Origin of the sequence: Blastococcus tunisiensis (assembly GCF_900112815.1) — a bacterium.
In the GTDB taxonomy this organism is placed as follows: domain Bacteria; phylum Actinomycetota; class Actinomycetes; order Mycobacteriales; family Geodermatophilaceae; genus Blastococcus_B; species Blastococcus_B tunisiensis.
Genome location: NZ_FOND01000007.1, coordinates 112,292 through 168,165, shown reverse-complemented (window position 1 = coordinate 168,165; position 55,874 = coordinate 112,292). Strand labels below are relative to the sequence as shown.

Here is a 55,874-nt window from a genome sequence, read left to right as displayed (position 1 = left end):
CGTCCCGGCGGCTGCAGAACCGCACCGGAGGCGACAACGCGCAGGTCACGAGTACCGGAGAATGGCGAGGCGCGGAGTCCCCACCACAGCTGGAGCCGACCCACGGGCGGACGTGGTTTACCCTTCCCACCGGTCGATGGTCGACTACTGGAGAATCGTTCTCCTGCCAGTGCGGCAACCGCCGCCGCAGGCCCGCGCGCTCGGCTCTGCTGGACAGGGTGGGAGCCTCCCGCGTGCCGACCCCGCACACCTCCGACCCGACGGAACTTTCCTTTACAGTTAGACCCTGTCTGTATGGATTAGTTCCGAGGAGGTCAGATGGCCCACGGCGACCTTCCGGCGACGTTCACCTACTCACAGGCACGCGCGGCCGGCCTCACCAAGCACCAGCTGTACCGGCTGCGGGATCGCGGCGAGGTCGAAGCGATCGGTCATGGGCTGTACCGCCAAACCAGCGCACCCCTGGTCGACCTCGACCTGCTCACGATCGCCGAACGAGCCCCCCAAGCCACCCTCTGCCTGACGTCGGCGCTGGCCGAGCACGGGCTGACCGACACCATCCCGGCCGAACACGACGTCGCGCTGCCGCGCGGCACGTGGCACCCGCACGTCGACGTTCCGGTCCGGTGGCACAGCTTTTCGACGACGACCTTTCACATCGGCCGTGACCGACTGGCACTCGACGACGACACGCAGATCGGCCTCTACAACGCTCCACGCACCATCGTCGACGCCTTCCGGCTCCGCGGAGCGCTCGGCCCGGACCTCGCCTACGAGGCGCTGCGCCGCTGGCTGCGCCGCGGCGGACAGCCGGTCGAACTGCTCCGCGTGGCGAAGTCCTTTCCCCGAGCGACCTCGTCGCTGCGGCAGGCCCTGGAGGTTCTGCTGTGACCGCGCCACGCCGCACCTCCGCCACCCGCGCCACCCCCGACGGCCGCGCCTACCTGGACCTGCGGTCGGAAGCCAAAAAGGCCGGCCGGGCCACCGCCGAGTACCTGCGCCTGTACGCGCTCGAAGGGTTCCTCACCCGGCTCGCCGCCTCCCCACATGTCCACGCCCTCGTCCTCAAAGGAGGTGTGCTGCTGGCCGCCTACGACCTGCGCCGCCCGACCGCCGACATCGACTTCGCCGCGCTCGCCCAGTCCCGGGAGATCGACCACATCCGCCAACTGGTCATCGACGTGGCCCAGACCGTCCTGCCCTCCGACCAGGACGACGGACTCCAGTTCGACACCTCCAACGTGCACGCCGAATCCATCCGAGACGAGGACGAGTACAGCGGGGTCCGCGTCACCCTGCGCGCCCAGCTCGCGACCGCCAACGAGACCTTCCACGTCGATGTCAACGTCGGCGACCCGATCTGGCCGCAGCCGGAGAGGGTGCACGTCCCGCGCCTGCTGGGCGGCCAGATCGACCTGTTCGGTTACCCGATCCCCATGGTGCTCGCCGAGAAGGTCGTCACCGCCGCCCAGCGCGGCACCGCGAGCACCCGCTGGCGCGACTTCGGCGACATCTACCTGCTGACCGGCGCACACGGCTGCACCGCGCAGGCCGCACGACAGGCCATCCTCGCCGTGGCCCATCACCGCGGCACGGACCTGCCGCCCCTGCGCGCGCTCCTCGACGGGTACGCCGAACTCGCCCAGACCCGCTACCGCCGGTGGCGGGACCGCCAACACCTGCAGGACCGGCTGCCCGACCAGTTCGCCGACCTGCTCGAGGCCACCTTCCGGTTCGCCGATCCGCTGCTCGACGCATCCACCGTGCCGGACACCGCCACCTGGGTTCCGGCCACTCGCACCTGGACCCCGTGAGCACAGCACCACACGAGAGACCCTGCCGACCGCGCGCCCCGCCCCGTCCCTCACCGCCGGCCCCGGCCCGGACCACCACCACCGCTGGCGCCGCGACGTCGCGGAACGCCGATTCTCCTGGAAACGACCCGGCCGGGGTCCAGAGAAAGAAGGACCCACAACCTGCGTGTGCCACATGCGGCACTGACATGTGGGCCCAGACATGGTGAGCCGATCACCTGCGAGCAGTCGGCGCCATCAAGGTCGACTGCCCGGACTGCCCACCAACCATGCTCGGGTGCTGCCGGCGCTCACTCCGTCGATGTCCCCACCTCCTCGCAGCGCCCGCCATGATCATCACCGATCGCGGCTAGATGTCGTACCTCGTGTCTACGGTGGCCCGGACGTCACTTTCCGATCCGCCCGGCCCACTCTGGAGGCCCGCGCGGTCACCCGATCCACGGGAGAGCTCGATGGCAGAGATGTTGACCCAGCGCGGTGTCGTGTTCTGGCCGGTCGGCAGCGGCGACAGCACCACGATCGTGGTGGACGACCAGACCGTCGTGCAGGTCGACCTGCGCGACATGGCCAAGGCCGACCAGGACGACACACCTGAGATCGCGGTCGTGGACCGGCTCGTCGAGGCGCTGCCGCAGCGAGACGGGCGCCCGTATCTCGCGGTGTTCGTCCTGACCCACGCCGACAAGGACCACTGCTGCGGCTTCGAGGACCTGCTGTCGAGAGTCACGATCGGGGAGCTGTGGGCGACGCCGCGATTGTGGCGTGAGCTCGAGGACGATCCCTCTGCGGAGATCTGCGAGTCCGCCCAGGCGTTCCACGATGAGGCCGAGCGCCGGGTGGCCGCGACCCGGGCCGCGGCCAAGAGGGGCGAAGAACCCGAGAGCGGCGACCGGGTACGGATCGTCGGCCACGACAGGGACGGGGACTTCCACGGCTACGCCGACCTGCCGGACAAGTACCGGTCCGGCCCTGGCCAGGTGGTGACCATCCTGGACGGCGTCGACTGCACCGGCCGGTTCGAGGCGTTCTTGCACGCACCGTTCAAGGACGACTGCGCGAAGACCCGCAACGACACCTCCGTCGCCATGCAGGTCACTCTGATCGACGGCGACGGGGTCGGGCAGTTCCTGCTGTTCGGCGACCTGGCCTACGAGACGATCGTGAAGATCTTCGACTACAGCGAGGCTGCCGGTCGGTCGGAGCGGCTCGCGTGGGACGTCCTGCTCGCACCGCACCACTGCAGCAAGTCCGTCATGTACGTGGACGGCGACCTGAAGGTCGACGTCCTGGAGGCGATCGAGAAGAACGCCAAGACGTGGTCGACCATCGTCAGCAGCAGCAATCCGGTGCCGGTGACGGACACCGACGGCGCGAATCCGCCACATCGGGCCGCCGCAGATCGCTACGAGGAGATCACGGACGACTTCATCTGCACGATGGAGCACGGCTCGGCGACAGCGCCGGTGCCGATCGTCTTCGAAGTCGACCCCACGGGGGCGCGCCTGCTGGACCCGGCAGTCGTCGAGGAGTCCGCCCGCAGTGTGGTGAAGGCATTCGGGCCCTCGCCGAACCGCCTCGGGAAGGTCGCGGCGGCTGCGGCCCTTGCCGCGACCGCCGCGTACGGTGCCGAGCGCTGGCGCGGGCGGGGGCGCGCTGCACCGTCGGCGCAGCCCGGAATCGCACGGGTTCGGGAGCGGGTCCAGGAGCAGCGCGGCGGCCAGACCGCACCGTCCGGAGTCGTCGGCTTCGGCCGCTGATGACCGACCCCGCCGCGTGGAGCGATGGGCAGCGCCTGGCCCTCGAGCAACTCCAGGCCCTCGCCGCCGGCCACGGCGGACTAGAGGTGCTTCGTGTCACCTACGGCCGCGCTTCCCGGCAGCTGGAGATCTTGATGTCCATTCCGCTGGACGGTCGGGAGCCAGGCCCGGGCATCCACCTGCGCCAGCGGGAGACGTTCCTCCTCATCGTCCGGGATGACTTTCCGTTCGCGCCACCGATCGTGCAGGTCCGGCACCGACGGTGGGCGGGCACGCCGCACGTCCAGTGGGGCTATCAGCTGTGCCTGTACGCCGCGCCGTCCACCGAGTGGGCACCCAGCGACGGCATGCGTGGTCTCGTCGACCGGTTGCTGCTGTGGCTCGAGCGCGCCGCCGCCGACACCCTCGACGCGAACGGCGTCCCGCTGCACCCGCCCGTTGCCTACACCTCCGGCGCCTCGGGCAGCCTGGTGGTGCGGGCCGATCTCGGCGATCGGGTGCCATGGCGCAGCCCCTCCACGAACGGGCCGGCGCTGCTGGTCGCCCTGTGCACCCAGGACAGCCGGAACGGCGAGCGGCTCGACGTCATCAACTGGATGGATGCGTCCGAGTACCGAAAGCGCGTCTCCGCCGGCGGCCCCCCGAAGGGACCGAACGGCAGGCACCTGGTCGCCGCGGCGGCCGTGGTCCTGACCGGCGACATCGGTTTCGAGTACCCCCACCATGGGGGCGACCTGCTGAGCGGACTTGAGCAGCAGGGCCTCCCTCGAGAGGAACTGCTCGCTCTGATGGCGGGCGTGGCCTACGGCAACGTCCTGGTGGCGAAGCAGCGGGGTGTGCCGACCCCGCCCGAGGGCGAGGAGTGGCCGCACGGGCCCGGGGCCGTGCCGCAGATGGTGATCGTCGGTACACCCTCGCGCGAGGTCGTACCGGGCGAACGGGTCGCTCACCTGGTCGCCTGGCGCATCGACTTGCTCACCGGAAAGCTCACCGGTCGGCTCGGCAAGCTGATGACGACGTCGCGGAAGCGCCACGACAACCGCGACCGGCTCAACCAGCTGGGTCTGGACTGGCTCGATACAGACCCGGTGCGCTGGGCCCGCGTGTTCGAGGACCGACCGGAGACGACGCGGCGCCGGGACGCGGAGAGCTCTGCCACCTGGCTGGGAGGCCAGCGTGTCCTCGTCCTCGGGTGCGGCGCGCTGGGCGCGCCCGTCGCCGAGGCGGTGGTGCGTGCCGGCGCGAGCGACGTGACCGTCATCGACCACGGTGTTATCACCCCCGGCATCCTCGTCCGACAGCCGTACATGGACCGGGACATCGGCCGTCCCAAGGCCCTCGTGCTCGCCGAACGCCTGCGCCTCATCAACCCCGACTGCTACCCCGGCTGCCGGGTCACCGGGGGCAGCCAGGACGCCGTCGGCTACGTGTCGCGGCTACCAGCCGAAGGTGACGACCGCTTCGACCTGATCATCGACGCCACCGCCGATGCCGCTGTCCGTTCCGCCCTGGAACGGCGTCGAGCGACGACATCGGGCACGTGGCCCGCACTGCTGACGGTCCTGGTCGGGCACCGCGCGCGTCGCGGAGTTATCGCTGTCTCCCGCCCCGGCGCCTCCGGCGGTGGCGATGACGTGCTGCGCCGGCTGGGCATCGCCGCACGTGGCAGCCACGCGGCCCAGCTCCCCGACGTGGCCACCGACCTCTACCCGCGCAGCGCACGGACCGACGTCTTCCTCCCCGAGCCTGGCTGCTCAGCGCCGACCTTCACCGGTTCCCACGTCGAGTCCACCGCGCTCGCCGCGGCCCTCCTCAGCGCGGGGCTGGATGCCCTGGCCGGCCGTCTCCCGGGGGCGCCATGCCTCCCGATGGCCGCCGGGGCCATCCGGCTCGAGCCCACGGACGACGACGCGCACGGCACGACGGGGACCACATGGATCGGCTGGCCCGAGGACTGCGTCCAGGCCACGGTCGACGGGGCCTTCCAGGTCCGGGTCAGCCAGATCGCGCTTGGCACCATCCGCGCCGAGGTCCGCCGTGGTGCGCGCCTCCGCGGGCCGGACATCGAAACGGGCGGGATGCTCCTCGGTCAGATCGACGAGGCGGCCGGGGTCGTGTACATCGACGACGCCACACCACCCACCCCGGACAGCCTGTGCAGCGCGGTGCACTTCCGGCACGGCATCGAGGGCTCCCAGGATCTGGTCGAGCACTACGCACGGACAACGGGCAAGATCACGTCGTTCGTGGGCATGTGGCACACCCACCCTGACGGGCCGGCCAGGCCGAGCCGAACGGACGAGACGGGCATGGCGAACCTCGTCACCCCCGCGTTGGGCGGGCCCCCTCGCTGCCTCATGCTGATCGTGGGCGGCCATGACCCGGCCTGGACCGGCTGGCGGGACGGCGCCGATCGGACACCGCCGCCGCAGCTGTATCTGCGCGTCGTTCACCGTGCGGACTCCAGCGGACCTCCGCCGCAGCAACCGGCTCTGCCGCCGGGCAAGTACTTCCGGGTGCGGGAGTCCATCGAGCCGCACGGAGTGCCGTGGTGGCGACGGTGGCTTGGTGGGAGCCGATGACCACCGATCGGGTCGGCCTCGCCCTGTCCGGCGGCGGGTTCCGCGCTACCGCGTTCGGCCTCGGCTGCCTGCGCGCTCTGCACGACACCGGCGTGCTGTCCAAGGTGACGGTGGTCAGCGGTATCAGCGGTGGAAGCCTGCTCGCGGCGCTGTGGGCCTACGGGCCGTCGACCTTCCAGGAGTTCGATGGTCAGGTCGTCGAACTTCTCGGACGCGGGCTCCAGTTGGAGCTCACCACGAGGACCCTGTCCCCGGTGCGCGTTGCGCGCAGGGGTGTCGATCTCATCGCGGCCGCCCGTCCCGACGGGCGCGTGCGGCCCAGCCGGAACCGCACCGACGTGCTCGCCGCTCTCCTGACCGACTGCACCTTCGGCGACAAGTACCTACCCGATGTCACGTACGCCGGGCTCTCGACGGTCCTTTCCGCCACGGACCTCATCACCTCCCGCGCGGTCCGGTTCGGCAGCGACCTCAGCTCCCTCTCCACGTACGGTCGCATCGTCGAGCCCATCCGCGTCGCGGAGGCCGTCGCCGCCAGCGCCGCATTCCCACTCGCGTTCCCTGCCGTGCAGAGGACGTACACGTTCGAGCGCGGAGGTCAGACTCAGCAGCAACGGCTCGCGCTGACCGACGGCGGCGTGTACGACAACCTGGGGTTGTCCGTGCTCGAGCCCGGCCGGAATCCGCGCTTCAGCGATCACGTGTACCCGCTCGACTACATCGTCGCCTGTGACGCCGGCCGCCAGGAGCGGGGGGCATCCAGGGCCAGGGTGTTGCCGTTCCGCCTGATGCGCAGCTTCGACATCACCTACCGCAAGACCCAGGACGGCACCCGGGCACGGCTGCACGCCGCTCGGAGCACCGGACAGATTCGAGGCTTCGTTCACGCCTACCTGGGCATGCGGGACCGCCGGCTGCCCATGCCCGCCCCCGGTCTGGTGCCGATGGAGCAGGTGAACCAGTACGGGACGAACTTCAAGAAGATGAGCCGCGAGAACCTCGACGCCATCACCAGCCGTGGGGAGCAGCTGACCCGACTCCTTCTGCAGCACTACTGCCCGGCCCTTCTCGGCTGATCGCGCTGCAGCGCTGCCGGAAAGACCACCTGCCGCAACGGTATGGCTCAGGCGGGCACCACGTCCCGGACGCCGGAGGTACGGGTCTCGGCGAGGAGGTCGATGAGATCGCCCTCGGTGAGGACCTCGATCCGGTGGCCCTTCTCCCGCCAGTGCACCGCCTTCGCCGCCTTGCCGGTCCAGAAGTCCGCCGGGTCATGACCGGCGAACCCGTCGCCGACGACCAGCATCGTCGTCCGCTTGTTGACGCCCTTCTCCACGACGGCGCCGCAGCGAGCGACGGTGTCCCAGGCATCCTGGCGGCGGATGCTCAGCGCACCGGTGAAGACCATGACCTGCCCGTACAGCGGGTGCTCCGGGTCGGCGTCGGCCGCGACGTCGGGCAGCTGCGGTCCCGTGTAGGACGACGTGCTCCGGCAGCCTTGCCAGGCGGCGGCCTCCAGCCGCCCAGTGAGCACCTGCAGCCCGGTAAGGAGACCGCCGAGGTTGTCGGCACCCCGGCGGCGGGCGATCTCCAGGACGACGTGGGCGCAGGCCAGCGCGTCCGAGCCGGCCTCGTGGTGGGCGGCGAGGGCCACGCCGCACTCAGCGGCGACCATCGGCAGGCGATAGGAGATCAGGTCCAGCGCCCGCCGGGCCATGATGAGCGAGCATGCGTAATCGGTGGTCGGCCACTCCCGGTCGACGGCAACGCAGGCCTCACGCAGCGCCCCGATGTCGAAGGCGGCGTTGTGCGCAACGAACGGCAGCCCACCGGTGACCTCGAGCAGCTGGTCCAGCCGCACGGCGAAGGTCGGCTGGTCGGCCACCATGTCCGGCGTGATGCCGTGCAGGGCGACGTTGATGCCGTCGAAGTGATCCAGGCCCGCCGGCGGCCGGGTCAGCCACGAGTGGGTGGATACAACGGCGCCGTCGCGGACGACGGCCGCGCCGATCGCGCAGATGGAGCCGCGGCGGGCGTTCGCGGTCTCGACGTCGATCGCGACGAAGTCCAGCCCGTCGGCTCCCGGACCGGTGCGGTCATCCAGCGCCGGCCGGGGGGGCGGCAGCAGCCCGGTCACGCCGCGACGCCCGGTTGCGCGTCCCGGATGACGGCCGGCAGCGCCCGCTCGGCTGGGCCACCGAGCGGACGCATGTAAGAACGCTTCAGCCGCTCGTCCTCGACGGCGTCCCAGGCCCGGCACAGGTCGTTGAGCCACCGGGCGATACCCAGGGCGCGCGCCGTCCGAGGATCACCCGCGGCGGCCTCCGCGGCCTCGATGTCCAACGGCTCGGGCAGCGCCGACCACCGCGGCGGGGTCAGGCTTTTCTTCGTGGTGGCCGCCTCCTCGTAGGCGGTCTGCAGCCCGTCCCGGACGGCGACCACCGAGGTGACGGTCGCCTCTAGGTCGAGCACCCGTTCGGTGGCCCCCTCATGCTCCTTCAGTGCCTGCTCCCCGTCGACGGTGGACAGGGTCACACGGGTCGCGGTCAGCGCCTGCAGCGTCCTCGCGGGATCGGCGCCGTCGACGACCCAGGCGCCACACAGCCGGGATATGCCGGCGATCCGTGGGCCCAGATCCACCCACCAGACGACCGGAACGCCATCCATCGCGTCGACGACCGCCAGCACAGAACTGCCTTCGTTCATATCCCCTCCCCCACATGCGGTGACGCACCGTATCGCAACGGTGACGAGGGAGCGGGACGAGCGGCCGTGGTGAATGCAGCTGGGAGGGTGCCATTGCGTGCTGTGCGGGGGACAGCGCGCAAACTGCCCCAGATTGACTCGACCTGACGTTGATCACCAGCACCGGTGGCCGATGCCCTTGCCACGGAACATCGTCGACGCCTTCCGGCTCCGCGCAGCGCTCGGCCCACACCTCGCCTACGAAGCGCTGCGCCGCGGCGACCTTCCAGTTTGCCGATCCGCTGCTCGACGCATAGACCGTGCCGAACACCGCGAGCTGGGTTCCGGCCACTCGCGCCTGGACCCCGCCAGCGCAGGACCACGCGAGTTGCGCCTTCCGTGGCGGCGAGGTACTAGCTCGGGATGGTCTTCCAAGCCGGCGAGTTGAGGCCGACCTTGGGCACGGACCGTCAGCGCGGAAGCGCAGCGATCGTGGCTGGGATAGGTCAGAAGGTGCGCTTAGCGGGTCTCGATCGAGCGGCCGTCACTGCCGTCCCGCTTCTGATAGTCGATCAGTGCGATGTCGGGCTCGTACGGCGGAGCGGCCTCAGGCTGGGTCGCAGCCGCCGGCATGGGCTCCGGTCCCTGTGGCTCGGGCTCAGATGCCACGCGACTGATCCTCACGCGCCTTTCTCGCGCTGCGACTCGGCATGGTCGCGGTAACGCTTGATGGCTCGCTCGTTGCCTTCAAGGTGGTCGATCAGCTCTACGTCAGGCTCGAAGGCCGGAGGTGCGCTAGCTGCAGGTGCCTGCGTTGCGGTGGCCGCGTCAGTCATCAGCTCTACCTCCCTCGGTTGTCAAGGATACCGGCAATCACGGTCAAGATCACAGCTGAGCCAAGGAAGAAGGTCGCTGCGGTGACGAGACGCGCCTTCACTTTCAAGATCGCGCGGGTCTGGGTGTAGATCGCAATGCGCGTGTCCAAGAGGCGCAGCCGTGTGAAGCCCTCTTCGGCACCGAGGTACTTGTCGCGCAGCTTTCGGGCGTTGAGCGTCGGGAACGAGCGGGGCAATGTGGCCCAACCCGCAAAGAAGGCGGCAAGTCCTGCTGCGCCAGCGGCAACGTTGGCGGGCAAACCGTCCAGGTTCCCCACACTGAGGCCGACCAAGACGCCGGCGAAGCCGAGAAGAACGCCGGCCTTGGCGTCGATGGCGGACGCGTGCCGTTCCTGAGCTGCCAGCTCCGCAGTGATCTCGGCGTGCAGCAGTTCAAGGGACGAGGTGGCAGCCATGGCAGCTACAAAGTAGCGACAGCAGCCGCTCGGTCACTTGCAAGACCCGTAGGTGCTGCTTGTGGGAAGCCCGTGCCGAGCCGGGGTCACGCCCGCGGACACGGCGAGCCCCGTCCACTGCTGGGCTCACAGCTGCCCCACGACTGGGGATGCGTCCCCGACGGCGATGAGCGCGACCTCGCTCCAGTCTCGATCGAGGGCCGTGTCGTCGGAGCGAAGTGTCGCTCACCAGAACCGGCGGTCGAGGAGTGTCGCTCAGCGGCGGCGCACATCTCCGCCGGAAATCCGCGACAAGCTCTGATGAGGAGCGCAGGGCCCCTGGTTAGGCTGACCTAAACTGGGCTGTTTCTGCCATGACCACAGCACTGCGCGGCGAGGACGATCTCGTGGTCGGCGTTCACGGTCTCGGCGACGACGACCGCGGGGTGGCCGTGCGGCAGACCGTCCAGCCCCACACCGCGACGGGCGAGCCGGGTTCGGCAGCGGCGAAGCGGCTGCTCACCGTCCCCTCGTCGCCGCCCCGCCACCGCAAAGGGCCAGCCCCGCCAAGGCGACCTCGAGCAGGTTCGGGCGAGAGCAGGCGAGTGGCCACCACCGTCGCGGGCACGGTCGCCATCCCTTGCGTCTCGGCGGCCTCCTGCTCGATCGAGGTGAGCGGCTCGGCGGTGCCAACAGCCGATCGGGCCGCGCCGACCAGCCCCATCAATGCGGCGTACACCTCCCCTCGACCGAGCTGACCGGGGCGGCCAAGGGGACCCCGACCACCTCGGCCGTGCGGGCGTCCGGCAGTCCGCCGAGCCCGCGGGCCACAAGCAGGACGGTGTCGGCGTGCTCGTCGCCGACGTGGTCGAGTCCCTCGACGAGCTCTGCGGTCCCTCTCCCGGCGGTAGGTCGACGTCGACGACCGGGAGGAGCCCGGGCGCGGACGCGCTCACCTAGCTTTCCAGTCCGCCGGCATGCCGGCGCCGGCCCCGCTCCGGTCCTCGGCCGATGCCCACGGCGTGGATCATCTGCGGGCCATCCTCGTCCTCTTGGCAACTGCGGTCCGTACGGCCTGCCGAGCAGGTCGGGAGACCCCTTCCGCCAGACCGCCCTCGACGAACGTCGGCGCAGCCAGCCGGTGGCGCAGGAAGGAGTGGCCGAGGGGAGCGGCGCACCGGGGAGTGTCACCGGCGGCCCCGCCTGGACCGGTCGCCACATCGGCAGGTCAGCAGGACGTACAGGTCCGCGGGCAGATCTTCCAGCCTGGAGATGGGGGTCGGGAACGTGAGCCGGATGCGGCTGACGCCGGTGGGGTCGGCCGCGACGACGGTCATCCCCTGCCCGTCGAGTTCGGTGGCTTCCGCGAACCGAGCGTCGTGGCCCAGGGCGCGCAAGCACGCAGCCAGCTGCTCGGCGTGGTGTGGGCAGCGCAGGTGGGCCAGCACGGCGGGAGCACTGTCGGGCAGGGCGGGGCGGGCCGCGATGTAGGCAGCGATCGGCACCGGCATCCCGTCATCGCCGATGCGCACGGTGCCGGGCTCCACCCTGTAGGCGACCCGGCCGACTTGGTCCGTGTCGGGCAGTCGCTGTGCGCCGCCCTGCAGCGTCACCCGCGGGCAGCCGGCGGCCGCAACCGTGACGGCGGCGAAGGGAAGTGCCCGCAGATGTCCGGCGGCGGGTGCATCGGGCCGCAGCAGGACAACGGCGCTGCCGTCGTTGCAGGCGCTGATCGCGACGTTGGTCAGGTGCGGTCGGGCGGCATGACGGGGGAACGTCGTCAGGGCTCCGCTGGTCGCACGGTGCAAGCCTGTGCGGGCGGCCAGCCCCAGTTCATGGGAATCCACGTCGGTTCCTTCCTCCACCGGCCTCGGTCCGGAAGAGCAGGAAGGCCGTGGCCACGCCGCCAAGGACGGCCCCGGCTACCGCCAGCGGCGGCGGTAGCACCTGGAGGGTCAGCGGGCAGGTCGTCCCTGCCGCCAGTGCCGCAACGATGGCGCGATGGCTGTTCCGCTCGGTCATGCCATCTCCTACCGCTCCATGCCAGTCAGGCAAGCGGCGTCCCGACGTCGGCGCCGACGGGGCTGTGGGCAGCAGCTGCTCCATGGCCATCTAGCTAGAGGTCACGGGTACAGGCCACCGGCCGGGCGAAGGCCAGGCGGACCTCCCGGCAGCCCCGCGCGCCCCGGTGCAAGCGACGGTGCGAACCCCCTCCGCCGGCGTCGGACGCCATTCCTCGACCGAACCGGGGCCGGGTGTCCGTCCCAGCATCCATGACAGCGGCTCCGTCTCCGGTGAGGTAAGGCGAACCTAACAAGGCCGAGGTGGCGTGAACGCCCTCGGCCCAAACTGCGTCGCAGCCACGCGCTCCGCGTCCCCCTGACGCCCACGTGCGCGTGCTACGTCGAGCGCCGGCCCAGCTCCTGGGCCGTGCGGACCTCCGCGGCGAGGATGACTGCGTCGGTCGCGCCGCCGCGAACGCCGAGATGGCCACGCACACCGGCACCATGGCCCCGGGTGAGCTGCCTTCTCCCCAGACCAAGGCGTACACCACCTGAGCGGGCGGCAACGCGCCGCCGAAGGCGACCGCGGGCACCCGGACAACCGGGATCGAGGGCAGCGCGATCAGCACAGCCAGAGCGCCGAGGGTGGCGCCGCCGGTGATGCCAGCAGCGAGGGCGCGGCCAGGAGATTGCCCCCACAGCAACTGGAACTGACTGTTCGTCGCGCCGCCAACGCCATCGGCCTGCCGGCGGTCCGACCCCACGAACTCCGCCACACCGGCGCCACTCTGTCCGCGGCCACCGGCGCGATCATCAAGGACTTGTGCGACGGGTCCCGTATTGCGATCGCTACGTGGTCAGGGGGGATCGCGTTTCCGAGGGCGGCGCCTCGTTCAGCCGTCGGCGGTGAGCACTTTGCCTAGGAAGCGCGGGCGACGAACTCTCGGCGAGCTCGGGCGATCGTTTCTGCCGTGCTCATGTGCAGGTCCATCTCGTCCTCACCGTCGTTGACGGCCACGATCCGGGCGACGAATGCCTCGCCCTCGGCTTGGTTCCCGTCTCGGAACGCGACCCACATCGCATCGACGAGTACCTTCTCGTCCTCGGGTGCCACCAGCAGCGCCGTCTGGCTGGCGGCGCGGGCCGTTTCGAGATCCCCGTCGGCCAGTGCGGAGGTGACGACCAGGTGCGCGACGTCGCAGACTCCCGCTGTGTAGGCCAGATCCAGCCCCTGCAGCCACTCGTAGCCCGACGGCCGCTGACCGAACGGGAGTCCCGACACCAGCTCGAGGGCTGCCGACAGATCACGGATCCCGTCGCCGCCGCGCACCCCCGCGCGGCAGCGCAGCTGGCGGAACAGCTCGGCATCGACCAGCACGTTGCGTAGCGAATAGGCGCCGCGGTGACCGGAGCTCAGATACTTCTCCCCGGTGACCGGATCGGTCCCTAACCAGGCGCGGGCACCGGCCGCGACCCGGTGGACGTACGCCCGGGCGGTCACCGGGTCCGCCATGTCCGGGCGCAGCGCCGCGGCCGCCTCGTCCCCCGTCGCACCGTGGGTACGGGTGGCGAGGTAGGCGACCACTTCTTCATACCGGCGCCGGAGGCCCGACTTGACGACTGCGGTCTCGTCACCGTGGGCGCGCAAGGCGATCGGTCCCAGCAGCGTGAGCCGCGGCCAGCTGCAGTCCGGGTCCCACCAGTCGGCGAGGTCGCGGTCCAGTTGCTCAAGGTCGTCCTCGACACGGTCCCTCAAGTCTGTCGGGGCCCGCCGTGCCAGCGCCTCCACGTCCTCGACCGTGACCGCCGAGGACTGCACGTAGATGCCGGTGTCCTGCGGCAGCACCGAGCCTGGGACGGCCGGCGTCCACTGTGCGCGCGCCGCCGCGGCGGCGACCCCGGCCGGGCCCTCCCCGTTGCGGTCGGGGCCCCGCGGCAGGGTGACGTTCTCGAGCAGGGCACCGGTCGCGTCGGTATAGGTCTGCCACGGCTGGTCGCCGGCGGCAGCGGGGATTGCCGCGTCGTCGGCGCCGCGTTCGAATGCCAGGAGTGCGGCGATGTCGGCTGCCTCCTGCGCGGTTAGCTGCCGGGCCTGCAAGCTCAGGTCCAGTCCGGGGATCAGCAGGCGACCATCGTCGGTCAAGGTCAGCAGCCATCCCTCGGCCGGGGCGCCCGGCTCCTCGCCCAGCACCACGGCAAGGGGGGTGCGGTCACCGTGCTGGTGCATGGCGGCGGTCAACACCGCCAGGTCGCGATCGCCGCCGCCCGCGTCCGGAGCAACGAGGAGAATCTCGGGCATCCACCCGTCTCCGGCCGTCGCGTGCAGCCGGCCGTCCAGGACAGCGTCCCGCCTCGTGTCGGCACCGTCCGTGTACTGGCGCAGCGTGGCGTGCAGAGTCGCGACGACGGATACCAGGTCCTCGGCGTGGCGGAGCCGTTCAGGGTTGAGGTCGACCAGCTCGGTGCCGAAGCCGACGACCGTCGCGTGCAGCAGATCCGACCAGCTGTTGACCGCCAGCTCCGCGGCCAGGTGCCGGGCGAAATCCTCGCACCGCTCGAGCGGGCCGCTGAGCCTCAGGATGCCGATCCGCTCCAGGTCCAGCAGCCACCGCTGCCCGCCTTCACTGCCGACGCTGACCAGCCCCGGATAGGGCGCCAGGCGGCCGCGTGCCCGGTCCGGGTCCACAGGGATGTCCGCCGCGAGGTCGAGGGACCACCACCACCCGGTCTCATCGGCGGTCCACGGCGGCGGCGGGCCGCACGCCGTGGGGGCGTGCAGCCGCAGGTCCAGCCGGTGCCCAGACAGCCGGGCGCCGACGACGTCGGGCAACTGGGCGCCGGGCTGGTCGGAGAGGGCGACGGCGAGGCTGCGCAGCGCCACGTCCAGCGCGGTGAAGTCGGCGACGCCGGCGGACGCCGCGACCAGCACCGACGCCTCGGCACCGATCAGCGTCGGCGGGGTGGGCGCCAGCATGCGGCCAGCCCGGCGGCGGCGGAGCCGTTGCCGCCGCTGCACCAGCAGCGCCGCGCCGATCCCGGCGGCCAGCAGTGCTCCTCCCCCGGCCAGCGTCGCCGCCAGACCGGTGGGCGACTCCTCACCCGGGTCGGTGCTCTGCTCGGCGGCGTCACCGGCTCGCGATGGCGTCGCCGGCTGCTCCGTCGGCGGGGCATCCGTCGTGGGTGGCGGCACCGACGGCTCGGCGGGAGCCGGAGCCTCCGGCTCAGAGGTGGCGGGGCCTTCCTCGTCCGGTTGGGGATCTCCGGGGATGTCCAGCACCTGGCCGGGGAAGATCAGGTGCGGGTCGGTGAACAAGCGCCCACCCGGCTGCTGCTCGCCGGCGTTCAGGACGAAGATCGGCCGCCACCCCGGCAGGCCCTCCTCCTCGGCGATCTCCGACAGCGTGTCCCCGGACTCGACCACCACCTGGCCGGCGACCGCAGCGGGCTGCGACGCCGCGTCGGCAGGGAGAGTCAGGACCCAGCCGGGGCGGATCACTCGGGCGTCGGTCAGCTCCCGACCGTCAGGCTGCGGCCGACCGCGATTGAGTTCGAAGATCTCGTCGAACCGTTCCCAGTCGCCGAGGGTCCGCGCTGCGATCCGGCCCAGGGTGTCCCGCGGCTGCACGGTGTACTGCGGCCCGGGCGCTGCCGCGGCGTCCGGACCGGCCTGCCCGACGGAGCTGCCGGTCGCTGCCGGCTCCTCGACCGGGGCGGCGGGTTGCTCGGAGACGAGCGGAGGACTCGCGTAGGCCGGGGCTGCGACCCAGGACAACAGCGGAGCACCGCCGACGCCGAGAACGGCAGCGACCAGCAGCCCCGCCAGCTGCTGCATCGACCCCAGCCCGGGCAGGCGGGGGGCGGGCACACCCCGCAGCTGTGCGGGGATCTCCACCGCCACCGATACCGCGAAGACCGCCCACGCGACCCAGCCGACCACCACCAGGAACCCGGCGAACACCGCTCCGGTGTCCGGACCGGACAGTGCGGCGGTGACCTGCGTCCAGGTCGGGAACTGATCGGGCAGATAGGCCCGGCTCAGGACCCACAGCGCGACCGGGATCCCGACCACGAGAGCCAGCAGAAGCAGCAGCGAGAGGACGCGGCGGCACGCCTCCAGCACTCGAGCACTCATGCGGCTCCCCTCCTCAGTTCACGGCCGGGTCGGTGACGAGGTCGGCGGTGCCGGAGCCGTCGACGGTCATGGTGGTGATGCCGATCAGGCCGAAGAAGATCGTGGGCTCGGTGATGGTGGTGGTCACTGACAGGGTGTCGGCGTCGATCACGGTGACCGTGCCGCGGACGTCGCTGCGGTCCAGATAGGCCTGGGCGGCGGCGACCGCTGCCGCGGTGTCGACCCGCACCTCGCCCGCGAGTGCCGCAGAGCGGTCGATGGCCTGCCCGCCGGCCCGGGCAGCCTCGTCAGCGAGCGCGTTCGCGCGTTGCGTGGCCTGCACCTTCGCGCCGCCGTCGACGGCCAGCCCGATGATCAGCAGCAGTCCTGGCACGAGGACGGCCATCAGGACGCTCAATGAGCCGCGCTCACCACGTGGGCGTCCGCGACGTCGTGAGGAGGTCATCGTTCGCGGTAGGCGTCGACGGGGCTGGCGAAGGATGCGCTGATCTGCACGGAGCCGGGCAGGCCGGGGGCGAGCAGGTCGGTCATGGAAACGGTGCAGGTGATGGCGACGGTCACGTCCCCGGACTGGCCGACCGGCGCACGGAAGCCTGCGCTGTCCACATCGACGTCCACGCGCTGGCATCGAAGGTCCTGACGGGCAAGGGTTTCCTGGGCCTGCGCGGTCGCCGCCGCCACCGCGGTGTCGGCGTCGACGGCGAGCGAGGCCGCCCGGGCCGCCGCCCGGGCCGCCTCCTGCACACCGTTGTCGGCGACCTGGGTCCGCCCGGCCCAGATCGCGAAAGACAGCAACAGCAGCACTGCGGGGGCCAGTACGGCCAGCTCCACCGATATCGATCCCCGCTCCGCCAGCGGCAGGTCGCGGGTCACCGGCTCGGCCTCTCCACCGGTCCGACGGCGGTCTGGGCGACCGACCAGCCAGCTACGCCCGGGAACAGGCTGATCGATGTCCCGGACACGGTCACCTCGATGGTGGTCGGCGACCCGGTTGCGTTCACCGCGGCGCCGACCAGCAGGTCCTGCGCGGTCTGGGCCAGGAAATCCTCGGCCGCGGAATGCGCCCGTTCGACCGAGGCCGGCTGAACCCGCCCCTCCCGCGCCCCTTCTTCGGCCGCGCCGAGGGCCACCGACCGGGCGTAGAACCACAGGGCGCCTTGGATCAGGGTCATCACGGCCAGCAGGATCACCGGGAAGGTGATCGCCAGCTCCACCGCTGCGGCCCCGCGCTCCCCGGCCAGCCGCCGCCGGGCCGCCTCCCCGGCGCGCGGTCGAGCGGGCACCGGGCAGCCGGGCGCCGGCGGCCTCCCCCGGCCGCCGGACCGCGCGCAGCTAGACACGGTGGATGGCTACTGGATCTGACTCGAGCGAGACGTGACCGCGTTGGCGATCACCGCCACCAGCGCAACCGCGATACCCAGCAACGCCAGGGTGATGATCACCTGCTCGATCGACACCGAGCCCCGTTCGGGCTCGGCGCGCACCGCCCGATACCGGTCTCGCAGCGCGCCACCCAAGCCGAGCAGTGTGGTGATCAGTGAGGTCATGGTGAGTTCCCTTCGGGTCGAAGTCAGCCGGTCAGCTGGCCATCAGTCGGGACAGGGCGGGATACAGGAACAGCAGCAGGAACGCGATGGACAGCAGCGCCACCGGGGCGGTGAGCTTCTCGCTGGCGGTGTTGGCCAGCGCCTCCTCCTCCGCCAGCAACTCCACCCGCAGCGACTGGGCGCGGGCCCGCAGCGTCGGGGCGATCGAGGCACCCTGCTCGGCGGCGATGACAGCGATGTCGGCGATATCGGCCAGCTCACCGACGCCGGTGTCCGTTGCCAGCCTCCGAAGCCCGTCCCACGGCTGTTGGCCGGCCAGCCGGGCACCGACCAGCGCGTCCCGGATGCGGCGGAACACCCAGCCCGAGCCCAGCGCCGCGGCCCGTTCCAGGGCGATCGTCGGGCCCTCGCTGGCGTCGCGGCGCAGGCTGACCAGCTCCAGGTAGGAGCACAGCGCCCGCCGCATCTGCCCGCGCGCCTCCTTCGCCTGATCCCGGACGACGAGATCCACGACGAAGAACAGGCCGACCGCGAGCACCAGCGACCCAGCGACCGGCACCACCACCGGTAGCCGCCAGCCGGCCACCGACAGCACCGCGGACAGCACCGGCACGAGCCCGGCCCCGAACGCCGCCATCCCGGCCTTGCGCAGCAGAAACCCCTCCGGCGTCCAGCCGATCAGGGCCAGTGCCTGGGTGGGGATCGGAACGCCGACATTCATCAGCCGGGCGCCGGCCCAGGCTCCGGCGCGGCCGGTCACGCGGGTCCAGGAGTCACCCGCGACGGGACCGGCCGGAGAGGGGGCGACCCGGCCCTCGAGGCGGGCGAGCGCGTCGGCCAGCCTCGGCTGCTCGATGACCAGCACCGCCCGGGCCAGCAGGAACACCCCGAGGCCGAGAACGGCGCCGAAGCCGACCAACGCCAGCTGCATGCCGTTCACCCGACGCTCGCCGTCTCACGCTCGGTGCCCGCGTGCCGCCGTCTGGTATCTGTCTCGATTGCTCCGAGTTCGATTAGCTCGGATTCCCCTTGTGAGGCCGTAGGCCCAGCGTGGTCGGCGATCGGGGCCGCGACACCCCGGTGCGACCGTCGGTCAAGATTACTGACGGAAGCGCTAGGTTCCCGATAGCTGGTTGTGGTTCTTGAAGCGGGGGTTCGGTGTCTCTTGCCGTGGTGCGGTCGGTGGGTACGGCGCGCAGTCTGCGCAGCCCACACGAGGAGCAGGACTTCGAGCAGGAGCTGATCGACCAGTACTCCCTGGCGATGGCGGCCGCGGGCATCACCGATGACACGGCCGCCAACGAGCGCGGGGTGGTGTTCGAGTTCACCCAGTTCCTCGGCCGACCGTTGTGGGCCGCCGAGGTCGACGACGCCGACCGCTACCTGCGGTGGCTGCGTCGCGAGCGAGGCAACGCGAAGTCGACCGTGGCGGGGAAGGCCGGCGTACTGGCGCGGTTCTTCGACTTCGTGATCACCCGCTACTCCGGTGACATCCATGCGCTGTTCGATCGTGTCGTCGTCCAGCCGATCGATGAGTTCAACCGGCCGGCCAACGTCATGACCAGCGGCTCGACGCGGATCCCGCCGCGCGCGGACGAGGTCGCCGCGTTGTTCGAGGCCTGGAGCGAAGCGCTGCCGGAGGCCCGCAAGTACTTGCCGGCCGCCCGCGATTACCTCGCCGCGTCGCTGTGGCGCCGGATCGGGCTGCGCATCAACGAGACGGTCATGCTCGACATCCGCGACTGGCATCCCGAGCTCGGAGAGCACGGCAAACTGCACGTGCGCCACGGCAAGGGCAGCCGAGGCCGGGGACCGAAGATCCGCATCGTTCCGGCGATCGACGAGGTCGACGCCCTGCTCGAGTGGTGGCTCACCGACGTGCGACACCAGTTCGGGGACGACTTCAACGACCCGTCCGCGCCGCTGCTGCCCAGCGAACGGCGGGACTCGATGACCGGGCACTGCACCCGGATCGGTCCCGAAGCGTTGCGCGCTGGACTCGGCGACGCGGTCGAGGTCTGGCTGCCCGACTGGGTCGGGCGGTTGAGCCCGCACGGGCTGCGGCACTTCTGCGCCTCCCACCTCTACGAGCGCGGCATGAACCTCAAGGCCATCCAGGAAGTGATGGGCCACAGCTGGCTGTCCACGACGACGCAGTACATCCACGTCCACGACGGCCACATCGAGCAGTCGTGGGCCGCGGCCAACAGCCGCGTGCTGAGCCGCTTCGGCGCCACCACCGACAGCGCCAACCGCGACGCGGTCACCGACACCGTCCGGGAAGGTTGAATCGATGCGCTGGAACATGCGAATGAAGGCCGCCGAGGCCGGTATTTGGAAGTCCACCGAGCTGCGTCGCCGCCTGGCCGATGCCGGGTTGGAGATCAGCGCCGGGAAGATGTCCGGGCTCTGGGCCGGCACCCCGACGACCATCCGCCTCGACGACTTGGACGTGATCTGCTCGGTGCTCGGCTGCACCCCGAGCGATCTGCTGCTCTGCGAGCCCGAGGTCGTCGCGGCCCGCAAACCGAAGAAGCCGACGGCCGCGGCCCGCTCACAGGCCCGAGCGCAACCGATCCCGGGACGGCGGCGAACCAAGCCTCCGGCGTGACCCTGGCGCCCATGTGTGAGCGCTGCGGGCAGCGCCCGCAGGGCTACCACGCCCGCCGCTGGTGCTACGACTGCAAACCCGGCACCAAGGGCCGGCCGCGGCCGTGCCGCCGATGCGGGTCGGTCGGCGACTACTGGAGCGGAGGGCTGTGTCGGCGCTGCCATCAATACGCGCCGCAACCGCCCGACTCCTGCCGCGACTGCCTGGCCTGGGGTGTCCGACGCACCCGCAACTGGCTGTGCGGCGGCTGCCAATCCTGGCGCGTGCTGCACCCGGTCGAGGGGCCCTGCATCTCCTGCGGGCAGCGCCTGTCGATCAACGATCGGCTCGCCTGTCGGCTGTGCTGGCAGCAGACCCGCGATCAATCCCAGCGCAACGAGCCGATCGATGTGCCCCTGGCCAACCGGCACGGGCAGCAGCTGATGTTCGCGAACATGTCCTCGTCCAAGAACGGCTTCCGGCCGCATCCGCGGCGCGATTTCCGCCGCCCCGGCCCCGAGGCGCCGCGACGCGAACCCCGCCCGGCGCCCTTGCCGGACCAGCTCGACCTGTTCGCGTTCCGCCCGATCGAGGACCCTGCTCGCCGCTACGGGTTCGGCGAGCCACCCAGTCTCGCCCTCGCCACGCTGCTCGACCGGCACGCCCGCGAGCACGCCGAAGGGCATGGCTGGTCCGAGGGCCAGACCACTCGTGCGCGTATCGGACTGCGCGTGCTGCAGGCGTTGCGGCGCATCGACGCGGCGCCGATCAAGGCCAGCGACGTCCTGCACCTCGTCCCGCTCGGCCTGTCCGTCCGCGCAGTGCTCGCGATCCTGGACACCAATGGCCTGCTCGAGGACGACCGCACTCCCACCGTTCAGGTGTGGTTCGAAAGGCAGATCCTCGACCTGCCCGAACCCATGACCGGCGAACTGCAGATCTGGTTCGAGGTCCTCCACTGCGGCAGCAGCACGCCGCCGCGCAGCCGCCCCCGCAGCATCGTCACCATCCAGACCCGCACCCGCTGGGCGCTGCCCGCCCTGCATGCGTGGGCCGATGCCGGGCACCGGTCGCTGCGCGAAATTGCCCGCGCCGACGTACTCGCTCTGCTGCCCGCCAGCGGCACCGCCCGGGCCACGCTCGGCGGCGCGCTGCGCTCGATCTTCACCATCCTCAAGCGCCGCAAGGTGCTCTTCGTCAACCCGACGGCGCGCATCAGCGTCGGCAACGTCGAACGCCGCACCCCGCTGCCGCTGGACACCACCCGCCTGCGCGAGGCGTTCAACTCCCCCGACCCGGTACGAGCCGCGCTCACCGCCCTGGTCGGCATCCACGGACTGCGTGCCCGTGAGATCTGCGCGCTGCAGCTCACCGACGTGCGCGACGGCCGAGTGCACCTGCCCGACCGAACGATCCCGCTGGCCCAGCCGGCCAAGGTGCGCCTCGACGCCTACCTCGCCGACCGGGTCCTTCGCTGGCCGAACAGCGTGAACCCGCACTTCTTCATCCACTGCCTGTCCGCCACCGCCACCGGACCGGTGCGACGGCCCTGGGTCACCGACAGACTCGGCATGTCCGCCCAAGCCTTGCGTCAGGACCGCATCGTCGACGAAGCCCACGCCACCGGAGGAGACCTGCGCCGCATCTGCGACTTCTTCGGCGTCACCATGGCCACCGCCGCGCACTACGCCGCGACGCTCGACCACCCCGACCTCGCCGGCGCGAACGCCGACACAGCGACCGGTTCGCGAACCCAAGGACCGACCCGAGAACATCAGCGGCCATCCCCGGTCAGGTTCCCGACGACGGGTCCTTCAGTTTTCCTGAACCCATCGTTGTTGACCAGGAAGCGGGGGGACAGCGCCGGTTGGGTGAGCCGGCGCATCCAGAGCAGGCAGCCGACGATCATCGCCGCGATCGCGGCCAGCACCAGCTGACCGACCGCACTGCCATAGGGGGCGATGTAGTCGCCGTTCAGCGCGGCCACCGCACAGGCCGCGAAGGTGATCATCAGCAGCCAGCGGGCGTTCGCGCGCGGCTTGGCCCGGTCGGCCTCGATCTTCCGGCGCATCGTGACGTCCTCGGACAGATTCCGGGCCAGCTCGGTCAGCACCCTGGCCAGCCCGGGGCCGCGCAGCTCCGCACCGAGCAGCAGCGCCGCGACGACCAGGTCGCCAGCGGCGTCATCGAGATCGTCGGCGAAGGCCAGCAGCGCCCGGCTGGTCGGCCACCGGGCCTGCAGCCGCGCCGTCAACGTCGCCACCTCGACGGCGATCGGCGCCGGCGCGGTGCGCGCCGACCGGATCAGGGTCTGCTCCAGGCCACCACCGGCGGCGATCACGTCGGAGGCGCGGCGCACCCACTCCTGCAACGCCTCCAGCCGCTCCACTGCTGCGTTGCCGGCGGTGAACTGCCGCAGCAACCACGGGAACCCGACCACCGCGAGGCCGGCGAGCGCGCCACCGACCGGCCATCCCGAGCCGAGCCACACCGCCAGCGCCGCGGCGACGGCCGCCGCGGACAGCGTCCGCTGCCTGGACGTGCTCCGCTCCCCGGTCGCCAGCATCGACCGCCAGCGACGGGACCGTCGCCACGCGGCCGGCGGGGCGTCGGTCCCGAACCACCCGTGGACGGCGACCGCCAGACCGCCGACGATCAGCGCGCCGCACACTCCGGCCAGCAGCACCAGCCCGTTCACCGGAGGGTCTCCAGCGGGTGTGCCCAGTGCCCGCGGCCGCTGCGCAGCCACTCCGGGTCGAAGCCAACCCGCTCGTAGTCGGCCAGGTCGACCGGGTCGTGCTCGGGCACCGCCCGACGATCCGGGCCGGGTGCGAACACCTCGGTGACGGCGGGGCGGCCGGCTTCGCCGACGCCGTTGCACTCCAGGACCTGGCTGACGAACCGGTGTCGCCGTCCGCCGATCCACCGCTCGTCCACGGTGGCGATGTGCACGATCAGGTCGATCGCGCCGGCACAGGACCGGTAAGCGTGCTCGGGGGTGACCGACGCCCGGCCGCGCATACAGAGGTTGGCCAAGCGTTCGAAGGCGAGGTGGGCGGATCGGGCGTGCAGGGTGCAGCAGGAGCCGCCCTCGCCGGCCTCCATCACCTCGATCAGCGGCCACGCCTCTTCGCCGCGAACCTCTCCCAGCCACACCCGGCTGGCGTTCATCACCAGCGCCTGCTCGACCAGCTCGGTCAGCGTCACCTCACCGAGGCGGCGGCCGTCCGGGCCGCGCTCGCCGGTGCCCTCACGGGCCTCGAACGGGACCACCCGCGGATGCCGCTCGGGCAGGTCGTGCAGCAGCAGCTCGAAGTGCTTCTCGATCGTGGCCACGTTCTCCTGCACCGGCAGCTCATTGGCCAACGCCCGCAGCAGCAGCGTCTTCCCCGCGCCCTGCCCCCCGGTCACGACGATGTTCTTCCGGGCCCGGATCGCCGCCCGCAGGAACTCCGCGAGCGCCCGGTCCAGGGCTCCCAGTCCGATCAGGTCGGAGAGGTCCACGTTTCGGATCCGGTGCCGGCGGATCACCAGCTGCGGGCGCGGCACGGTCTCGATCACCGCCGCCAGCCGCGAACCGTCCGGCAGCCGCATCGTCAGCAGCGGGCTGGCCGGGGTCAGGGTCCGCTCGGAGCGGCCGAGCCGGGCGGCGATGTACTGCAGCTGCCGCACCAGGTCCTCGTCGGAGTCGGCGACCGCCTCGACGGGCACGTCACGGCCGTCGGCGTAGCCGACCCACACGTTATCGAAGCCGTGCGCCTCGATGTTCTCCACCAGCGGGTCGTCCACGTAGGGCTGAAGCCGGCCCAGGCCGAACTGGGCGGCGAACGCCGCCTCCGCGATCGCCAGCTCGTCTTCCGCGGACGGAACGGCCTGGCCGGTACGCATCCGCTCGCGCACCAGCTGGTCGATTTCGTCCTGGATGAGAGTGCGTGCCAGTTCCTGCTGTGCCGCCACCGGCAGGGCCGGTCGCCGTTTGAGTTCCTCCGCCAGCGCCGTCGCCGTCGCGTCGTGCAGCCGGCGAACCAGCGTCCAGTCCAGGGTGGCAGGCGCCGCGTCCAAGGACCCGTGCCCGTTGGGCTCGGCCGGAACGGCCGCCCCTGCGTCATTCATCTGCTCAGCGGCCACGGCTGCTCCCGGCCGTACTCGCTGAGGTCGGCTGTGGCGTCGCGGCGAGCCGGTCGTGCCGGGCTGCGGCGAACTCGGCCAAGTCCGCCGCGGCCGTGCGCGCAGCGCGCAGCAACGCCGACTGGGCGAACAGCCGGCCGGCCGGGGCGCCGTCGCTCAGCACCGGCGCCGCCTTCCGGTCGCGCGGCAGCGCACCCACGACCGGCATGCCCAGTGCATCACCGACCTCGCCCGCGGTGTACGGCTCCCCCGGGCCGACCACGAGCGCGCACAACGCCCCACCACCGGCCGGGGTCTCGGGCAACAGTGTCCGCAGCTCCGCGATCGAAAGCTTCGCCGCGTGCACGGCCCGCAGCGTCGAACCCGTGACCAGGACCACCGCGGCGGCCCGCTGCAACACCGGGATCGGGAACCGCTCCGCCCGCAACCGCCCACAGTCGGCCAGCACGTCGGTTGCCTGCTCGTCGAGTCCGGCCAAGGCAGCCGCGAGGCGCGTCCAGTCGATGCCGCGCGCGGCACCCGGCTCGACCAGCCCAGGCAGCAGGAGTGCTCTGCCTGCTCCGTCCAGTCGCACCAGATGGGCGAACAGCTGCTGTCCCAGACCGCCGCGGCGGGCGGCGAAGGCCAGCTCGCCCAGCCCGCCGACCGGTAGCTGCGCACGGCCGTAACCTGCCAGCACCTCGCCGCCCGCCGGGTCCAGCTCGGCCAGGATCACCCGCCGCGGCCAGGAGAGTGCCAGCGCCAACCCCCCGGTGGTCACCCCCGGAGAGCCCTTCGCCGAGGTCAGCGCGATCAACACCGGGATCCCCGCCTACTCGCCCGGTACCACGACGATGACGACCAGACCGGCGGCCGCCCGGGCTGCCACATCCGCGCCGTCGGTGTCGTCCACGAGCACATCGACGACCCGAAGCCCGTCGACCCCGACCGGTCCGGTGTGGGCGACCGTCGCCTGAACCGTGCCCGGCGCGGCGGCAGCGTCCGGTGCCATGCCCTGGATGGCCATCGGCACCAGCAGCACCTGGTCGCCGGACCGCAACGAGGTCGCGGGCAACTGGGCGGTGGTCACCGCCACCCCGACCAGGTGCTGCCCCGGCGGCGGGAATCGCTGGGTACTCAACGCCTCGCGGGTGAGCAGCGACCCGGGCATCAGGTCGGTCGCCGCCACCATGCCGATGACCTCGTCGCGGTCGGCGTACGAAATCGGTGACAACACCGGGTCAGCGGCGATCCGCGCCTCCACCACGTCGGCGTCGGTGAGCGTCTGTCCCCACGGCACGGCGCGGGCGAGCGCGACAACCGAGGTCGTCTGTCCCAGGGAGCTCGCCACGAAGGAGGCGCCGAGCGCCCCCAGGACCACCATCGCGACCGCCAGGGCGAGCAGCGCCGGCCGGCGGCGGCGCCGGGGTGGGGGCAACGCGGGTGCCCTCGAGAGACCTAGTGGCTCGGCCGGGGCGTCCAGCCGCGCGGGAGCGTCGTCGGTACGGGTCCGGGCCATCAAGGGCCGTCCTGATTCAGCACGTGCAGCTCCCCGACCGTGAGCTCAGCCGTCGACGAGAGCTCCAAGACCTCTGTGCCCGACTGCCCACCGCCGGACCAGGTGATCGTCCACGTGCTGGTGGCGGTGATCGGCCAAGGCCCGCCGCCAGGTACGTGATTGGCCGAGGCGGTTGCGTAGGTGTAGCCGCAGTCCGGCGACTCGCCGTCCGAACCGGCCGGGTAGGGCGTACCGGCGCCGCAAGTCACCGTGTTGCCGTCGCCCATGTCCCAGACGATCCGGCTGACCTCACCCACCGCGGTCACCGTCACCCCACCGGCGGACGCCGACTCTCGGGTGGGCCCAGTGATGTGCTCGCCGCGCTCGGTCCACATCCAGACCGGCAGCCCGACCAGGCCGCCGGTCGAGCCCGGTGGCGGGGCCATCCCGATCTGCGGCGCATGCATCACCATCGCCGAAATCGCCTGCTCGGCCAGCACCTGAGGATCGACCGGCTGAGCAGAAGGCGGGTCAGCGCCATTGGGCAGGAAAATGCGTGCCACCCAATCGCGGGAGAACCCGGGCGGCGGTGGACAGACCATCAGCCAGATCGTGCCGCTCTCCGGCGTCTGACCGGCCCAGACCGGGTCGAACACCCACGGCTGCGGATCAGCAATCTCGTAGGTGCAGGGATTCAGGTCTTCGGCGGTGCCTTCGCCGCCAGTAGTAACCGGTCCGGTAGTGGAGCCATCCTCGCCTCCGCGGCCACCGTTCCCGTCGCCAGACGGGGCCGGGACCCAGATAATGCAGATGCCCGAACGTGGATCGGTCCGCTGACACTCGACCGGCGGGGCCCCGGCTGCAGGGCCAGGCGCTGCGAGGTTCATTGCGAGGAGGGCCGCGACCAGTCCCGCGATGCGCGTCAGCGTCAGCACGGTTGGTCCGTCCGTGGCTCGAGCGTGCTGACCAGCCACGGTGCGCCCGGTTCAGACAGGTACTGGATGACTGCGATGTCCCAGACGTACCGGGGCGGAGTCCCCGGCGGAACCGGCTCACCGGTGTCGACCTTCACCAGCTGCGAGCTCTGACTGTCATAGCAGCCGGTGATGGCCACGGTGGGCCCCTCCGGCGCGGCAAGGTCCACGCTCATGACCTCGACGTCCACCTGCGACTCGCCGGCCTGCCGGAGGCCCAGGACGGCATAGTCACGAACTGCTTGGACGGCGAGGTAGGCAGCGGGGTCACCAGCGTACTGGCGGATCTCCGGCTCCCAATCCCTTGCTCCGGGGTCTTGGCTGGCCGCGTCCGTCACGCGCAGAAACTCAGTGAAGGCGGTGGTCGCGGCCTCCTCCGCCAACTCCTCCGGGGTCGGCGGTGGTGCGGTGGTCGTGGTCGGTGCCGCCACGGAGCTCGACGTCGTCGCCCGCGGCGGAGTCTCTCCCCCGCTACAACCGAAGAGAACCAGGATCAGTGCCAGAGCGGCAGGTGCTCGAGCGGCTACCCGCGGGCCTGTCATCGCCGTGGTCCTACCGAGCAGACCGACGCCGGGGTCACGGCCCCCGGCACCGGCCCCCGGGAATGGGATGTGCGGATCAGAGTCAGAGCAGCGCTTCGCCGGCACACGACTCTGGCGCTGTCCATAGCGGCCTCCTCCGACCGGTCCTCGGAAGGGAAATTACCATCCGTCCGGGTGAGCGCAACCCCCAGCTGAACCGGCTGGTTTAGTTATCTGAAGGCCGCCTCGGCGGCGTGGTCGCTTCGAGAGCGGCGGATGGCTGACTGAACCAGCGCCTCATCGATGCGAAGGACCGCGGCGATCGACGCGATCACCTTGCCGGTCGGCTCCGAACCCGGCCGGCCGTCTTCGAGGCGCACGTAGGTCATCACAGACATACCGGGTGCGCCCATCTCGTTCGTGGCCAGTCCGGCGGCCACACGCAACGCCGCCAGTGGCGGATCGTCCGGGTCGACATCGAGCAGTTGGAGTGGTTCGACGCCCAACACTGCCGCGAGTTTCGGCACGAACCGCGGCCTCGGCCGCTCGATGCCCGACTCCCACACTCTGATCCGGGAGGGGCTGGACAGCCCGAGCGCAAGGGTCAGGTCCCCCCTCGTCAGGCCCACAGCCTCCCGGGCGGCCAAGAGACGATCACCGCGGAGAAGTGGCCGCGCCACAGCACCCCCATCGCCCAGCCCGGTCAGATGCCCGCCGGTAGTCGTGAACCTTATCGACGGCGATGGGCGCTTGCAGCAGGTCCCGGTACGCGCGGCTTTCATCGGTGTGATTCAGCTGTCGACTGTGCCTCCGATAGCAGGCGTCGTGCCCGCCTTCCGCTCGGCGACAGGAGGACACCCCTTCCGCCCCGGTCGCGACACTGGGCATGGGGCCCAGCGAGACATCGCTCCCGACGGCTTCCCCTGGGTCGCCGTGTCGTCTACCCACGCGATCACCCCGACCGCTGGGTCCTCATGCGCCGCAAACCCCGAGGAGCCTCGATACGTCTCCCCCCAATTGTTGTCGGTGCCCGCTGGCAGCGTTGGTCGTCCCGAACGTCACGCAGGGCAAAGGTGGCCGACATGAAGCACAGCTGCGAACCTCCCCGACACTCCGCAGAGTGGCGCCTGCTGTGCGCCGCCCCAGCGATCCTGCTCAGCGCGATGCTGGTGACGGTCACCTTCAGCTGGTTGGGGCCGTACACCCTCCTGACTGTCGCCGCGTGGCTGCTCCTCGTCCCTGTGTTGTTGCTGACCCGCCCGCTCGAGCGGCTCGCGGTCGGCACTGCCTATCGGTTCCGGATGCCGACCGGCCGAGACGCCGAGTGGCTGACCTGGCTTCAACAGCAGGCGGAGAACCGCTGCGAGGTGGCTGCTGACCGCCTCGACTGGTACGTCCGCACCGCCCCGGCGCCGAACGCGTTCGCCGTCGGTCTGCGCTCGATCGCCGTGACCACCGGCTTCCTGCACCTCCTCTACACCGGCCGACTGACCCCGGAGCAGGCGGTAGCCGTGGCTCTGCACGAGGTGGGACACCACATCACCCGCGGCCCCCGGTACGGGCTGATCGCCGACTGGCTGACCCTTCCGTGGCAGAGCATCTACCGGGCCGCTATCCGCATCGGCCACACGCTTCCACTCTCCGGCGTCGGCACGATGCTGATGCCGATGGCGTTCGTTGTCGCCATCGTCGACATCCTCCGCGAAGACCGCCCACCCGAACATGTCGTGCCCGTACTCATCACGCTGATCACCGTGGCGATCGCCGTCACGGTCTCCCCCGTCGCTGAAGCCGCTGCCTGCCGTGCCGGCGAACGCGCCGCCGATTCCTACGCCGCCAGCCTCGGAGCGGGCCCGGACCTCGCCCGGGCACTCGACCAAGTGGCCCCCTGCCACGCCGGGACCCTGATCGACAGGCCGCTGGCCAGTCACCCGGCGACCGCCGCCCGGCAGCTACAGCTTTCCAGCACTCCCCCGAGCCTCGCTCACACCGGACCATGCCGGCCCGGCCTTGTAGCACCGAATGACAGCAGCGTGCCGAAGGAATAACCCCGGGCGGACGGGTTCAGGTGCGCGCGCACTACCAAGCACAGGACAGGCCGAGCATCGGAACGGGTGGCTGTCCGCGCAGGGGGCTCGCTCCGTCGGTCACACCGTTCCGCGGGTAGGACTGCCCCGTGGTCAGTCGTCCTGGTCGTCCTCGTCCTGGTCGTTCTCCCCGTCATCGTTGCCCGTGTCCTCGATGACGTCGGTTCCCACTCCGGAGCCGCACGCGGTCAGCGTGGCGCTGCCGGAGAATAGGACCGTCAGGGTAAACAGGACCGCGATCGTGCGTCGGATTCGCATGATCCGACCGTAACGGCGCACCTGGGAAAGCACTCCGTGGATGAGAACCCACTCATACCGCTCTCATCCGGCTGCCCGCCTCAACGGAGATGTGGCTGGGAACGGCCGGTACTGCAGGGGAAACGACAGTGATCACCCGGACGACCGTCCGGGTGTGGCCGACCTGCGCCATCCTCGGCACGCCAACTGTCAGTCGTCGTCCGGCGCCGATTCTGACAGGACAACCAACTGGCGGAGGCAGTGCTCCCGCAGTGGCTCGGGGAAACCTTCGGCCAGGCGGTAGAACACGACGCGCCCCTGCTTCCGGTTGGTTACCAGTCCCGCCGTGCGCAACAACCGGAGCGCATACCCCACGGCGTCCTCGTTGGCCTCCAGGGCCAGCGCCAGGTCGCCGACGCAGAGCTCCTCGACCATGTCGAGCGCGAACAGGACTCGGGCTCGGGTGGGGTCGGCCATCAGGCTCAGCACGCTGGTCAGCTGGGCGGCCTCCTCTCGACTCGGCAGCCGGGCGCGGGCATGCGCGACACGTTCCGGGTCGATCGGATGCGCGTGGTCAGGTTCGGACATCGAGAAACACCTCCAGGCCGCTCATACCCGTACGGGTCTGCGGGTACCGCGGATTCGTCGGCGCCAACTGCGGGCGACATCCGAGCCGCCCAGCGCCGAAAATCCGAGGAGACGACCATGACCGTTGCAGCCCAGATGCTCGACACCTACCCCAAGGACCTCGGCGGAGTGGACAAGCAGAAGCTCCTCGAGTGCATCGAGGCCTGCTTCGAGTGCGCCCAGGCCTGCACCGCCTGCGCCGACGCCTGTCTCAGCGAGGACATGGTCGCCGAGCTGACCAAGTGCATCCGCAGCAACACCGACTGCGCCGACATCTGCGACACGACCGGCCGCGTGCTCTCCCGGCACACCGGCTACGACGCCAACCTCACCCGGGCGGTGCTCGAGGCGTGCGCTGCCGCCTGCAAGGCGTGCGGTGACGAGTGCGAGAGCCACGCCTCGATGCACGAGCACTGCCGGGTCTGCGCCGAGGCCTGCCGGCGCTGCGAGCGGGCCTGCCGGGACCTCATCAGCTCGCTCGGCTGACGGATGCCCACAGGGAGCCCGCCGGGGGCGCCACGGTCCAGCACGGCCGGGCGCCCCGGAGCGGCGTCACCGCTCTAACAGCACCTCGAAAGTCGAGCCGCCGTCGGACGACTCGACGAGAGCGTCGGTGGTCACGACGACGAGCCGCATCCGATCGCCTTCCGATGACGCCGCCACAGCTTCGGGAGCCGCGTCCAGCCGCCCCGCCTCCTGCCAGCTCTCGCCCCGGTCCGTGCTGGACCACACCACCCCGGTCAGCGTCACCCCGACGGCGCTGTCGCCGTCGGCCCAATCGACCACCTGGAGGACGGGCGCCCCATCCACCGACGACCACGAGGACCCCGCATCGACGGAACGCAGCAGCCCCTGCTGAGTTGTCGCCAGCACGTGCGTCCCATCCGGTGACGCTGCCAGCGAGTGCGGCTCAACCGGGATGTCCAGCTGTTCCCACTCTCGACCGTCGGCGCTGCGCATCAGTGCCCCGTCGAAGCCGAGCACACCGGCGTCGCTGGCGGTCAAGCCGTGGAAGTCCGACTGCCCCTGTCGGGACAGCGGCGTCCAGGTGCGGCCGCCGTCGGTGGACTCGATGAGGCCGACGGGTTGCGGCAGGTCGACGCGCAGCCCGGGATGGCCGGAGGCCAGGTACCGGTCGGGACCGGCCACGCTGAACCCCATGAGGTCGATCACCGGGCCGACGGGGGTGACCTGGCCGCCGTCACCCACCTCGAGAAGACCCCCATGAGTCGCCACCAGTACGTCTCCGTCTCCGGGGTCGATGTCGACTCCGTGGACATGAGCCGATGGCAACGACCCCGCGGGAACCGCTCCGGTCGGGGCAGAGGGGCTGGGCTCCGGCGAGGAGCACGCGGCAAGCACAGCCACGAGTGCGGGCATCACCGAGCTGGCGGTCATCGGCGTACGGAGGGGACGGCGGGGACGAGGCGGGACGTGGCGGTGCACGGCAATCTCCAGGGATCTGTCTGAGGGGCCGGGGGTGGCTTGGGAAGCAGTGACAGACGGGGGCGGCGGACTGGCCGCCGTCCCCGGGGGCACCGACTCAGCCGCCGAGCTCGTTCAGCAGCTGCTGCATCTGGTTGATCTCGTCGTTCTGCGTCTCGACGATGAGCCGAGCCAGGTCGATCGCTTCCTCGTTCTCACCGTCGTCGATCTCGATCTGCGCCATGATCACCGCGCCGTCGTGGTGCTCGATCATCGACTGCATCCACATGACGTCGAAGTCGGGACCGGCGGCCGGCATGTCCCCCATGCCCTCCGAGCGATGGTCCATACCGCCGCCGGATCCATGATCCATACCGCCCATGCCACTGGACTCCACCAGCGCTCCCCACTCCTCCAGCCAGCCGGTCATCAGCTCGATCTCCGGATCCTGACCGGCCTGGATGCGCTCGGCCAGGTCGCGCACGCGAGGATCGCTGGCGCGCTCCAGAGCCATCTCGGCCATCATCAGGGCACCTTCGTGGTGCGGGATCATGCCCTGCGCGAAGGCGACGTCGGCGTCGTTGAACTGGTCGGACACGCTCGCCGCGCTGTCGGCGGAAGTGGTGCTGTCGGCCGCGGTGCCGTCGGCGGCGCCGGAGCAGCCGCCGAGGACGGCGATGCCGGCGAGCAGGCCACCGGCGATGCGGACGAGTCGAGCTGTCGTGCGGGTCATCGCGTATCTCCTGTCCATGGGATCTGGGTGCCTGATCGACCCCGTCCAGCAGGTGCTCGGCGGGGTCGCGGCATTCGGCCTAGATCCGCAGGAGGCAGAGAGCGGAGAGATCCGGCGCAGGTGGCAGCCGGTAGCGCTGTCGAAGCCTCCGCAGCGAGGGGGGCGGGCCTCGTACGACAAGGGCGGCTCGCCCACGGAACAGCAACGCGACGCCGACCAGCGCCAGCGCCGCGAACAGCACAACCAGGCAGATCGTCCAGAGCTCCGGTCCATGGGCTGGGATGCCGTCAGGAGCGGGGTGGAGTGGCGTGGTCGGGTCTGCGCCGATGGCGGCGACGTGGTGGGTTCCGTCAGGGAACAAGGTGGAGCCGCCGTCGAACACGGTGAGAGGGACGGCCGGTGCCACGGTGGCGTGGGCTGAGCCGACAGATCCGCTCATGCACTGCACCCCATGCGTGGCCAGGACGGCGGCCACCGCGAGCAACGCCCAGATCCGCCGGCCTCGCATGGCACCCCCGCTCCACACCGCCGACCCGACCATGCTGCAGGCTGGGCGGCGGGCACGACGCTACCTGTTCCGATTGTCCGGCCGAGAGCATCGAGCCACTCGTGTTTGTCCGTACGACCGTACGGGCATCCGGGCATGGCTTCACCGACGCAATGTCCGTCCGCACACGGTCCCGGACGTCGCGCGACCTGCCTCCCACCGCCCACGCGAGGCGGAGGCGCCGGAGAGGTGACCGGCCGGCTGATGGCGGCACGACGCGTGGAGCACTTCCGCACCGGCCGACGAGATAACGGAGAACCCCACCATGGCTTCTGCGCCGAAGAACGCCGAGGGCAACGAGCAGCAGCACGGCGGCAAGCTGTCGCACGAGACCAAGATGTACCTGCGCTTCGCGGCCATGATCTTGACCGCGATGGTCGTCATGTACTGGGTCATGTTCGTGAGCTCGTGGGAGTGGAGCCACGTCCGCTTCAGCGAGAGCCGCGTCTTCATGGCACTGACCATGGGCGGCACCATGGGGCTGGTCATGCTGGCCTGGATGCTCAATATGTACAAGAACGTGAAGGGCAACATCGCCATCGTGGTGGCTAGCCTTCTGCTGTTCGGCGGCGCCGTGTACCTCGACCGCAGCCAGGTCACCGTGGACGACCGCAACTGGATGAGCGCGATGATCCCGCACCACTCGCTGGCCGTCACCCGCTCCGAGCGCGCCGACATCGACGACGTCCGCGTCTGCCGGCTCGCCGTCGACATCATCGTGGCCCAGGAGAAGGAGATTGCCGAGATGGAGTGGCTGATCGAGGACATCAAGCAGAATGGGGAGGCGGAGACCCTCGAGGAGGCACGGGATCGCACCGTCCCCGAGTTCGAGGGGTCCGCACTGCGCGACTGCCCGCCGTCGGACTGACCACGGCATTGCCGGGTCACCAGGGCCGGTAGGTGAGCAACCGCCGAGGGGCCCGCCGGTGGCGCAGTCGACGGGACGACCTGGGGGCGTATTGACCAACGCGTCTCTCAGCCCTGTGGACTGACTTCCGCCAACGAGACGTCAACAAGCCGACGGACAACAGCCTGGGACGGCAGGCTCGCAGCGGCCGTCAAAGCGTGCAGGCAGTAGTTCGCGAGTTCATCCGGTGCTACGTCGTCCCGGAGTCCGTTGACCGCGGCCACCTCTACGAGCAGGTCTCGGATCAGGTTGAGGATCTGCTGCTGCTCACGGTCGACGTGCTCTCCGCGGTGCAGGAGAGCGCCGAGCACCCCGGTGCCGTGGCGCCCACGGTGATACGAGATGAGGGCATATTCCTCCAGCACCCCCCTCAGTCACGTACCAGCCTCGCCGGGTCGCTCCGGAGCTCGGCCAGGCGACCGAGGTGCTCGGCCACGAGGCGCTCATGGCAGGCGAACACGATGGCCTCGGCGGGTCGGTCGACGGAACGAATCGGGGACCGCGGACGGTCTACCTCCGCGTGGTGCGGGCGACCCCGTCCTCCTCGCCTAACAGGTGGTCGCGCACGAGCGTCCTCGGGTGGTACCTGCGGAGGTCAAGGTCGCGTAGGTGGTCGAAATCGTCACCGAGAGTTTCGTGCACCTGGCTCCGCACCCCGGTTACCGCGCCCCGAACTCGCTTCAGACCCCCAGCGGCGTCCTTCGCCAGGTCCGGAAGCCGCTCCGGGCCAAAGATGAACAGGGCGGACAGCCCGAGGACGACGATCTCGCCCCAACCGATCGAGTTGAACACCGACACTCCTTTCGCGTGATCGGCACAGCACAGGGCCTCAGCCCGCCATGGGGGCTGCCTGCCGAGCGGCCAGTTGGGTCGCGATCTCCCCGGCCCAGGCACGGACGGCCGGCCAGTCCCGGAAGTCGCCCGCCACGCCCGGCCCCGCGGGCCAGGCGTGCTGCTCGGCCGCGGACAGCACCCGCCGCTCCACCCGGCCAGGGAATACCCGGTGAGCGAGGGCGCCGATCGAGTCGCCGATCCAGCGAGCATCGTCACCGTCCTGGAGCAGCGCGGTGGATCCGCCGGCAAGGCCGCTGGAGAACAACCACGTGGGGCGGGCTCGCAGTTCCGAAGCAACGGCCCCGACGTAACGACGAGCCGGTTTCAGCCACTCGCCCGCGTAGAGCGCACTCCCGAGCACCACCGCGTCGAAGGCTGCCGGATCGGGACCTCGCTCGACTGGCGCTAGCACCGCGGACACCCCCGCACGTTGACCGTCCTGGCACTCAGGCAGCCATCGCGCCAGCGCCGCCGCAATCTCCCGGGTGGCGCCGTGCCGACTGGCGAATGCCACCAGCACCCGCGGGCCCCCGCCGCCCGCACCGAACGCAGGCGCCGTGCCCGACCGGAACCGCCACCGGGGCGAAAGGCCGACGGGCTGTCGCGTCGCAACCGCCGGATCAGCGGTCATCGTTCTCCCTCCATCGAGTCCCTGCATCGAGTCAGCCACCCGTCGGACGCTAGGTGCCAGGCGAGGCGCCGACGTGGTCGAGAGAAGAACAGCAGGGAAACTCGACCCTCCGCAGCACCCGCTGCCGAAGACGAATCATCCCGCTGACCGCCGCGTTGCATGGCGCCATTCCCGCCAGCCGATCACAGAGCGCAGCCGACACGCGGCACGAACGGTCACAAGGGCAGGTTCCCCGCTGCCCGAGCCGGGGTGTCCACCGTTTCCCTGGGATTCGCCTGCCCGCCGGCTGCCGGCTGCCCGCCCTACCTAGCGTCCGAAGCGCCCTTTCTCAGGACTCCCCAAGGAGCGCACTTCATGACCACCTCATTCGATCGCCGCAAATTCCTTCAGCGCGGCGCCGCGGTCACCGCCGGCACCGTGCTCGTAGGCGGCGGCACCCAGGCCCTTGCCGCGCATGGCGCCCTCGCCGCCCCCGGCCGCCGGGGTCAGGAGCTCAAGGCCGAGAACAACGGCGGCTACGGCCCCATCGCGCCGGTCAACGACATGGCGACCGGCCTACCCCTGCTGACCCTGCCAGCCGGCTTCGAATACACGTCCTTCGGCTACAGCGCGGCCTACGCCGCCGCCCTCGGCAAGCCCGGGACCGGCTCCGACGGCTACCCGACACCCGACCGGCACGACGGGATGGCCACCTTCGCCACCGGCAACGACGATGTGGTCCGTCTCGTCCGCAACCACGAGCGCGGCTACGGCCCGGCCGAGGGCCTCCAGGGCGACCCCGACAACGCCTACGACCCAGTGGCCGGCGGCGCGTGCACCACGCTCACCTTCGACACCGCGCAGTTCGCGCTGACCGACAGCTTCATCAGCATCAACGGCACCTCGGTCAACTGCGCCGGCGGTCTCACCCCCTGGGGCTCGTGGCTCACCTGCGAGGAGACCGTCAACGGCCGGCAGAACGGATTCACCCAGGACCACGGCTACGTCTTCGAGGTGCCAGCGGACGGAGGGGTCGTCGAGAACCCGGAGCCCTACCGGGCGATGGGTCGCTTCGTGCACGAGGCCGTCGCCATCGACCCGGCGACGGGCATCGTGTACGAGACCGAGGACAGCGGCAACACCTCCGGCTTCTACCGGTTCCTGCCCACCGATCCGCAGAACCTCGCCGCCGGCGGGCAGCTGCAGATGCTGGCCGTGAAGGGGCAGCCCGGCTTCCAGACCTACACCGGCGTCAGCGACCGGATCGGCAACCCCATGCCGGTCGAGTGGGTGACCATCACTGACCCCGACCCGGCGGCGATCACCACCGAGTCGGTCTTCAGCCAGGGCGCCGCGCAGGGTGGTGCCGCTTTCGCCCGTCTGGAGGGCTGCTGGTACGACGGCGGCAGCATCTTCTTCAACGCCACGAGCGGTGGCGACGCCCAGGCCGGGCAGGTGTGGGAGTACCGACCCCGCGGCCGTTCGGGCGGGCAGCTGATCCTGCTGTTCGAGTCGCCGTCACGGGAGGTGCTGGACGCGCCGGACAACATCACGGTCAGCCCCCGCGGCGGTCTGGTGCTGTGTGAGGACGGAGGAGGCGACCAGTACGTCCGCGGACTCAACGAGCGGGGCGAGATCTTCGACTTCGCGTTGAACAACATCCAGACACCAGCGGACGCGGAGTTCGCCGGTGCTTGCTTCAGCCCCGACGGCGAGGTCATGTTCGTCAACGTCCAGACCCCGGGCGTGAGCTTCGCCATCCGCGGCCCCTGGGAGAACGGCGCCCTCTGAGCCCAGCTCCGCGGCGCTGCCCCATCGAGAGGTGAACACCTCCGCTTGCAGCCGCCGCCCGTACCACCGCGCCCCGGCATCCCCTCCGGATGCCGGGGCGCGGCCGGCTCTACGGACAGGACGCACGCGACCTGCGACAACTCCTCCGCCTCGCCCCCGGAAATCGGCTTCCTTCCGAGCCTTTCCGCCGACCGGCAGATTCGATGCCGGTAGAGGGCCCGCAGGATCCGCACAGTCCCACGGAGGTCCGCCAGCTTGCAGCCGGTTTCAATGCTGTTCGCGCTAGTTGATTGGTTCCACTCAGCTGCGCAGACGTCCGCGGGCGCCGACCGTCCGACTGCACCAAACAGACACATCCGCAGCGACCTGTACCGGCTGCTGACGGGGCGCCATTCCCGTAGAGCTGGAGGCGGCCCCGCAACTGCTCGCGCGGCTCTCCCACCCCGCCCAGCAACGCCCGCCGACTCTGACGAACATCGCCGCTTGAGACCAGGTCACCCCCAGGATTCGCAGATTGGGCCGCGCGGATCCCCCGGGGCGACCCGGCGCCAGACGCTGGGGCGCGACCAGCAGACCTCGAGGACCGCTACCTGATCGCGGCAGCCCATGCAGGTGATCGCCGACGCGACTGGGTCTCCGCCCCGTTGCCCCGGACTGAGCAGCACCGGGCCCGCGCCAGGGTGCGGAAGATCAGGTCGAGGGGCTGTGCAGCGGTTCGCTGTGCGTTGCCTGATCATCGAGGACCGAGGGTGCAGCCTCCAGCGGGGACGCCTCGTCGTCGTCGACATCGTGGAAAGACTCGATCGCCGCGCGCCGGGCGCGCCGCTTGTCCACCAGCCGGGCCACCTGGATCGCCCCCTCGAAGAGCACGACCATCGGCACGGCCATCACCAGCATGGTGAACGGATCCTGGGTCGGGGTCACGAAGGCGGCGAAGACAAAAGTCAGGAAGACGATCCAGCGGCGCGCAGAAGACAGCGCCGCGTAGCTGAGGACGCCGGCCAGATTCAACATCACCGCGATCAGAGGCAGTTCGAAGGAGACCCCGAAGGCCAGCAGCAGCGAGATGACGAAGCCGATGTAGTCCTGCGCGGTCAGTGCGACTATGACGCCGTCGCCGGCCAGGCCCAGCAGCAGCCGGAGCCCCGCCGCGAGGGATACGTAGGCCAGCGCGGCGCCGAGCGCGAACAGCGCCGAGGACGCCGCAACGAAGCACACCCCGTAGAGCTTCTCGTTGCGCTTGAGGCCGGGCGTGATGAAGCGCCACAGCTGAAAGAGCCAGAACGGTGCCGACAGGACGATCCCGACGATGAAGCTGATCTTGAGCCGGATCAGCGCCCCGCTGAAAACATCGGTGATCAGCAGTCCGCAATCACCGTCGGCATCGTTGTAGCGAAGGTCTTCCGGAAGGCCGCAGTACGGGGCCCTGATGAATTCGCCGAGCCCGTGCTCGTACCACCAGAACGCCAGTGCGGTGCCCAGCACGATGAACAGCAGCGACAGGCCGACCCGCTTCCGCAGTTCGGTGAGGTGCGCGACGAGGGTCATCGTGGCCGTGCCGTCCCGTGCGGAACGATGACGGCGACGCAGCCCACGACCCTGGAGGTTCACGGTGAGTCGACGGCGATCAGCGGGCGCCGTCGGGCCCGGTCGACAGCGCGCGATCGTGCCGGCCGGCGCTGCCGTCCGCCCGGGCATCGACGTCCGTGGTTCGCAGCGGGGCGGCGATCTCCCGGCTGACCGGTACACCGTCGTCAGCGGTCTTGCCGCGGTCGTCGTCCTTCATGCCCTTCATCTCGCCCTTGAAGATGCGCAACGAACGGCCCAGCGAACGAGAGGCGTCCGGCAGCTTCTTGTAGCCGAACAGCAGCAGGATCGCCAGGAGGATCAAGCCGATCTCCATGGGTCCGAAACTCATCGGGTCTCTCCTTCGTCTTGGGGCACGGCGGGGATCGCCCTGCGCTGCGGGTCGACGTGCTTGGCCTGGAATGCCGCCCGCACCGCGGCTCACCGGCAGTGACGCTAGGAGGCGCCGGATACACAGAGGTGGCCGAGAAACAGAATCGGGGTGAACCCGCACCTCCCCGTATCCGGCCGAACGAGCGCAGCGCACCGAGCCCGGGTGATCGACGCTCTGCTCTTGCGTCACAGCTCGGTCCTGGACCCGCGCTCCCTGATGGTGGGGCTCCTGACCCGCGGGTGCCCGCACGCCGGCGATAAGCGGTGGGGGGCCTGGACATCACATGACGCGGCGTGTCCGGCGCCTGGGTGCAGCGTGTTGCTCCACCGGGCTGGACACGCCTGCGAGCCGGACCCACCATCTGTCATGGCGTCAGCGGCGCGTGGTGTCCCGGCGAGACGGCCCGGCCCATCGGGTCGGATGCGCGTGGAGATCACCCACCAGCTGCGTCAGCTGGCGATGAATCGGCAGTCGGCGGCCGTGCTGCGCACGCGGGCCGACCGGGCCGGCCGGAACGCGCAGCCGCAGGTGGCCGAGTTCCTGGGCGCCCTCGCCCAGCGGCGCCGGGAGGCAGCCGAGAACAGTACGCGGGCCCTGGCCATGCTGGGGGTGATCGTTGGCGGTCGACGCTAGGCGGGACGCCCGGCCCCTCCGGAGCACAGGACGAAGGCAGGACGCGGGGTGTGCCGGCGAAAGGTTAGACAGCGGATCCAGGCCGGTCCAGGGCAGTCCCCGGTCAACCGGTGGCGAGAGAGGGACTGCTGCAGCTTCGGTTGACAGGGGTTGGGACGGATCATGCCGCGACAGCGGCTTGAGTGGTGAAGGCGAGTTCGTACTCGACCGGAGTGAGCTTGCCGAGGGCGCGCTGGCGCCATCGGCGGTTGTAGGTGTGCTCGATCCAGAACACGATCGCGGCGTGGAGCTCGTCGCGGGTGCGCCAGCGGCGGCGGTCCAGGACGTTCTTCTGCAGCAGCGCGTGCCAGGACTCCATCGCGGCGTTGTCGCCCGCGGAGGCGACGCGGCCCATCGATCCCTGCAGCCTGGCGGCGGTCAGAACGGCTCGGAAGGATCTTGCTCGGAACTGCGATCCGCGGTCGCTGTGAACCACCACCAAACCTCTTGGCTGGCGCCGCGCAACCGCTGTCCGTAGCGCGGTGACGGCCAGTTGCGCGGTCATCCGCTCATCGATCGCGTAGCCGACGATGCGGTTGCTGAACAGGTCCTTGATCGCGCAGCAGTAGAGCTTGCCCTCGGCGGTGGGGTGCTCGGTGATGTCGGTGACCCAGGTCTGATCGGGGCGCTGGGCGGTGAAGTTCCGCTGCACGTGGTCGTCGTGCACCGCCGGGCCAGGCGTCTTGCCCGCGCCTCGCCGGCCCTTGCGCACCGTGGTCGACCAGAGCTTCTGCTCCGAACACAGTCGCCAGATGCGCCGCTCACCGGCAACCAGGCCGGCGCCGGCGACTTCGTCGGCGAGGAACCGGTAGCCGAACTCCGGGTCATCGGCGTGGGCGTCGATGAGCGCGTTGGTGAGGTAGGCGTCGGCGAGATCGCGCTGGCTGACCGGAGCGGAGCGCCAGGCGTAGTAGGCCTGGGGCGAGTGGTCCAGCACCCCGCAGGTCAGCCGCACCGGAATGCCCTCGGCGGCCAGGTCACGGACCAGCGGGTAGCTCATTTTGGGAGACTGCCGGCGGCGAAGTAGGCCGCCGCACGGCGCAGGATCTCGTTCTCCATCTCCAGCCGGCGCTTTTCTCGGCGCAGCTGCACGAGCTCGTTCTGCTCGGCGCTGGTCTGCCCATCGACGACACCGTCGTCGATGTCGGCTTGGCGCACCCAGCGGCGCACCGACTCAACCGAGATATCGAAGTCGGCAGCGACCTCGGCCTGGCTCAGATCGCCGCGGCGGGCGACCCGGACGACGTCACGCTTGAACTCCGGCGGGAACTTCTTGGGCACAGCGACATCCTCTCCGCGGGACAAGATCCCGCAGAACGAGTGTCAACTGAAGTCGCAGCAGTCCCAGATCCGCGGAGCTGTACCGCGTGGTCCAGCCCCCCGGGTGGGAGGACCGCGGGACAACGGCGGCGCATCAGCGCGCACACCGGTCGCATCCTCTGGTCAGGCAGCCTCCCAGCGCCGACAAAGTGCACACAGCCAGCTGCGGCTGTGCGTGCTCACTCTCAGGGGTCAGCCAGCGCGCCCGCCGGTTCAGACGGGGCTCCTGCGTACCGATCGTTTCCACCATGACCGCAACGCGACCGGCTTCCCCGGCCCGGCACGGTGCCGCCGGACCGGTGAAGGTGTGGTGCTGGTGGGCCCATGACAGCGCCCTGGCCGAGGACCTGGTGTTCATCGTGGCGGTGCGCCGCCGCACGGACCTGGCCGATCTCTGCCGACAGTGGGGCGCCGGCAAGCCCGAACTCGCACGGCCCCTGCATCCCGGTGAACGCGGATACTCCGACGCCATGCTCTCCCCCGAGCACCTGCTGTGGATGACATTGGATCGATTCGTCAACCGTGCCCACACTTGGCGAAACGAAGAGCAGTTGGCAACGGCGCGGGCGGCCCCGGTGACCGAGGCCGAGCGGTCGATCCCTCCCCGTTGCCGGCCGACCGAGATGCGCTTGGGTCGGAGTGCGCAGTGAGTCCGCGGGGCGCCGTCGTAGGCGAATGTCCGTGCAGCAGCCGGATCTGGCGATCAGCTCAACGTCATGGGTGCGCGCTGTCGGACCGCCGTACCGCCTGACATCCCTCAGCGCTGACGGCCGCCCGGCCTGCCCTCGTGCGGCAAGATCACTCGCCGCACCGCGATCAGCATCGCCGCAGCAGCGGAAGCAGGAGCTCGTCGACGACCACGGTGACCACCGCGGAGTCCAGCGGCTGCCCGGTCACGGCCCACCGCTGGAGGAGCATGCCCGGCCCGGCTTCGGCCGCCATCCAGACGCCTGTTCCCGGTCGGAGCTCTCGCCGGTCCACGGCGCGGTCGATGACCTCAGTGAAGGCTTCCTGCCAGCGGGCCAGCGGCCCCTGCCGGAAGACCTCGGCCAGCGTGGGTTCATGGTGCAGTGCACCGAGCAGGGTCCGGCTCGCCCGGCCAGACGGACCGGCGAGGACCTCGGCGAGGGAGTTCAGAAGCACCAGAAGATCCTCGCGCAGGCAGCCGGTGTCGGGTCGGGTCAGCTGGTCGGCGGTGGCATCGTCGATGACGCTCAGCAGCAGATCACCCTTGCTCGCCCAGCGCCGGTAGATGGTGGCCTTGCCTACCCCGGCCGTGGCGGCGACGGCGTCCATGGTCAGACCGCAGTAGCCGGCCTCTGCCAAGACCCGCAACGCAGCGAGCTTGATCGCGTCATCACGGGACGGGTCGCGTGGGCGCCCCACCGGAGCGCGCTGACACGCCTGATCTCGCGCCCGGGAGGGCGGGAAGGCATCGTGGCCAGGCACGGTGGCCGACCGTAGCTGCCGTGTTGCTGTGGCGCTACCCGCTCACCGGAACGACTGAGGCACCGCCGGTGCCCGGAGCGCAGCTGTTCGGGTACCGGCATTCCGACCACGGCTCCGCACGGCCGGCACGACATCGTCGAAGAAGACCCGCGGTCACAGGGCTCCACATGCACCCGACCAGCTCTATCGGCGCCTCAACCAGGCCGCCGAAGCACCCGCCGGCCGGCGGGGTACGCCGCCGCCGCACTGCAGCCCGACGCCGCTCATCGATGTGGGTCCTCGTGATCACGGAGAGCCTCGAAGCGATGCTGTAGTTGTGTGACCTGCCCGATGTCGAAGCTGCCGGGGTGCGGACCGTAGTGCGAACGAAGGGGCGATCACGTGGATAGGAGGACAGCCGCGTTGCACTGGAGCGGCGGCAAGGACTCGGCGCTCGCCCTGACCGTGCTGCTTGCCCAGGCCGACGTCCATGTGGATCGTCTGGTGACGACCGTCCACCCCCGGCGTGATGAGTCCACGGTTCATGGGATCCCGGTGGAGCTGCTCGACGCCCAGACACGCCGCATCGGGATTCCGTTGCAGACGGTCCCGATGCGAGGACCGGGCTTGGACGGATACGTGGACGTCATGAACACAGCTGCGGTACAGATGCGCCGTGAAGGTATCGATGCTTTCGCGTTCGGCGACTTGATCTGCTCTGACGTACGCCGGCACAAGGAAGAGCAGTTCGGGCCGCTGGGCATGGGAGGTGCTGGAGCCCCCGTGGGGATTGTCCTCCCGGGAATGCGTCGAGAAGTTCCTGACTTCGGGGATGCGTGCAGTGACCGTGGTGGTCAATGCCGACGTGCTGGACGTCGGTCATGTCGGGGTGCCACTCGACAGGCACTTCATCGACCACCTGCCCGAAGGCATGGACCCGTGCGGGGAGTTCGGTGAGTACCACACGTTCGTCTTCGACGGACCGTTGTTCCGGTCCCCTGTTCCCTTTCGGCCCTCCGAGCCGCGACTACTCGAGCGGGAAATCCAGACCACCGAAGGTCGACGCCGCTACAGGTACTGGCTCGCAACCCCGCGGCCCCAGCAGGTGTAACTGCTCAGCCCGGCAGAGCACAGGACATGTCGGCCAGGGTCGAGATGACTGAGGATCGGAACACCGCCGGGACCGACGCCCACGGCTGACGAGAAGTGGGGTCACACCCTCCGACCTGCAATGAAGTATCGGCGGCACGCACAAGCGCTAGTCTTTAGCGGCGTCGGGGTGGCATCGCACCGCCACGATCGCGATGTCGTCGTCGGGCGATGCCGAACGATGCGCTCAAGCAGCTGGTCGCACAGCTCATCGACGGTCACGTGAACGACTTCGGTGGCCACGCGGACGAGTCGGGCGATCCCCTCGTCGATCAAGGAGCGGCCGTCCTCGACCAGCCCGTCGGTGTAGAACAGGAGCGATTCCCCGGACTGCAGTCGGGCTTCGTGGTCAGTGCGCCGGTTGCGCGATTCCGCGCCGAGGAGGATCTCCGGCCGGGTGTCCAGCACCGCCACGCGCCCAAGCTGTGACCACCGGGAAGCGAGCCCCCGCGGCGATCCGCCGTCAATCCGACGGCGCCGCGATCGGGTGTTGCCTCCGGCCACGGATACATGGAGGCAGCCGACAACCCCACGCGCCGGACACTGTGACATACATCTCATGACGCGAGGGGGCGCGAAGCGCACACTCTGCCTCATCGAGTAATCGACTCGACACAGTGCGTAACGCCGCTCCCCCGGCCCGAACGGATGCGATCCCGATGTGCCACCACACAACACCCTGTCCCGACGCAGTCAACGACGCGCGCGACCTGGCCGCCGTGGCCAGCAGCCACCCCGAGCAGGGCTGGAGCCTGCTGTGCAACGGCGTGGTCCTCTTCGACGACGACGGCGAACTGCTGCCCGACGGCAGCGCGGTGCGGCGCCACCACACCTGGCTGACGCCGGAGCTCGCCAGCCGCTGACCGTCGCTTCCCGACACCCCGCGACGGGGCGTGATCAGTGCTTGTTTTCCGTCGAGCGTCCTCGGAGCTGGCCGGAGAACCCGGGTCCCCTCACCGGCCTCACCGACCAGCAATAACACCGCGGCGGTCGGGAAGATGAGGAGCGGATCGTCGACTGGCGCAGGTCAGTTAGCGGCCTCGTACGCCTCCACGACGGCGCTCGGGATGCGGCCACGCTCGGAGACGTTATGCCCATTCTCCCGCGCCCAAGTACGAATGACAGCGGTGTCCCGGGCCCGGGCACCGCGCCGGCCGACGGGCTGACGACCGACCTTGCGGCCGGCCGCCACGTAACGCTGGAACACCTGCCGCAGCGCGTCGGCGTCGTCCTTGTTCAGATCGATCTCGTAGGACGTGCCCTCCAGGGCGAAACTGACCGTCTGACCCTGACCGTCCGGCAGTACCTCACCGGTCAGATCGTCTACGAGTACAACCTTCGTCTTCTGAGCCATGCGTGAATCTCCTCGGGTGCGGGGCGCTTGACCGCATAATGGCAGCCCCATGATCTCAGGGGTCGTCGCCCACACTAGGGGGTTCTCCCGGAGGCCTCACCTGCTGATCATTCACAGGAATGAACGACCCGCCACGCCCGCCTGCCGGCGGCACCCTGGCTTACCATTCTGGTGACCCATCGGGCGACCCACGCTTTCGCGGCCGATAACGACGCGACTTGAACCGAATGTCGCCAGCTAGAAGGCAAGCTCAGCTGCGGGAAACCGCTCTCCGTCGCCCGCCCTGCAGGGACGCTGATCGAAGCTCGGCCCACCGTGGCGAGCAAGACCTGGCCGGGCCCTGGCGTGGGCTCGGCCGCTGTGTCCACATCCCCGACAGCGGCTGGGCCGATCTGGACATGCGCCGCAGTCCTCATGTGAAGAGGAAGATCGTCTCGTGCAGCTCCACCCGGCCTCGTCCGTTGGCGCGGTACAAAACTGCAGCGTGCCAGAAGGGGCAGGACGGAGGTCCGCGGTGGAGTCACATCGTTGACATTCACCGCCCCGACTGCCACGGTGCTTGAGCGGCCGAGACGATGCACAAGGTCGCACGCCGCGCTGGCCCGTTCATCGACGTGGACCGGCACGCTGAATCTCGCGGCGGCGGACGGCGCCGGGCCCGTTCACATCGGTTCTCAGCGCGCCCCAGGTAATCCATCGTAGGGACACCCCATCTGCATCATTAGCGGGGGCGGACATCATGGCGTGGCAACTGAGCGCAGCCGGCAGCGGTGTGATCGCAGTGGCCTATTTCGCCATCGCCGTGGCCGTGTTCGGCCCGCTTGCCCGCACCGGTCAGCTGCGGTCCAATCGGCTGGGGACCGCTACCGGTCTCATCTTCTTCTCCTGCGGCGTCGGCCACGGTCTGCACGCCGTGCACCTGCTGCCGCTGCCCGGGGTCGATGCGCACCACCTTGCGGTACTGCAGGCCGGGTTGCCCTGGCACGACACGATCTGGATGCTGGTGACCGCGGGGGTCGCCGTCTACTACTGGTCGCTGCGCCGTACCTACGGGGCGCTGCTGGGCGGCGCTGCTCTGTTCGCCGACCTCAGGGAGAAGGAGGCGGCGCTCGCGGCCAACCAGCAGCTGCTCGCCGAGCGCACATCGGCGCTGGACGCACTGGCCGTCTCCGAAGGACGGTTCCGGTCCGCCTTCGCCGACGCCCCCACCGGGATGGCGTTGGTCAGCCTCGCGCCCGATGCGCTGGGCCGGTTCCTGGAGACCAACGCCGCGCTGGGCCGTCTCGCCGGCCGTTCCGCCGCCCGGCTGGGCCGCCTCGAGGTGGGCGACCTCGCCCATCCCGAGGACCGGGCGGCGACCCGCACGGCGCTGGAACAGCTGGCCGCCGGGGAGCTCGCTCATCACCTGGTTCAGCAGCGCTACGTGCACGCCAACGGCGGGGTGATCTGGGCCGACACCAGCATCTCGGTGGTACGGGACACCGCCGGGCAGCCGGTGCACGGCGTGCTGCAGCTGGTCGACGTCACCGGGCGGCGCCAGGCCGAGGAACTCCTGGCCCACCACGCCCTGCACGACAGCCTGACCGGCCTGCCCAACCGGCGCCTGCTCGCAGACCGGCTGGAGCAGGCATTGACCCGTGCCCGCCGGCATCGCACCGCGGTGGCGGTGCTGTTCGTCGACCTCGACCAGTTCAAGACGGTCAACGACTCCGCCGGGCACAGCGTGGGCGACGAGCTGCTCCGGGTGGCCGCCGAACGACTGTCCAAGCACCTGCGCGCCGCCGACAGCGCGGCCCGGTTCGGCGGCGACGAGTTCGTCGTCATCTGCGAGGACATCGGTGGCGACCACGAGCTGCTCGTCATCGCCGACCGCCTCCTGGCGGCCATGGCCGAGCCCTTCCGGGTGGGTGAGGAAGAGTTCGTGCTCGGCGCCAGCATCGGCATCGCCGTCTCCGCGCGCGGCCACGACAGCGCCGAAGCCCTCCTCCGTGACGCCGACCTGGCCATGTACGAGGCCAAAGACCGGGGCCGGGCCCGCTACGTCGTCTTCGACGGCGCCCTGCGCGGGGCGCTGGAGCTGCGCCAACAGGTGGAGGCCGACCTGCGCCGCGGCATCGACCGCGGCGAACTGCGCCTGCTCTACCAGCCGGTCATCGACGTCCAGACCGGCCAGATGACCGGAGTCGAAGCACTCGTCCGCTGGCAGCACCCCACCCGCGGGCTGCTCTCCCCCGACCAGTTCATCCCCGTGGCCGAAGACACCGGCCTGGTTGTCCCCGTCGGCTCCTGGGTGCTGCACGAAGCCTGCCGTCAACTCCAGGACTGGCAACGCAATTCGGGCCTGGCGTTGACCGTGGCGGTCAACGTCTCCGCCCGCCAACTCAGCGACTCCCGCTTCCCCGAGGTCGTCGGCGACATCCTGGCGGCCACCGGCGCCGACCCTGCCGCGCTGTGCCTGGAACTCACCGAAACGGCACTGCTGGACGCCACCGACGCCACCATCGCCACCTTGCACGCCCTCCGCAGGCTCGGGGTGCGCCTGGCGCTGGACGACTTCGGCACCGGATTTTCCTCCCTGACCTTCCTCAAGCGCTTCCCCATCGACGTGGTCAAGGTGGACCGGTCCTTCGTCCGCGACATCGCCGTCGACCCCGACGACGCCGCCATCGTCGCCGCCGTCATCAACCTCGGACGCTCCCTCAACCTGGAAACCGTCGCCGAAGGCGTCGAGAGCCCCGAGCAGCTCCGCTGCATCCGCGAGCTCGGCTGCCACCTGGCCCAGGGCTACCTGTTCTCCCCGCCCCGGCCACCGGAGAACATCCCGGCCCTGCTCAACACCCTCGAGCCGGCCGGCATCCGAAATGAGATCGACACGGCGGCCCTGACACCGGCCCCCCGGCGACGGAGCCCTCTACCACCGATTCCCCGAGCACAGAATTCCACGTCCTGAACCCAACGGGACGCCGTGTCGGTCCTGCGGACCGAGCGGCACTTGAGCCCTCAGCCCGACCATCCCGTCGAGGGACTGTGATCGACACTGCTGAGCTCGCCTGCCAGGGCCCTGCTCGCCGAAAACCTCGCCCTCACCCCGTCAGCTGGTCGCCCCTGCCCACCGCCGAGGGTGCCCCGTTGCGGAACAATTCGAGGCGAACGAGGCCCACTGTCAATCAGGAACCCCGCGCCCCAAGACGAGTGGCGAGGCGCGGGGTCCACGACCAATGTAGGTCGACACGATGATCCGGCAGAGGCCGCCTGCGATAACCGGTCTAGAGGCCGCGCGGCTCAGCGAGGCGTCTGAACACTCCTCCTCTGTGAGCTGCCCTGCTGAACGGAGATTTGGGCGGTCCACCGTTGGCTGAGCCAAGCGTTTGAGATGATCAATCGATGCGGGTCTCCAAGATCGAAGCGGCTGCCGTCCTGGGCATCCTGCTCGGCGTGGCCCTGTTAGGCGGGGTCATGGGCGGGATCGAGGGGGCGATCGGTGGAGTCGTAGGAACGGTGGCCGCCGTAGGGCTCGCCGGTCTGACTACACGGGCCTGGAGCCAGCACCGTGACCACGAGCGGCAGACTCCCTGAGCGCACCGTGACCAGGAGGGGTCACCGCTGGCCTGTCGCTCGTTCGGCTTCCCTCAGCGCCCCCGGCCACGTTGACTGTGCGAACACCGCCGCTGATCGGAGGAGTTCGCCCGCGGGACGGCTCCTACGACGCTTGGCCTCCTCAGCGAGTTGCCGGCCGGCGACGAGGGATGGGGGCTCGTCGCCACTGCTCCTCCGGGACCGATCGGTCACGTCAGGTGATCGGCCCCGCCACGACCGATGGCATCTGCCGAGCGGAACGCTGCCGGCCAGCCGGCTGCCGGGGCGCCGCAAGAGGGTCCGTCGGTTCAGCCCCGGCGAGGGCACCGCAGCCCGTCACACCATCATCGCCGGAGGCGATGCCCGACCCGTTTCGCAAGCCATCGAGGATTCGTTCGGTCATCTCGACGACGGCGGCGACTTCCGCGGTACCGGGTACGGGCGGAGGTGTACGGCGCAGGTCGAGCAGCAGTGCGCGAATGGCGGCCAGCCAGACCGACGCGGTCAGGGACGCAATGATCGAGTAATCGTCCGGGTCGCCTCCACGCCGACGGCCGCCTTCTCCTCTCCATCCCTGGTCTCCCCCTTCGTTCAACGCCTCGGTCAGCCGGGTGACCGCCTCGTGGTGCAACTCGCGCTCGTAGACGCGGAGAGCCGGTGAGTCCTCGACCGTGGTGAGGAAACGGCGGTGCTCCTCCGTGGTGGACGCCACGATCTCGGCCCGGACCCAGTCGATGAGGTAGCTGTGTAAGGCCGCCAGAGCAGACTGCTGCGGGCCCCGGGCGCGGACCGCCTCGGCGGGCCCCTCCACCCAGGACACACGCCCGGCGAAGACGAGCTCCTCCTTGGTGGCGAAGTGGTTGAAGACCGTCTGCACCGAGACACCAGCCGTGCTGGCCACCTCTGCGACGGTCACGTCGCCGAAGCCGCATGTCTGGAACAGCTCCCTGGCGACCCCGAGAATCCGCGCTCGGGTCTGGGCCTTCCGCTGAGCTCGCACACCATCGAGGTCACTCACAGTACTTACGGTAGAGCAGAACGTATGCGGACGAGGCCAGGCTGCAGCCGGTGTTCAGGGTTCAGCCGTCGATCAGCATGAGCCCCGTCGACGGCTCTCCTGCAGTGCGTCTCTCTGCGCAGCTCCTCTGGCCCTTCCGCGCATGGGATGGGCATGAAACGGACAGCGTGTGTTGGGTCCACTCGGACACCGACAGACGACGCGGCCACCGTGGTCAGGTGCGGCCCTGGGGTGCACTCCTCAGTGGCCGTTGGCGCCGCAGTCCGAGGCGGGTTGGCCGGCGGCACCGCCAGTACTCACCGGATGGTGGGGATGCTAGAGCCGCCGAAGCAGCGGCATCATGACCTCGTCGACCACCGCCACGGCCAGTTCCTGATCGATGTCCATGCCACTGATCATCCAGCGGAGCAGCAGGATCGCCGGGCCCGCCTCGGCCGCCAACGACGCTGCGCCACTCGGCACCCACTCGCCGCGAGCGACGGCACGCTCGCGGACCGTCGCGAAGGCTTCCGCCCAGCGCGCCATGGGACCACGTCGAAAGGCTGCCTCCAGAGCCGGTTCCTCTTTCATGGCACCGATCAGCGCTCGACTGGCGCTTCCACCCGGTCCCGCCAGCACCTCAGCCAGCGCGGTCAGCAGCTCGACCATGTCACCCCGCAGGGAACCGGAGTCCGGGACCACGAGCGTCTCGTCGCTGGCCGTATCGATGAGACTCACCAGCACGTCCGCCTTCGACGACCAGCGCCGATAGATGGTCGCCTTGCTGACGCCGGCGGTCCTGGCCACCGCATCCATGGTCAGTCCGGCGTAGCCGACCTGCGCCAACACCTCCAGGACAGCCGCCTGAATCGCGCGGTCACGAGAGGGATCCAGTCGACGTCGCCGGGGTCGCGCACCCGCCGGGGGAACGCCCCAGGACAGCATGCTCGGCTGACGCGGTGACACTGAGTGAGCCTAACGAGCGATTGCCGCGCCAGACAACATCGCTGATGGGAGAAACCGCTGCTCAAGGCAGAGCATCCCGAATGCCAGCGCCCTCCAAGAGACGGAACCCCCGGGTTCCCCCTGTGATCCTTAGCCTGCCGGTGGGCAGCACGGGGACACCATCGCACCCCGTCGGGATCTGTCGGCAGGGAAGGAAGGTGGCATGAGCGACGCCTTCAGCTGGAAGTCGACGAGCTGTCGGCGTGTCCTCAGCGCCGTGCTCGACACGTTGGCCCAGCTGGGCTGCGCCGGCCTGACCGCCGATGAGATCAGGGCCCGAGCGGGGGCCGCCGGTCCGGCCCTCGGAGATTCTCCTGATCTGGAAGCGTTGGTGGTCAGCGCGCTCGAGCATGTACAGCTGTTTCCCGCGTTCGAGCCGTCCGGAGATCTCGACCGAGATTTGCACACGCTGCTGCATCGGTGGCGGACCGCATCGAGCAGGGACGAGCGTGTCGTGGCCGCGGTGCTCAGTGCCGCCGTCTGGAGCCCGCGGCTCGAAGTCGCGGTCCATGACGCTCTCGACCGGCCCCTGATGCGCGCCGTCTCGGCGGTCGTTGCGCGCGCCGGGTGCCACGGGACGATCCCGGATCACGCTGTCCAGACTCTGTGCTGGGTGCTGCGCGCGCTGCTGATCGACCGACTGCGCTCCCGCCCCCGGGCAGCGGTCGACATCGACCGCCTCGTCCACTTCCTCATCGCCGGACTGCAGATGGAAGCGGCAGTCGCCGCCCGTGGACGGTCCCAGGCGCCGACGGATCGCTGAGGGAGCCGCTGGCGTGACCGCCGTTCGGCTGCCGCTGGTCGAGATGAGTCCTTCCCCGAAGCCGACGACGAGGACCTCGCGAGCAGATCGGGCTGTCCGGCCCGGCGCGTACGCGCACCGTCCAGGAGGCGCAGCCCTCGGCCGTGGCCACCATCGGGGCATCGACGAGCGCTGCCAGCTCTTCGGAAACCGACTCCACCCCGCACGCGGTGTGGGCGGCAGGAGGAAGTTGACGCCCCAGCGGGCTGGACGACGGGCTTCCCGCGGCGGTCGACAGGTGGAGGCGCGCCGGGCAGCCGCACGCCTACGCCACGGACCTGCCACGCATGGAATACCTACCCGAGAGCCGGGTGCGCGACGTGGTCACCGGCCGACGCGTGCAGGTCGGACGCGGCGGGGCAGGCGCACCGAGGGCAGGGTGGCCTGCACAGTCATCCTCGAGGAGGGGGTCGCCGACGTCTCGGGCCGCGGCGGCAAGGACTCTGGCTCGCCGCCGGCTCTGCGACCACGTCGACATCTCCCCCGTCCCCCGGGGCGACGATCGTCCGGTGGGTCACGTGGTGGCGACCAGCGATGGCTGCCTGACGGCCCTGAGCCCGGAAGCACCGATGTCCGAGGTGCCCGTTCCAGCACCGGCGGCCGCGGAGAAGGCCGGGGCCACGGGCGACTTCTCGCTCGCCGGGAGCCGGGGCGCCGACCATCGCGGACCCGCGCATCTGCTCAGGCCGGTTGTGCGCTGTGGTGGCAGGACCCGGGGGGGCGCTCGGCGAGCGCGGACATCCCGGTTAGGCTACGGGCGCGATGTGCGGGAGCTCGGAGGAACCGGGCTGAGAGGGCGGCTGACTGTGCCGCCGACCGCTGGAACCTGACCGGGTAATGCCGGCGTAGGGAGCGATCATGAGCAGGTTCGGCGCTGTGGGTGCCACCACGTCATCGGGGGACGCACCGCTCACGCTCTCCCCAGCGCCGCCGCGGACGCTGGGCCGGTGGGACACGGCGGGGCTGTGGGGCAGCCTGGGGATCAGCCTGCTGCTGCCGGTGGCAGCCACCTACGTGGTCCTCTTCGACCGCTCGCTGTCGGTGACGATCGGCGCGATCGTGGTCGGTGCGGTGATCGGGTCGGTGTTGCTGGGCCTGGGGGCGGCGGCCGGCGCTCGCGAGGGCGTGCCGGCGATGGTGCTGATGCGGGGGCTGCTGGGTCGGCGGACGTCGTTCCTGCCCACCGCCTTCAATCTCGTGCAGTGCGTGGGCTGGGCCGCCTTCGAGGTGTGGATCATCGCCGAGGCCGCCTCCCGGGCGCTGGATGCACCGCGCTGGCCGTTCGTGCTGGGGGCCGGCGCGATGGCCACGCTGATGGCGCTGCGCCCGCTGGGCGCGGTGCGGGTGCTGGCGCGGTATGCGGTGTGGGCGGCGCTGGCCGCGATCGTCTACCTGTACATCCAGGTGTTGTCCGAGCCGCTGCCGGCGGTGACCGAGGGCGGGGCTGGATCGTTCTGGACGGCGGCCGACATCGTGATCGCGCTGCCGGTGTCGTGGTTCCCACTGGCGGCGGACTACACGCGGCACGTCCGGCGCGGGCGGGACGCGTTCGTGGGCGCCACGGCTGGCTACGGCGCCGCCACCATCGCCCTGTTCACCCTCGGCGCGCTGGCGCTGGTCGCCTACGGACGAGGCGGTCTGGACGTCGTGGACGCGCTGCTGGCCGTTCCGCTCGGGCTGCTGGCCGTCCTGGTGCTGCTGGTGGTGGAGGTCGACGAGGCGTTCGCCAACATCTACTCCACGGCGGTGTCGGCGCAGAACGTGGTCGCCCGGCTGGACCGCCGGGTGCTGGCCGTGCTCGTCGGGGTGCTTGCCACCGGGCTGGCGCTGATGGCCGACCTGGTCGCCTACGAACCCTTCCTCTTCCTGATCGGCGCGGTGTTCGTTCCGCTGCTCGGGGTCTTCGTGGTCGCCTACTGGCTGCTGCCGCGCGGCCGCTGGGATGTGTCCGACACCGCGCCGGCGCGCCCGGCGCTGCTCCTGGCGTGGGCGACCGGTTTCGGGGCCTACCAGCTGACGCTGCCGACCTTCTTTCCCGGACCGGGCGGGGGCTGGACGTCGTGGTGGGCCGCCCGCCAGGCCGACCTGGGCATCGACCCGGCCAACGGCTGGTCCGCGTCGCTGGTCAGCCTCGCGGTGGCCGCGGCACTGACCACGCTGGTCTGTCTGCCCGGCGGGCTGTCCGCCCGCCGCCGGGCACGGTCCCCGGTCGCCCAGTCCGAGGCCCTCCGGTGACAGGCCACCGAAAGAGCGCCGCCGGCCGAACCGGCTCCGCGCTTCCGATCGGCCCGGACCGGGCGGTGGAGGTTCGCCGCCGGATCGGCGGACTGCACGTCCTCACCGACGCCCGTCAGGGCAGGGACGCCCTCGGTGTCGTCTCCGCGGCGGTGGCGGCCGGCGCCCGGATCGTGCAGGTCCGGGTGAAGTTCTGCCCGGACCTGGCGCTGTACGACTTCGCCGCCCGGGTCGCGGAGGTCTGCGCGCGGCGGGGAGCGACGTGCATCGTCGACGACCGGGTCGACATTGCGCTCGCGGTCGGCGCGGCGGGCACCCACCTGGGCGCCGGCGACCTGCCGGTGGCCGCGGCGCGGTCGATCGCCGGCCCCAACCATCTGCTCGGAGGTACGGCGCGCACCGCCGCGACCGCCGCCGAGCTGGTGCAGGCAGGCGCGGACTACCTCGGCGTGGGCCCGGCCTTCTCCACCGTGACCAAGACCGGGTTGCCGGCCCCGCTGGGTGTCGACGGGATCGCGGCGGTCGCGGCGGCGGTCGCCGTTCCGGTGATCGCCATCGGCGGCATCACCCCCGACCGGATCCCTGCGTTGCTGGCGGCCGGCGCGTCCGGAGTGGCCGTCGTCTCCGCCGTGTCCGACGCACCCGACCCGGGAACGGTCACCCGGGCGCTGCTGGCGGCGCTGGTCGCGGCACCGCAGGGCCGGCCGCGGCGCCCGGAACCAGGCCCGCCGCCGGCCGCCCGCGTCCCCCGGTCGGCGCCCCGGTGACCGAGATCGCGGTCGCCGGCGGCGGCCTGATCGGGCTGGCCGTGGCCTGGCGGTGCGCGCAGCGCGGACTGTCGGTGACCGTCGTCGACGAGGCTTCCGGCACCGGGGCCTCCTTCGCCGCGGCCGGGATGCTGGCGCCGGTGACCGAGGCCGCCTACGGCGAGGAGCCGCTGCTGCAGCTGTGCCGGGCCTCGCTGCAGCGCTATCCCGGCTTCGCCGCCGAGCTGGCGCAGGCCTCCGGCGTCGAGGTGGGGCTGCGCACCGCCGGAACCCTGGTGGTGGGCTTCGACGAGGACGACATGCGCGCCCTGTCCGCGCTGCACACCTTCCAGCAGGAGCTCGGACTCGACGCCGAGCGGCTGACCGGGCGCGAGTCCCGCCGCCAGGAGCCGTCCCTGAGCCCGCGGGTGCGCGGCGGCCTGCACGTACCCGGCGACCACTCGGTCGACCCGCGGGCGCTGCACCGGGCGATGCTGGCCGCCGCGGCGGGCGCCGGGGTTCGGATGGTGCGCGCACGGACCGAGGCGGTGCGGGTCGAGAGCGGGCGGGCCACCGGGCTGCGGCTGGCCGGCGGCCAGGAACTGACCGGCGACGTCGTCGTCCTGGCCCTCGGCGCGCACAGCGCCTCACTGCCGGGGGTGCCGCCGCTGCCCGTGCGACCGGTCAAGGGCCAGATCCTGCGGCTGCGCGGCGCCGCCGGCCTGCTCGCCGGCACCGTGCGCGCGCTCGTGCGGGGGCGACAGGTCTACCTGGTGCCCTACGCCGGCGATCGCCTGGTCGTCGGCGCCACCGTCGAGGACCGCGGCTTCGACACAGCAGTCACCGCCGGCGGCGTGCACGACCTGCTGCACGACGCGATCGACGTCGTTCCGGGAGTCAGCGAGCTGGAGCTGGTCGAGACGCTCGCCCGGTGGCGACCCGGCAGCCCGGACAACGCGCCCGTGCTCGGACCCTCGGGCCTGCCCGGCCTGGTGCTGGCCACCGGCCACTACCGCAACGGTGTGCTGCTGGCGCCGGTGACCGGCGAGGCGATCGCCGAGCTGCTGACTACCGGCACCCTGCCCGAGCTCGCCGAGCCCTTCACCGTCGACCGGTTCCGGAGGTGATCGAGATGCAGGTGACCGTCAACGGCGCTCCGGCCGAGGTCCAGGAAGCCGCCACCGTGGCGGCGCTCCTCGCGGCGCGCGGCGGTGGCGAGCACCGTCGCGTCGCCGTCGCGCTCAACGGCGAGGTGGTGCCGCGCAGCCGGTGGGAGACGACCAGGCTGGCTCCCGGCGACAGCATCGAGGTGCTCGCCCCGACCGCAGGAGGATGACCAGATGACGACATCC

The 55,874-nt window shown here is 70.7% G+C and carries 57 protein-coding genes, 1 pseudogene and 1 riboswitch (1 of these 59 cut by a window edge); of the genes and pseudogenes, 24 read left to right on the top strand and 34 right to left on the bottom strand.

Going from position 1 to position 55,874, the window contains the following annotated elements; translation table 11 throughout:
* The first annotated feature begins 318 nt into the window (after window positions 1–318).
* The 5 genes from BM142_RS11080 (at window position 319) to BM142_RS11060 (ending at window position 7,229) form a co-directional block, all read left to right on the top strand.
* Window positions 319–891: a type IV toxin-antitoxin system AbiEi family antitoxin domain-containing protein gene (locus tag BM142_RS11080; RefSeq protein ID WP_092198115.1), complete on the top strand. Its 573-nt coding sequence runs from the start codon at window positions 319–321 to the stop codon at window positions 889–891.
* Window positions 888–1,814 (top strand): nucleotidyl transferase AbiEii/AbiGii toxin family protein, encoded by a 927-nt coding sequence (locus BM142_RS11075; protein WP_217640679.1) that lies wholly within the window; start codon window positions 888–890, stop codon window positions 1,812–1,814. Before BM142_RS11080 ends, BM142_RS11075 begins: the two co-directional genes overlap by 4 nt.
* A 452-nt stretch (window positions 1,815–2,266) precedes the next feature.
* The gene (locus BM142_RS11070) at window positions 2,267–3,571 is read left to right on the top strand and encodes a ComEC/Rec2 family competence protein (protein ID WP_092198111.1); all 1,305 of its coding nucleotides are present in this window, start codon (window positions 2,267–2,269) and stop codon (window positions 3,569–3,571) included.
* Window positions 3,571–6,153, top strand: coding sequence for a ThiF family adenylyltransferase (locus BM142_RS11065; protein ID WP_092198108.1), 2,583 nt, complete (start codon window positions 3,571–3,573; stop codon window positions 6,151–6,153). The genes BM142_RS11070 and BM142_RS11065 overlap by 1 nt, the downstream gene beginning before the upstream one ends.
* Window positions 6,150–7,229, top strand: coding sequence for a patatin-like phospholipase family protein (locus tag BM142_RS11060; protein WP_092198287.1), 1,080 nt, complete (start codon window positions 6,150–6,152; stop codon window positions 7,227–7,229). The genes BM142_RS11065 and BM142_RS11060 overlap by 4 nt, the downstream gene beginning before the upstream one ends.
* 47 nt (window positions 7,230–7,276) lie before the next feature.
* On the opposite strand, the gene BM142_RS11055 is transcribed toward BM142_RS11060, so the two are convergent.
* From BM142_RS11055 to BM142_RS11005, 12 genes are all read right to left on the bottom strand, one after another.
* Window positions 7,277–8,290 carry an exonuclease domain-containing protein gene (locus BM142_RS11055; protein WP_217640678.1) on the bottom strand — a complete coding sequence of 338 codons (1,014 nt, stop codon included), beginning with the start codon at window positions 8,288–8,290 and terminating at the stop codon, window positions 7,277–7,279.
* Window positions 8,287–8,859, bottom strand: coding sequence for a hypothetical protein (locus tag BM142_RS11050; RefSeq protein ID WP_139228857.1), 573 nt, complete (start codon window positions 8,857–8,859; stop codon window positions 8,287–8,289). The genes BM142_RS11055 and BM142_RS11050 overlap by 4 nt, the downstream gene beginning before the upstream one ends.
* A gap of 659 nt (window positions 8,860–9,518) precedes the next feature.
* Window positions 9,519–9,674 (bottom strand): hypothetical protein, encoded by a 156-nt coding sequence (locus tag BM142_RS24510; protein ID WP_175527229.1) that lies wholly within the window; start codon window positions 9,672–9,674, stop codon window positions 9,519–9,521.
* A gap of 5 nt (window positions 9,675–9,679) precedes the next feature.
* Window positions 9,680–10,129, bottom strand: coding sequence for a Pycsar system effector family protein (locus tag BM142_RS11045; RefSeq protein ID WP_092198102.1), 450 nt, complete (start codon window positions 10,127–10,129; stop codon window positions 9,680–9,682).
* A 1,166-nt stretch (window positions 10,130–11,295) separates the two neighbouring features.
* Window positions 11,296–11,973 (bottom strand): DUF2470 domain-containing protein, encoded by a 678-nt coding sequence (locus BM142_RS11035; protein ID WP_092198096.1) that lies wholly within the window; start codon window positions 11,971–11,973, stop codon window positions 11,296–11,298.
* A gap of 251 nt (window positions 11,974–12,224) precedes the next feature.
* Window positions 12,225–12,875 carry an iron chelate uptake ABC transporter family permease subunit gene (locus BM142_RS25665; RefSeq protein WP_417852090.1) on the bottom strand — a complete coding sequence of 217 codons (651 nt, stop codon included), beginning with the start codon at window positions 12,873–12,875 and terminating at the stop codon, window positions 12,225–12,227.
* Between the two features lie 155 nt (window positions 12,876–13,030).
* A complete protein-coding gene (locus tag BM142_RS11030; protein WP_092198093.1) occupies window positions 13,031–16,243 on the bottom strand; it encodes a LysM peptidoglycan-binding domain-containing protein in 3,213 nt (1,070 codons plus the stop codon).
* A gap of 13 nt (window positions 16,244–16,256) precedes the next feature.
* Window positions 16,257–16,688 (bottom strand): pilus assembly protein TadG-related protein, encoded by a 432-nt coding sequence (locus tag BM142_RS11025; protein WP_092198090.1) that lies wholly within the window; start codon window positions 16,686–16,688, stop codon window positions 16,257–16,259.
* A complete protein-coding gene (locus tag BM142_RS11020) occupies window positions 16,685–17,116 on the bottom strand; it encodes a TadE/TadG family type IV pilus assembly protein (protein WP_254790793.1) in 432 nt (143 codons plus the stop codon). Before BM142_RS11020 ends, BM142_RS11025 begins: the two co-directional genes overlap by 4 nt.
* Window positions 17,113–17,457 carry a TadE family protein gene (locus BM142_RS11015; RefSeq protein WP_092198278.1) on the bottom strand — a complete coding sequence of 115 codons (345 nt, stop codon included), beginning with the start codon at window positions 17,455–17,457 and terminating at the stop codon, window positions 17,113–17,115. Before BM142_RS11015 ends, BM142_RS11020 begins: the two co-directional genes overlap by 4 nt.
* Window positions 17,458–17,592: 135 nt before the next feature.
* Complete coding sequence (locus tag BM142_RS11010; RefSeq protein ID WP_092198087.1) at window positions 17,593–17,790, bottom strand: hypothetical protein; 198 nt, start codon at window positions 17,788–17,790, stop codon at window positions 17,593–17,595.
* Between the two features lie 31 nt (window positions 17,791–17,821).
* A complete protein-coding gene (locus tag BM142_RS11005; protein ID WP_254790791.1) occupies window positions 17,822–18,721 on the bottom strand; it encodes a type II secretion system F family protein in 900 nt (299 codons plus the stop codon).
* A gap of 251 nt (window positions 18,722–18,972) precedes the next feature.
* Here BM142_RS11005 and BM142_RS11000 point away from each other — a divergent pair, with 251 nt between their 5' ends.
* A complete protein-coding gene (locus BM142_RS11000; RefSeq protein WP_217640677.1) occupies window positions 18,973–20,079 on the top strand; it encodes a tyrosine-type recombinase/integrase in 1,107 nt (368 codons plus the stop codon).
* 4 nt (window positions 20,080–20,083) lie between these two features.
* Window positions 20,084–20,401: a helix-turn-helix domain-containing protein gene (locus tag BM142_RS10995; RefSeq protein WP_092198078.1), complete on the top strand. Its 318-nt coding sequence runs from the start codon at window positions 20,084–20,086 to the stop codon at window positions 20,399–20,401.
* A gap of 1,753 nt (window positions 20,402–22,154) precedes the next feature.
* Here the strand turns inward: BM142_RS10995 and BM142_RS10985 are convergent.
* The 7 genes from BM142_RS10985 to BM142_RS10955 form a co-directional block, all read right to left on the bottom strand.
* A complete protein-coding gene (locus BM142_RS10985; protein WP_092198075.1) occupies window positions 22,155–23,078 on the bottom strand; it encodes a type II secretion system F family protein in 924 nt (307 codons plus the stop codon).
* The gene (locus tag BM142_RS10980) at window positions 23,075–24,508 is read right to left on the bottom strand and encodes a TadA family conjugal transfer-associated ATPase (protein WP_254790788.1); all 1,434 of its coding nucleotides are present in this window, start codon (window positions 24,506–24,508) and stop codon (window positions 23,075–23,077) included. Before BM142_RS10980 ends, BM142_RS10985 begins: the two co-directional genes overlap by 4 nt.
* Window positions 24,498–25,307 (bottom strand): CpaE/TadZ family protein, encoded by an 810-nt coding sequence (locus tag BM142_RS10975; RefSeq protein WP_092198072.1) that lies wholly within the window; start codon window positions 25,305–25,307, stop codon window positions 24,498–24,500. The genes BM142_RS10980 and BM142_RS10975 overlap by 11 nt, the downstream gene beginning before the upstream one ends.
* Window positions 25,308–25,319: 12 nt before the next feature.
* Window positions 25,320–26,006, bottom strand: a complete 687-nt coding sequence (locus tag BM142_RS10970) for an SAF domain-containing protein (RefSeq protein ID WP_092198069.1) — start codon at window positions 26,004–26,006, stop codon at window positions 25,320–25,322.
* On the bottom strand, window positions 26,006–26,920 hold the full coding sequence (locus BM142_RS10965; RefSeq protein ID WP_254790786.1) for an ATP/GTP-binding protein: 915 nt from the start codon (window positions 26,918–26,920) through the stop codon (window positions 26,006–26,008). Before BM142_RS10965 ends, BM142_RS10970 begins: the two co-directional genes overlap by 1 nt.
* Entirely contained in the window at window positions 26,914–27,390 is a 477-nt protein-coding gene (locus BM142_RS10960; RefSeq protein ID WP_254790784.1) for a hypothetical protein, read from the bottom strand. Before BM142_RS10960 ends, BM142_RS10965 begins: the two co-directional genes overlap by 7 nt.
* A 320-nt stretch (window positions 27,391–27,710) precedes the next feature.
* Window positions 27,711–28,127 carry a helix-turn-helix domain-containing protein gene (locus BM142_RS10955; RefSeq protein ID WP_254790782.1) on the bottom strand — a complete coding sequence of 139 codons (417 nt, stop codon included), beginning with the start codon at window positions 28,125–28,127 and terminating at the stop codon, window positions 27,711–27,713.
* A 435-nt stretch (window positions 28,128–28,562) separates the two neighbouring features.
* Here BM142_RS10955 and BM142_RS10950 point away from each other — a divergent pair, with 435 nt between their 5' ends.
* A complete protein-coding gene (locus tag BM142_RS10950) occupies window positions 28,563–29,528 on the top strand; it encodes a M48 family metalloprotease (RefSeq protein WP_175527228.1) in 966 nt (321 codons plus the stop codon).
* A gap of 132 nt (window positions 29,529–29,660) precedes the next feature.
* Here the strand turns inward: BM142_RS10950 and BM142_RS24505 are convergent, their stop codons facing one another.
* Complete coding sequence (locus BM142_RS24505; protein WP_175527227.1) at window positions 29,661–29,825, bottom strand: hypothetical protein; 165 nt, start codon at window positions 29,823–29,825, stop codon at window positions 29,661–29,663.
* Between the two features lie 189 nt (window positions 29,826–30,014).
* Window positions 30,015–30,392 carry an ArsR/SmtB family transcription factor gene (locus BM142_RS10940; protein ID WP_092198054.1) on the bottom strand — a complete coding sequence of 126 codons (378 nt, stop codon included), beginning with the start codon at window positions 30,390–30,392 and terminating at the stop codon, window positions 30,015–30,017.
* Between the two features lie 117 nt (window positions 30,393–30,509).
* Here BM142_RS10940 and BM142_RS10935 point away from each other — a divergent pair, with 117 nt between their 5' ends.
* Entirely contained in the window at window positions 30,510–30,917 is a 408-nt protein-coding gene (locus tag BM142_RS10935) for a four-helix bundle copper-binding protein (protein WP_014377651.1), read from the top strand.
* A gap of 66 nt (window positions 30,918–30,983) precedes the next feature.
* On the opposite strand, the gene BM142_RS10930 is transcribed toward BM142_RS10935, so the two are convergent.
* Entirely contained in the window at window positions 30,984–31,829 is an 846-nt protein-coding gene (locus BM142_RS10930) for a F510_1955 family glycosylhydrolase (protein ID WP_254790781.1), read from the bottom strand.
* 145 nt (window positions 31,830–31,974) lie between these two features.
* A complete protein-coding gene (locus BM142_RS10925; RefSeq protein WP_254790779.1) occupies window positions 31,975–32,784 on the bottom strand; it encodes a DUF305 domain-containing protein in 810 nt (269 codons plus the stop codon).
* 617 nt (window positions 32,785–33,401) lie between these two features.
* Between BM142_RS10925 and BM142_RS10915 the strand changes: the two genes are divergently transcribed.
* Window positions 33,402–34,004: a DUF305 domain-containing protein gene (locus tag BM142_RS10915; protein ID WP_092198045.1), complete on the top strand. Its 603-nt coding sequence runs from the start codon at window positions 33,402–33,404 to the stop codon at window positions 34,002–34,004.
* 107 nt (window positions 34,005–34,111) lie between these two features.
* Here the strand turns inward: BM142_RS10915 and BM142_RS10910 are convergent, their stop codons facing one another.
* From BM142_RS10910 to BM142_RS10900, 3 genes are all read right to left on the bottom strand, one after another.
* Window positions 34,112–34,408, bottom strand: a complete 297-nt coding sequence (locus tag BM142_RS10910) for a hypothetical protein (protein ID WP_092198042.1) — start codon at window positions 34,406–34,408, stop codon at window positions 34,112–34,114.
* A 145-nt stretch (window positions 34,409–34,553) separates the two neighbouring features.
* The gene (locus BM142_RS10905) at window positions 34,554–34,835 is read right to left on the bottom strand and encodes a twin-arginine translocase TatA/TatE family subunit (protein WP_092198039.1); all 282 of its coding nucleotides are present in this window, start codon (window positions 34,833–34,835) and stop codon (window positions 34,554–34,556) included.
* Between the two features lie 37 nt (window positions 34,836–34,872).
* Window positions 34,873–35,508 (bottom strand): flavodoxin domain-containing protein, encoded by a 636-nt coding sequence (locus BM142_RS10900; RefSeq protein WP_175527226.1) that lies wholly within the window; start codon window positions 35,506–35,508, stop codon window positions 34,873–34,875.
* Between the two features lie 354 nt (window positions 35,509–35,862).
* Here BM142_RS10900 and BM142_RS10895 point away from each other — a divergent pair, with 354 nt between their 5' ends.
* Window positions 35,863–37,278: an alkaline phosphatase PhoX gene (locus tag BM142_RS10895; protein WP_092198033.1), complete on the top strand. Its 1,416-nt coding sequence runs from the start codon at window positions 35,863–35,865 to the stop codon at window positions 37,276–37,278.
* A 690-nt stretch (window positions 37,279–37,968) separates the two neighbouring features.
* On the opposite strand, the gene tatC is transcribed toward BM142_RS10895, so the two are convergent.
* Both tatC and BM142_RS10885 read right to left on the bottom strand, forming a co-directional pair.
* Window positions 37,969–38,826, bottom strand: a complete 858-nt coding sequence (gene tatC, locus BM142_RS10890) for a twin-arginine translocase subunit TatC (protein WP_092198029.1) — start codon at window positions 38,824–38,826, stop codon at window positions 37,969–37,971.
* A gap of 79 nt (window positions 38,827–38,905) precedes the next feature.
* A complete protein-coding gene (locus BM142_RS10885) occupies window positions 38,906–39,181 on the bottom strand; it encodes a twin-arginine translocase TatA/TatE family subunit (protein ID WP_254790777.1) in 276 nt (91 codons plus the stop codon).
* 477 nt (window positions 39,182–39,658) lie between these two features.
* Here BM142_RS10885 and BM142_RS10880 point away from each other — a divergent pair, with 477 nt between their 5' ends.
* The gene (locus BM142_RS10880) at window positions 39,659–39,871 is read left to right on the top strand and encodes a hypothetical protein (RefSeq protein ID WP_139228854.1); all 213 of its coding nucleotides are present in this window, start codon (window positions 39,659–39,661) and stop codon (window positions 39,869–39,871) included.
* 160 nt (window positions 39,872–40,031) lie between these two features.
* Here BM142_RS10880 and BM142_RS10875 read toward each other — a convergent pair.
* Window positions 40,032–41,191 (bottom strand): IS3 family transposase gene (locus BM142_RS10875; protein ID WP_254790775.1). Its coding sequence is split into 2 segments (ribosomal slippage): window positions 40,032–40,921 and window positions 40,921–41,191, totalling 1,161 coding nucleotides; the frame shifts between segments, so codons are not numbered across the junction.
* 287 nt (window positions 41,192–41,478) lie between these two features.
* Between BM142_RS10875 and BM142_RS10870 the strand changes: the two genes are divergently transcribed.
* Window positions 41,479–41,880, top strand: coding sequence for a hypothetical protein (locus tag BM142_RS10870; RefSeq protein WP_139228853.1), 402 nt, complete (start codon window positions 41,479–41,481; stop codon window positions 41,878–41,880).
* Between the two features lie 166 nt (window positions 41,881–42,046).
* On the opposite strand, the gene BM142_RS10865 is transcribed toward BM142_RS10870, so the two are convergent.
* Window positions 42,047–42,565 (bottom strand): TetR/AcrR family transcriptional regulator, encoded by a 519-nt coding sequence (locus BM142_RS10865; RefSeq protein WP_175527225.1) that lies wholly within the window; start codon window positions 42,563–42,565, stop codon window positions 42,047–42,049.
* A 495-nt stretch (window positions 42,566–43,060) separates the two neighbouring features.
* Here BM142_RS10865 and BM142_RS25660 point away from each other — a divergent pair.
* Together BM142_RS25660 and BM142_RS10855 are read left to right on the top strand one after the other, a co-directional pair.
* A pseudogene (locus BM142_RS25660) lies at window positions 43,061–43,375 on the top strand (Dph6-related ATP pyrophosphatase); the annotation flags it as partial.
* A 52-nt stretch (window positions 43,376–43,427) separates the two neighbouring features.
* Complete coding sequence (locus BM142_RS10855) at window positions 43,428–43,769, top strand: Dph6-related ATP pyrophosphatase (RefSeq protein ID WP_256381289.1); 342 nt, start codon at window positions 43,428–43,430, stop codon at window positions 43,767–43,769.
* Window positions 43,770–43,870: 101 nt separating this feature from the next.
* Here the strand turns inward: BM142_RS10855 and BM142_RS10850 are convergent, their stop codons facing one another.
* Entirely contained in the window at window positions 43,871–44,359 is a 489-nt protein-coding gene (locus BM142_RS10850; protein WP_256381288.1) for a SpoIIE family protein phosphatase, read from the bottom strand.
* A gap of 107 nt (window positions 44,360–44,466) precedes the next feature.
* Between BM142_RS10850 and BM142_RS10845 the strand changes: the two genes are divergently transcribed.
* Window positions 44,467–44,670 (top strand): DUF5999 family protein, encoded by a 204-nt coding sequence (locus BM142_RS10845; protein ID WP_092198008.1) that lies wholly within the window; start codon window positions 44,467–44,469, stop codon window positions 44,668–44,670.
* Window positions 44,671–44,834: 164 nt separating this feature from the next.
* Here the strand turns inward: BM142_RS10845 and BM142_RS10840 are convergent, their stop codons facing one another.
* The gene (locus BM142_RS10840) at window positions 44,835–45,161 is read right to left on the bottom strand and encodes a histone-like nucleoid-structuring protein Lsr2 (protein ID WP_092198005.1); all 327 of its coding nucleotides are present in this window, start codon (window positions 45,159–45,161) and stop codon (window positions 44,835–44,837) included.
* Between the two features lie 739 nt (window positions 45,162–45,900).
* Between BM142_RS10840 and BM142_RS10835 the strand changes: the two genes are divergently transcribed.
* Both BM142_RS10835 and BM142_RS10830 read left to right on the top strand, forming a co-directional pair.
* Window positions 45,901–48,111 (top strand): putative bifunctional diguanylate cyclase/phosphodiesterase, encoded by a 2,211-nt coding sequence (locus BM142_RS10835; protein ID WP_092198002.1) that lies wholly within the window; start codon window positions 45,901–45,903, stop codon window positions 48,109–48,111.
* A gap of 434 nt (window positions 48,112–48,545) precedes the next feature.
* Window positions 48,546–48,737 (top strand): hypothetical protein, encoded by a 192-nt coding sequence (locus tag BM142_RS10830; protein ID WP_092197999.1) that lies wholly within the window; start codon window positions 48,546–48,548, stop codon window positions 48,735–48,737.
* Between the two features lie 214 nt (window positions 48,738–48,951).
* On the opposite strand, the gene BM142_RS10825 is transcribed toward BM142_RS10830, so the two are convergent.
* Window positions 48,952–49,755: a TetR/AcrR family transcriptional regulator gene (locus tag BM142_RS10825; RefSeq protein WP_092197996.1), complete on the bottom strand. Its 804-nt coding sequence runs from the start codon at window positions 49,753–49,755 to the stop codon at window positions 48,952–48,954.
* Between the two features lie 315 nt (window positions 49,756–50,070).
* Window positions 50,071–50,583: a TetR/AcrR family transcriptional regulator gene (locus BM142_RS10820; RefSeq protein WP_217640676.1), complete on the bottom strand. Its 513-nt coding sequence runs from the start codon at window positions 50,581–50,583 to the stop codon at window positions 50,071–50,073.
* 319 nt (window positions 50,584–50,902) lie between these two features.
* Here BM142_RS10820 and BM142_RS10815 point away from each other — a divergent pair, with 319 nt between their 5' ends.
* From BM142_RS10815 to BM142_RS10790, 6 genes are all read left to right on the top strand, one after another.
* Window positions 50,903–51,502, top strand: coding sequence for a hypothetical protein (locus tag BM142_RS10815; RefSeq protein ID WP_092197990.1), 600 nt, complete (start codon window positions 50,903–50,905; stop codon window positions 51,500–51,502).
* Window positions 51,503–52,297: 795 nt separating this feature from the next.
* Window positions 52,298–52,410, top strand: a riboswitch (TPP riboswitch).
* A complete protein-coding gene (locus BM142_RS10810) occupies window positions 52,400–53,776 on the top strand; it encodes a purine-cytosine permease family protein (protein ID WP_092198265.1) in 1,377 nt (458 codons plus the stop codon). It overlaps the preceding riboswitch by 11 nt.
* Window positions 53,777–53,841: 65 nt before the next feature.
* Complete coding sequence (gene thiE / locus BM142_RS10805) at window positions 53,842–54,543, top strand: thiamine phosphate synthase (RefSeq protein ID WP_217640675.1); 702 nt, start codon at window positions 53,842–53,844, stop codon at window positions 54,541–54,543.
* A complete protein-coding gene (gene thiO, locus BM142_RS10800; RefSeq protein ID WP_092197987.1) occupies window positions 54,540–55,649 on the top strand; it encodes a glycine oxidase ThiO in 1,110 nt (369 codons plus the stop codon). The genes thiE and thiO overlap by 4 nt, the downstream gene beginning before the upstream one ends.
* Window positions 55,650–55,654: 5 nt before the next feature.
* Window positions 55,655–55,858 (top strand): sulfur carrier protein ThiS, encoded by a 204-nt coding sequence (thiS, locus tag BM142_RS10795; protein WP_092198259.1) that lies wholly within the window; start codon window positions 55,655–55,657, stop codon window positions 55,856–55,858.
* Window positions 55,859–55,862: 4 nt separating this feature from the next.
* Window positions 55,863–55,874, top strand: partial view of a thiazole synthase gene (locus tag BM142_RS10790; protein WP_092197984.1) — the 5' portion only. It continues 801 nt past the right edge of the window; the window shows 12 of its 813 coding nt (coding positions 1–12); its start codon is at window positions 55,863–55,865; its stop codon lies beyond the right edge, outside the window.

Excerpts from the sequence above, each read along its gene's own strand:
- BM142_RS10895 (WP_092198033.1), top strand. The coding sequence starts at position 35,863 with ATGACCACCTCATTCGATCGCCGCAAATTCCTTCAGCGCGGCGCCGCG.
- thiS (WP_092198259.1), top strand. The coding sequence starts at position 55,655 with ATGCAGGTGACCGTCAACGGCGCTCCGGCCGAGGTCCAGGAAGCCGCC.
- BM142_RS11010 (WP_092198087.1), bottom strand. The coding sequence starts at position 17,790 with ATGACCTCACTGATCACCACACTGCTCGGCTTGGGTGGCGCGCTGCGA.
- BM142_RS24505 (WP_175527227.1), bottom strand. The coding sequence starts at position 29,825 with ATGCGAATCCGACGCACGATCGCGGTCCTGTTTACCCTGACGGTCCTA.
- BM142_RS11050 (WP_139228857.1), bottom strand. The coding sequence starts at position 8,859 with ATGAACGAAGGCAGTTCTGTGCTGGCGGTCGTCGACGCGATGGATGGC.
- BM142_RS11080 (WP_092198115.1), top strand. The coding sequence starts at position 319 with ATGGCCCACGGCGACCTTCCGGCGACGTTCACCTACTCACAGGCACGC.
- BM142_RS10835 (WP_092198002.1), top strand. The coding sequence starts at position 45,901 with ATGGCGTGGCAACTGAGCGCAGCCGGCAGCGGTGTGATCGCAGTGGCC.
- BM142_RS10970 (WP_092198069.1), bottom strand. The coding sequence starts at position 26,006 with ATGGCCCGGACCCGTACCGACGACGCTCCCGCGCGGCTGGACGCCCCG.
- BM142_RS11045 (WP_092198102.1), bottom strand. The coding sequence starts at position 10,129 with ATGGCTGCCACCTCGTCCCTTGAACTGCTGCACGCCGAGATCACTGCG.
- BM142_RS10885 (WP_254790777.1), bottom strand. The coding sequence starts at position 39,181 with ATGGAGATCGGCTTGATCCTCCTGGCGATCCTGCTGCTGTTCGGCTAC.
- BM142_RS11065 (WP_092198108.1), top strand. The coding sequence starts at position 3,571 with ATGACCGACCCCGCCGCGTGGAGCGATGGGCAGCGCCTGGCCCTCGAG.
- BM142_RS10930 (WP_254790781.1), bottom strand. The coding sequence starts at position 31,829 with ATGACCGCCAGCTCGGTGATGCCCGCACTCGTGGCTGTGCTTGCCGCG.
- BM142_RS10850 (WP_256381288.1), bottom strand. The coding sequence starts at position 44,359 with ATGTCACAGTGTCCGGCGCGTGGGGTTGTCGGCTGCCTCCATGTATCC.
- BM142_RS10810 (WP_092198265.1), top strand. The coding sequence starts at position 52,400 with ATGAGCAGGTTCGGCGCTGTGGGTGCCACCACGTCATCGGGGGACGCA.
- BM142_RS11025 (WP_092198090.1), bottom strand. The coding sequence starts at position 16,688 with ATGACCTCCTCACGACGTCGCGGACGCCCACGTGGTGAGCGCGGCTCA.
- BM142_RS10950 (WP_175527228.1), top strand. The coding sequence starts at position 28,563 with ATGAAGCACAGCTGCGAACCTCCCCGACACTCCGCAGAGTGGCGCCTG.
- BM142_RS11060 (WP_092198287.1), top strand. The coding sequence starts at position 6,150 with ATGACCACCGATCGGGTCGGCCTCGCCCTGTCCGGCGGCGGGTTCCGC.
- BM142_RS11030 (WP_092198093.1), bottom strand. The coding sequence starts at position 16,243 with ATGAGTGCTCGAGTGCTGGAGGCGTGCCGCCGCGTCCTCTCGCTGCTG.
- BM142_RS10900 (WP_175527226.1), bottom strand. The coding sequence starts at position 35,508 with ATGACCGCTGATCCGGCGGTTGCGACGCGACAGCCCGTCGGCCTTTCG.
- BM142_RS10995 (WP_092198078.1), top strand. The coding sequence starts at position 20,084 with ATGCGCTGGAACATGCGAATGAAGGCCGCCGAGGCCGGTATTTGGAAG.
- BM142_RS10845 (WP_092198008.1), top strand. The coding sequence starts at position 44,467 with ATGTGCCACCACACAACACCCTGTCCCGACGCAGTCAACGACGCGCGC.
- BM142_RS10870 (WP_139228853.1), top strand. The coding sequence starts at position 41,479 with ATGACCGCAACGCGACCGGCTTCCCCGGCCCGGCACGGTGCCGCCGGA.
- BM142_RS10840 (WP_092198005.1), bottom strand. The coding sequence starts at position 45,161 with ATGGCTCAGAAGACGAAGGTTGTACTCGTAGACGATCTGACCGGTGAG.
- tatC (WP_092198029.1), bottom strand. The coding sequence starts at position 38,826 with ATGACCCTCGTCGCGCACCTCACCGAACTGCGGAAGCGGGTCGGCCTG.
- BM142_RS10830 (WP_092197999.1), top strand. The coding sequence starts at position 48,546 with ATGCGGGTCTCCAAGATCGAAGCGGCTGCCGTCCTGGGCATCCTGCTC.
- BM142_RS11005 (WP_254790791.1), bottom strand. The coding sequence starts at position 18,721 with ATGCAGCTGGCGTTGGTCGGCTTCGGCGCCGTTCTCGGCCTCGGGGTG.
- BM142_RS10940 (WP_092198054.1), bottom strand. The coding sequence starts at position 30,392 with ATGTCCGAACCTGACCACGCGCATCCGATCGACCCGGAACGTGTCGCG.
- BM142_RS10935 (WP_014377651.1), top strand. The coding sequence starts at position 30,510 with ATGACCGTTGCAGCCCAGATGCTCGACACCTACCCCAAGGACCTCGGC.
- BM142_RS10815 (WP_092197990.1), top strand. The coding sequence starts at position 50,903 with ATGAGCGACGCCTTCAGCTGGAAGTCGACGAGCTGTCGGCGTGTCCTC.
- BM142_RS24510 (WP_175527229.1), bottom strand. The coding sequence starts at position 9,674 with ATGACTGACGCGGCCACCGCAACGCAGGCACCTGCAGCTAGCGCACCT.
- BM142_RS10915 (WP_092198045.1), top strand. The coding sequence starts at position 33,402 with ATGGCTTCTGCGCCGAAGAACGCCGAGGGCAACGAGCAGCAGCACGGC.
- BM142_RS11070 (WP_092198111.1), top strand. The coding sequence starts at position 2,267 with ATGGCAGAGATGTTGACCCAGCGCGGTGTCGTGTTCTGGCCGGTCGGC.
- BM142_RS10880 (WP_139228854.1), top strand. The coding sequence starts at position 39,659 with ATGCGCGTGGAGATCACCCACCAGCTGCGTCAGCTGGCGATGAATCGG.